This window comes from Streptomyces sp. PL-29 (assembly GCF_058344425.1).
This window is the reverse complement of sequence record NZ_CP136996.1, coordinates 6,902,270-6,959,013: the sequence shown is the minus strand read 5'-3', so window position 1 is coordinate 6,959,013 and position 56,744 is coordinate 6,902,270. Positions and strand designations below refer to the sequence as shown.

At 72.8% G+C, this 56,744-nt stretch carries 49 protein-coding genes, 1 tRNA gene and 1 pseudogene (1 of these 51 cut by a window edge); 26 read left to right on the top strand and 25 right to left on the bottom strand.

All coding sequences use genetic code 11. From position 1 onward, the window contains the following. Nucleotides 1-360: 360 nt before the first annotated feature. Nucleotides 361-888, top strand: a complete 528-nt coding sequence (locus R4Z63_RS31630) for a flavoprotein (protein WP_384446557.1) — start codon at nt 361-363, stop codon at nt 886-888. An 81-nt stretch (nt 889-969) separates the two neighbouring features. Then, nucleotides 970-2,337: a pyridoxal phosphate-dependent decarboxylase family protein gene (locus R4Z63_RS31625; protein WP_384446558.1), complete on the top strand. Its 1,368-nt coding sequence runs from the start codon at nt 970-972 to the stop codon at nt 2,335-2,337. A 76-nt stretch (nt 2,338-2,413) separates the two neighbouring features. On the opposite strand, the gene R4Z63_RS31620 is transcribed toward R4Z63_RS31625, so the two are convergent. Beyond that, nucleotides 2,414-2,767: a hypothetical protein gene (locus R4Z63_RS31620; RefSeq protein WP_037917427.1), complete on the bottom strand. Its 354-nt coding sequence runs from the start codon at nt 2,765-2,767 to the stop codon at nt 2,414-2,416. A 218-nt stretch (nt 2,768-2,985) separates the two neighbouring features. Between R4Z63_RS31620 and R4Z63_RS31615 the strand changes: the two genes are divergently transcribed. Next, nucleotides 2,986-3,111: a hypothetical protein gene (locus R4Z63_RS31615; protein ID WP_384446561.1), complete on the top strand. Its 126-nt coding sequence runs from the start codon at nt 2,986-2,988 to the stop codon at nt 3,109-3,111. Further along, nucleotides 3,104-5,188 carry a SpoIIE family protein phosphatase gene (locus R4Z63_RS31610; protein WP_384446563.1) on the top strand — a complete coding sequence of 695 codons (2,085 nt, stop codon included), beginning with the start codon at nt 3,104-3,106 and terminating at the stop codon, nt 5,186-5,188. The genes R4Z63_RS31615 and R4Z63_RS31610 overlap by 8 nt, the downstream gene beginning before the upstream one ends. Nucleotides 5,189-5,206: 18 nt before the next feature. Here the strand turns inward: R4Z63_RS31610 and R4Z63_RS31605 are convergent, their stop codons facing one another. Together R4Z63_RS31605 and R4Z63_RS31600 are read right to left on the bottom strand one after the other, a co-directional pair. Then, nucleotides 5,207-7,840, bottom strand: coding sequence for a SpoIIE family protein phosphatase (locus R4Z63_RS31605; protein ID WP_384446565.1), 2,634 nt, complete (start codon nt 7,838-7,840; stop codon nt 5,207-5,209). A 186-nt stretch (nt 7,841-8,026) separates the two neighbouring features. Beyond that, on the bottom strand, nt 8,027-9,883 hold the full coding sequence (locus R4Z63_RS31600; protein ID WP_384446567.1) for a VanW family protein: 1,857 nt from the start codon (nt 9,881-9,883) through the stop codon (nt 8,027-8,029). 361 nt (nt 9,884-10,244) lie between these two features. On the opposite strand from R4Z63_RS31600, the gene R4Z63_RS31595 reads away from it, so the two are divergent. Further along, nucleotides 10,245-12,125: a serine/threonine-protein kinase gene (locus R4Z63_RS31595; protein ID WP_491522617.1), complete on the top strand. Its 1,881-nt coding sequence runs from the start codon at nt 10,245-10,247 to the stop codon at nt 12,123-12,125. A 67-nt stretch (nt 12,126-12,192) separates the two neighbouring features. Continuing rightward, nucleotides 12,193-12,729 carry a hypothetical protein gene (locus R4Z63_RS31590; RefSeq protein WP_384446571.1) on the top strand — a complete coding sequence of 179 codons (537 nt, stop codon included), beginning with the start codon at nt 12,193-12,195 and terminating at the stop codon, nt 12,727-12,729. A gap of 132 nt (nt 12,730-12,861) precedes the next feature. Here the strand turns inward: R4Z63_RS31590 and R4Z63_RS31585 are convergent, their stop codons facing one another. From R4Z63_RS31585 to R4Z63_RS31575, 3 genes are all read right to left on the bottom strand, one after another. Beyond that, entirely contained in the window at nt 12,862-13,341 is a 480-nt protein-coding gene (locus R4Z63_RS31585; protein WP_384446573.1) for a hypothetical protein, read from the bottom strand. Nucleotides 13,342-13,575: 234 nt separating this feature from the next. Next, nucleotides 13,576-15,006 carry a M1 family metallopeptidase gene (locus R4Z63_RS31580; protein ID WP_384446575.1) on the bottom strand — a complete coding sequence of 477 codons (1,431 nt, stop codon included), beginning with the start codon at nt 15,004-15,006 and terminating at the stop codon, nt 13,576-13,578. Beyond that, nucleotides 14,994-18,935, bottom strand: coding sequence for a Pls/PosA family non-ribosomal peptide synthetase (locus R4Z63_RS31575; protein WP_384446577.1), 3,942 nt, complete (start codon nt 18,933-18,935; stop codon nt 14,994-14,996). Before R4Z63_RS31575 ends, R4Z63_RS31580 begins: the two co-directional genes overlap by 13 nt. 308 nt (nt 18,936-19,243) lie before the next feature. Between R4Z63_RS31575 and R4Z63_RS31570 the strand changes: the two genes are divergently transcribed. Beyond that, a complete protein-coding gene (locus R4Z63_RS31570) occupies nt 19,244-20,140 on the top strand; it encodes a SigB/SigF/SigG family RNA polymerase sigma factor (RefSeq protein ID WP_384446579.1) in 897 nt (298 codons plus the stop codon). 43 nt (nt 20,141-20,183) lie between these two features. Here the strand turns inward: R4Z63_RS31570 and R4Z63_RS31565 are convergent, their stop codons facing one another. From R4Z63_RS31565 to R4Z63_RS31555, 3 genes are all read right to left on the bottom strand, one after another. Continuing rightward, nucleotides 20,184-20,633 carry an ATP-binding protein gene (locus R4Z63_RS31565; protein ID WP_384446581.1) on the bottom strand — a complete coding sequence of 150 codons (450 nt, stop codon included), beginning with the start codon at nt 20,631-20,633 and terminating at the stop codon, nt 20,184-20,186. Nucleotides 20,634-20,647: 14 nt separating this feature from the next. Further along, nucleotides 20,648-21,016, bottom strand: a complete 369-nt coding sequence (locus tag R4Z63_RS31560) for an STAS domain-containing protein (protein ID WP_384446583.1) — start codon at nt 21,014-21,016, stop codon at nt 20,648-20,650. A 133-nt stretch (nt 21,017-21,149) separates the two neighbouring features. Continuing rightward, nucleotides 21,150-21,566 carry a Fur family transcriptional regulator gene (locus tag R4Z63_RS31555; RefSeq protein ID WP_384446585.1) on the bottom strand — a complete coding sequence of 139 codons (417 nt, stop codon included), beginning with the start codon at nt 21,564-21,566 and terminating at the stop codon, nt 21,150-21,152. 294 nt (nt 21,567-21,860) lie between these two features. Here R4Z63_RS31555 and katG point away from each other — a divergent pair, with 294 nt between their 5' ends. Beyond that, nucleotides 21,861-24,092 (top strand): catalase/peroxidase HPI, encoded by a 2,232-nt coding sequence (gene katG, locus R4Z63_RS31550; protein WP_384446587.1) that lies wholly within the window; start codon nt 21,861-21,863, stop codon nt 24,090-24,092. Nucleotides 24,093-24,167: 75 nt separating this feature from the next. On the opposite strand, the gene R4Z63_RS31545 is transcribed toward katG, so the two are convergent. After that, on the bottom strand, nt 24,168-25,007 hold the full coding sequence (locus R4Z63_RS31545) for a PaaX family transcriptional regulator (RefSeq protein WP_384453828.1): 840 nt from the start codon (nt 25,005-25,007) through the stop codon (nt 24,168-24,170). Between the two features lie 272 nt (nt 25,008-25,279). Between R4Z63_RS31545 and R4Z63_RS31540 the strand changes: the two genes are divergently transcribed. The 3 genes from R4Z63_RS31540 to R4Z63_RS31530 all read left to right on the top strand — a co-directional run bounded on the left by R4Z63_RS31540 (nt 25,280) and on the right by R4Z63_RS31530 (nt 28,873). Further along, complete coding sequence (locus R4Z63_RS31540) at nt 25,280-26,716, top strand: MFS transporter (protein WP_384453825.1); 1,437 nt, start codon at nt 25,280-25,282, stop codon at nt 26,714-26,716. Nucleotides 26,717-26,781: 65 nt separating this feature from the next. Further along, the gene (locus R4Z63_RS31535) at nt 26,782-27,462 is read left to right on the top strand and encodes a response regulator transcription factor (protein WP_384453822.1); all 681 of its coding nucleotides are present in this window, start codon (nt 26,782-26,784) and stop codon (nt 27,460-27,462) included. 1 nt (nt 27,463) lies between these two features. Next, entirely contained in the window at nt 27,464-28,873 is a 1,410-nt protein-coding gene (locus R4Z63_RS31530; protein ID WP_384453819.1) for a sensor histidine kinase, read from the top strand. A 114-nt stretch (nt 28,874-28,987) separates the two neighbouring features. Here the strand turns inward: R4Z63_RS31530 and R4Z63_RS31525 are convergent, their stop codons facing one another. Beyond that, the gene (locus R4Z63_RS31525) at nt 28,988-29,953 is read right to left on the bottom strand and encodes a TAXI family TRAP transporter solute-binding subunit (RefSeq protein WP_384453817.1); all 966 of its coding nucleotides are present in this window, start codon (nt 29,951-29,953) and stop codon (nt 28,988-28,990) included. A gap of 236 nt (nt 29,954-30,189) precedes the next feature. Here R4Z63_RS31525 and R4Z63_RS31520 point away from each other — a divergent pair, with 236 nt between their 5' ends. After that, nucleotides 30,190-30,897 (top strand): cyclodityrosine synthase, encoded by a 708-nt coding sequence (locus R4Z63_RS31520; RefSeq protein ID WP_384453814.1) that lies wholly within the window; start codon nt 30,190-30,192, stop codon nt 30,895-30,897. Then, complete coding sequence (locus tag R4Z63_RS31515) at nt 30,887-32,071, top strand: cytochrome P450 (protein ID WP_384453811.1); 1,185 nt, start codon at nt 30,887-30,889, stop codon at nt 32,069-32,071. The genes R4Z63_RS31520 and R4Z63_RS31515 overlap by 11 nt, the downstream gene beginning before the upstream one ends. An 84-nt stretch (nt 32,072-32,155) precedes the next feature. Here R4Z63_RS31515 and R4Z63_RS31510 read toward each other — a convergent pair. The 4 genes and pseudogenes from R4Z63_RS31510 to R4Z63_RS31495 form a co-directional block, all read right to left on the bottom strand. Continuing rightward, nucleotides 32,156-32,928 (bottom strand): annotated as a pseudogene (locus R4Z63_RS31510) (alpha/beta fold hydrolase). Between the two features lie 305 nt (nt 32,929-33,233). Beyond that, entirely contained in the window at nt 33,234-33,758 is a 525-nt protein-coding gene (locus tag R4Z63_RS31505; protein WP_384453809.1) for a GNAT family N-acetyltransferase, read from the bottom strand. 88 nt (nt 33,759-33,846) lie between these two features. Next, the gene (locus tag R4Z63_RS31500) at nt 33,847-35,112 is read right to left on the bottom strand and encodes a serine hydrolase domain-containing protein (protein ID WP_052030165.1); all 1,266 of its coding nucleotides are present in this window, start codon (nt 35,110-35,112) and stop codon (nt 33,847-33,849) included. Between the two features lie 11 nt (nt 35,113-35,123). Continuing rightward, the gene (locus tag R4Z63_RS31495; RefSeq protein WP_037917385.1) at nt 35,124-37,247 is read right to left on the bottom strand and encodes a SpoIIE family protein phosphatase; all 2,124 of its coding nucleotides are present in this window, start codon (nt 37,245-37,247) and stop codon (nt 35,124-35,126) included. A gap of 223 nt (nt 37,248-37,470) precedes the next feature. Here R4Z63_RS31495 and R4Z63_RS31490 point away from each other — a divergent pair, with 223 nt between their 5' ends. Beyond that, on the top strand, nt 37,471-38,091 hold the full coding sequence (locus tag R4Z63_RS31490; RefSeq protein ID WP_037917382.1) for an L-threonylcarbamoyladenylate synthase: 621 nt from the start codon (nt 37,471-37,473) through the stop codon (nt 38,089-38,091). Between the two features lie 114 nt (nt 38,092-38,205). Continuing rightward, nucleotides 38,206-38,946, top strand: coding sequence for a LamG domain-containing protein (locus R4Z63_RS31485; protein ID WP_384453804.1), 741 nt, complete (start codon nt 38,206-38,208; stop codon nt 38,944-38,946). A gap of 35 nt (nt 38,947-38,981) precedes the next feature. Here the strand turns inward: R4Z63_RS31485 and R4Z63_RS31480 are convergent, their stop codons facing one another. The 3 genes from R4Z63_RS31480 to R4Z63_RS31470 form a co-directional block, all read right to left on the bottom strand. After that, complete coding sequence (locus tag R4Z63_RS31480; protein WP_384453833.1) at nt 38,982-39,695, bottom strand: alpha/beta fold hydrolase; 714 nt, start codon at nt 39,693-39,695, stop codon at nt 38,982-38,984. Between the two features lie 78 nt (nt 39,696-39,773). Next, entirely contained in the window at nt 39,774-40,487 is a 714-nt protein-coding gene (locus tag R4Z63_RS31475) for a ribonuclease H family protein (RefSeq protein WP_384453801.1), read from the bottom strand. Between the two features lie 233 nt (nt 40,488-40,720). Further along, nucleotides 40,721-40,924 carry a cold-shock protein gene (locus R4Z63_RS31470; RefSeq protein WP_030036890.1) on the bottom strand — a complete coding sequence of 68 codons (204 nt, stop codon included), beginning with the start codon at nt 40,922-40,924 and terminating at the stop codon, nt 40,721-40,723. Between the two features lie 289 nt (nt 40,925-41,213). Between R4Z63_RS31470 and R4Z63_RS31465 the strand changes: the two genes are divergently transcribed. The 6 genes from R4Z63_RS31465 to R4Z63_RS31440 all read left to right on the top strand — a co-directional run bounded on the left by R4Z63_RS31465 (nt 41,214) and on the right by R4Z63_RS31440 (nt 45,050). Continuing rightward, nucleotides 41,214-41,287: transfer RNA gene (locus tag R4Z63_RS31465), tRNA-Met, on the top strand. Between the two features lie 183 nt (nt 41,288-41,470). Then, entirely contained in the window at nt 41,471-41,968 is a 498-nt protein-coding gene (locus R4Z63_RS31460; protein WP_037917377.1) for a SigE family RNA polymerase sigma factor, read from the top strand. After that, entirely contained in the window at nt 41,961-42,401 is a 441-nt protein-coding gene (locus R4Z63_RS31455; RefSeq protein WP_384453796.1) for a hypothetical protein, read from the top strand. The genes R4Z63_RS31460 and R4Z63_RS31455 overlap by 8 nt, the downstream gene beginning before the upstream one ends. Before the next feature lie 182 nt (nt 42,402-42,583). Next, nucleotides 42,584-43,819, top strand: a complete 1,236-nt coding sequence (locus R4Z63_RS31450; protein WP_384453793.1) for a mannosyltransferase family protein — start codon at nt 42,584-42,586, stop codon at nt 43,817-43,819. Nucleotides 43,820-43,879: 60 nt separating this feature from the next. Beyond that, complete coding sequence (locus tag R4Z63_RS31445; RefSeq protein ID WP_037917373.1) at nt 43,880-44,110, top strand: hypothetical protein; 231 nt, start codon at nt 43,880-43,882, stop codon at nt 44,108-44,110. 109 nt (nt 44,111-44,219) lie between these two features. Next, a complete protein-coding gene (locus R4Z63_RS31440) occupies nt 44,220-45,050 on the top strand; it encodes a class I SAM-dependent methyltransferase (protein WP_384453789.1) in 831 nt (276 codons plus the stop codon). A 37-nt stretch (nt 45,051-45,087) separates the two neighbouring features. On the opposite strand, the gene R4Z63_RS31435 is transcribed toward R4Z63_RS31440, so the two are convergent. After that, nucleotides 45,088-46,047, bottom strand: a complete 960-nt coding sequence (locus tag R4Z63_RS31435) for a LysR family transcriptional regulator (RefSeq protein ID WP_384453786.1) — start codon at nt 46,045-46,047, stop codon at nt 45,088-45,090. A gap of 183 nt (nt 46,048-46,230) precedes the next feature. Between R4Z63_RS31435 and R4Z63_RS31430 the strand changes: the two genes are divergently transcribed. Next, entirely contained in the window at nt 46,231-49,704 is a 3,474-nt protein-coding gene (locus tag R4Z63_RS31430; protein ID WP_384453830.1) for a M28 family peptidase, read from the top strand. A gap of 69 nt (nt 49,705-49,773) precedes the next feature. Here the strand turns inward: R4Z63_RS31430 and R4Z63_RS31425 are convergent, their stop codons facing one another. From R4Z63_RS31425 to R4Z63_RS31410, 4 genes are all read right to left on the bottom strand, one after another. Beyond that, the gene (locus R4Z63_RS31425; RefSeq protein WP_384453783.1) at nt 49,774-50,160 is read right to left on the bottom strand and encodes a serine hydrolase; all 387 of its coding nucleotides are present in this window, start codon (nt 50,158-50,160) and stop codon (nt 49,774-49,776) included. 159 nt (nt 50,161-50,319) lie between these two features. Further along, nucleotides 50,320-50,607 carry a hypothetical protein gene (locus tag R4Z63_RS31420; RefSeq protein ID WP_037917367.1) on the bottom strand — a complete coding sequence of 96 codons (288 nt, stop codon included), beginning with the start codon at nt 50,605-50,607 and terminating at the stop codon, nt 50,320-50,322. Between the two features lie 306 nt (nt 50,608-50,913). Continuing rightward, the gene (locus R4Z63_RS31415; protein ID WP_037917365.1) at nt 50,914-51,324 is read right to left on the bottom strand and encodes a rodlin; all 411 of its coding nucleotides are present in this window, start codon (nt 51,322-51,324) and stop codon (nt 50,914-50,916) included. A gap of 104 nt (nt 51,325-51,428) precedes the next feature. After that, nucleotides 51,429-52,166, bottom strand: coding sequence for a class I SAM-dependent methyltransferase (locus tag R4Z63_RS31410; RefSeq protein ID WP_384453779.1), 738 nt, complete (start codon nt 52,164-52,166; stop codon nt 51,429-51,431). 117 nt (nt 52,167-52,283) lie between these two features. Between R4Z63_RS31410 and R4Z63_RS31405 the strand changes: the two genes are divergently transcribed. Both R4Z63_RS31405 and R4Z63_RS31400 read left to right on the top strand, forming a co-directional pair. Beyond that, on the top strand, nt 52,284-53,795 hold the full coding sequence (locus tag R4Z63_RS31405; RefSeq protein ID WP_384453776.1) for an AMP-binding protein: 1,512 nt from the start codon (nt 52,284-52,286) through the stop codon (nt 53,793-53,795). Between the two features lie 31 nt (nt 53,796-53,826). Beyond that, nucleotides 53,827-54,864, top strand: coding sequence for an alpha/beta hydrolase (locus R4Z63_RS31400; RefSeq protein WP_384453774.1), 1,038 nt, complete (start codon nt 53,827-53,829; stop codon nt 54,862-54,864). A gap of 84 nt (nt 54,865-54,948) precedes the next feature. Here R4Z63_RS31400 and R4Z63_RS31395 read toward each other — a convergent pair whose 3' ends face one another. Next, entirely contained in the window at nt 54,949-55,131 is a 183-nt protein-coding gene (locus R4Z63_RS31395; RefSeq protein WP_037917361.1) for a hypothetical protein, read from the bottom strand. A gap of 120 nt (nt 55,132-55,251) precedes the next feature. Between R4Z63_RS31395 and R4Z63_RS31390 the strand changes: the two genes are divergently transcribed. Together R4Z63_RS31390 and R4Z63_RS31385 are read left to right on the top strand one after the other, a co-directional pair. After that, nucleotides 55,252-55,683 carry a GNAT family N-acetyltransferase gene (locus R4Z63_RS31390; protein ID WP_384453770.1) on the top strand — a complete coding sequence of 144 codons (432 nt, stop codon included), beginning with the start codon at nt 55,252-55,254 and terminating at the stop codon, nt 55,681-55,683. 303 nt (nt 55,684-55,986) lie between these two features. Next, on the top strand, nt 55,987-56,517 hold the full coding sequence (locus R4Z63_RS31385; protein ID WP_384682573.1) for a hypothetical protein: 531 nt from the start codon (nt 55,987-55,989) through the stop codon (nt 56,515-56,517). Nucleotides 56,518-56,521: 4 nt separating this feature from the next. Here R4Z63_RS31385 and R4Z63_RS31380 read toward each other — a convergent pair whose 3' ends face one another. Beyond that, nucleotides 56,522-56,744, bottom strand: partial view of a lysophospholipid acyltransferase family protein gene (locus R4Z63_RS31380; protein ID WP_384453765.1) — the 3' end only. The gene runs 437 nt beyond the window's last position; 223 of the gene's 660 nt are visible here — the last part of the coding sequence; its start codon lies off the right edge, out of view; it ends in the stop codon at nt 56,522-56,524.

Below are 56,744 nucleotides of genomic sequence, written 5' to 3'. Positions count from 1 at the left end.
CGCCGCGACGCAGGTGGGGCGGTGGGGCGCGACGCGGTCCCGGACAGGCCCACCACCGTGCGCCGGGTGCACAACTTGGCCGGACCGGACGTGATGGCGGGCCCGGAACCGGCCCGGCACCGCGCCCGCTCCGGTCGGCGCGGTCCGGAAAACGGGTGCGGATGCCTGGGGCGGCCGCCGGACCGGGTCCGGTCCCCGCGCCGAACGCGCCCGAACCGGTGAGGGACCGCTCCCGCTCCGCCTCCGCGCGGGTGAGCGCCGTCTCGGCGGACGCAGCCGCGGCCACACGTTCGGCGAGCGCGGGCTCGATCCCGCTCCCTCAACCATACTTGAGGTTAAGCGATATGATCATATTGCCGCATGACCATGAAGACCCTCTACCTGCTCTGCTCCGCCGCCCCACCCGTGTTCGACGTCGCCCATGTCATCGAAGACGCCCAGGCCCGCGGCTGGAACGTCTGCCTCGGGCTGAGCCCCACCGCCGCGCACTGGCTCGCGGAGAGCCTCGACGGGCTCGCCGCCCTCACCGGCCACCCCGTCCTGTGGCAGTACCCGCTTCCCGGCGAACCGGAGCAGTGGCCGGCGGCCGACGCACTGCTCTACGCCCCCGCCACCTTCAACACCGTCAACGCCTGGGCGCTCGGCCTCACCGACACACTCACCGTCGGCCTCGCCACCGAGGCCCTCGGCAACGGCACCCCCGTAACCGCCGTCTCCTGCACCAACAGCGCCCTCGCCGCGCACCCCCGGTACGAGACGTCCCTCGCCACCCTGCGCGGCGCCGGGGTCCAGCTCCTTCTTCACGACAACACCCCCATGCAGGCTCCGTCCCATTTCCCCTGGGCCACGGCCCTGAACGGCCTTGGCCACACCGCTCCCCAGCACTGACGGCGCACACCACCACCCGGGGGGAAGAAACGTTCGATCCGCCGCTTGCGGGGCGTCGGCTCCTGCCCCATAGTCCGAGGTATGGACGCGCGCGAGGCCGCGCTCCGGCGGGCGCACGAGCATGCCGTGCGATGGCTCGCGAGCCTGTCCGAACGCCGGGTTCCCGCACGCGCCTCGGTCGAGGAGATCGTGCGCGCGCTCGGTACCGAACTGCCCGACGCCCCCGGCACTCCGGCGGACGTCGTCGACCTGATGGCCGCGGCCTGCGAGCCGGGACTGACGGCGTTCCCCAGCGGCCGCTTCTTCGGTTTCGTGGTCGGTGGCGCGGAACCTGCCGCGCTGGCCGCGGACTGGCTGGTCAGCGCCTGGGACCAGAACTCCGTGATGCGGGCCGCCTCGCCCGCGTACGCGGCGGTGGAAGAGGTAGCCGGCGCATGGCTGCTCGATCTGCTCGGTCTGCCCGACGAGAGCGCCGTCGGATTCACCACCGGTGCCACCATGGCGAACTTCACCTGCCTCGCCGCCGCGCGCGACGAACTGCTGCGCCGCACCGGCTGGAACGTCGCCCGTGACGGACTGCCAGGCGCTCCGCCCGTACGCGCCGTCGCCGGCCAGGACCGCCACATGGCCGTCGACCTGGCACTGCGCTATCTGGGTCTCGGCGCTCCCGTCCTGGTGAAGGCGGACGCCCAGGGGCGCATGGAGGCGGATGCCTTGCGGGACGCCCTGGCGGACGGCTCCGAGGGCCCGACCATCGTGGTCCTGCAGGCCGGAGACATCCACTCCGGTGCTTTCGACCCGTTCACCGAGGCCGTCCGCGCCGCTCGCGCAGCGGACGCGTGGGTACACGTCGACGGCGCCTTCGGCCTGTGGGCGGCCGCGTCCCCCCGCCACGCACATCTGACCGCGGGCTGCGCACGCGCCGACTCCTGGGCGACCGACGCGCACAAGACCCTGAACGTCCCCTACGACTGCGGCCTCGCCGTCGTACGTGACGCCTCCGCGCTCCGGGCCGCGATGGGACAGCGCGGCGACTACCTCATCCAGCACGAACACGGCGACCCCGTCGACACGGTGCCCGAGCTGTCCAGACGAGGGCGGGCCTTCACCGTGTGGGCGGTCCTCAGGTCCCTCGGCCGCTCGGGCGTGACCGACCTGGTCGACCGGCTGTGCCGGCACGCCGCCGCGTTCGCCGACGGCATCGCCGCGATCGACGGCGCCCGGGTGCTCAACGAGGTGGTGTTCACCCAGGTGTGCGCCGCGTTCGGCGACGACGAACGCACCGAGCGGGTGCTCGCCCGGCTGCTCGACGACGGTACGACGTGGATCAGCGGCTCCACCTGGCACGGCCGGCGCGTGATGCGCATCTCGGTGAGCAACTGGTCGACGACCGACGTCGACGTACGGCGCGCACTGGACTCGATCCGGCGCGCCGCGGCCGGAACCTGACCGGAGCCCGTGCCCGGGAACGTGACCGGGAACCCGCACCGGACGGCGTCGCCGCCGCCGCGGCCGGGTGTACGCGTCAGTGGACCACGCTGAAGCTCCGCCAGGGACGGGTCCGGGGGGCCGTGACGTTCGAGAGCGTCGTCGCCACGTAGATCTCGTTGTTCGGCTCGTCGGACTGCTTGCAGTCGAAGTTCTGGTAGAGGATGACGTCGACGAGGGTGTTGTTCTCGACGTGGGTGGCCCCGTCGGGGATGGCGATCCGGTGGCAGCCCGTGACGAGGGTGTTGGAGTAGCTGATCTCGACCGGCGAGTCGTGGCCGCGGAAGCTGAGCTGGCCGACGGTGCTCCGCCCCAGACCCGAGCAAGCGGTGCCGCCGAGCAGCAGCGCTGCGGCCCCCGCGATGATGCCGATACGTCGCCTGTGGGACATGGTGCGGTCCTCGTCTGTGCGGTGGTGTCGGTCGGTCCTTGTCCACAGCGTGGCCCGGCGTGGCGCGGGTGGCCCGCTGTGCTCGGCCGACCGGATGAACGCGGGTGCGGGAGGGCCACCGGCGGCCGGCGCACGCCCCGGAAACCGCAGCGTGGAGAGCGCACCCGAGTGCGGCGGCCGGGGAGCGCCTGCGCCCGCCCGGGGCGAGGATGAAGGTGATGAACGGGATCGAGCGCGGCCGCGGCGCGCACCGGGCGAGCGGCCGGCGCGGGCTGCGCCTCGCCCCGGAGCCGCCGCGCGGCGAAGCCGGGTCCGCCCGGAAGGAGCGGGTGCGGGATGCATGAGGAGATGCCGCTGCAGGACCTGGTCAGCAGCGCCGCCCAGGACGCCGGCGGGTGGCTGGGCACCCTCCCGGTGGCGCTCATGGCCACCAGCGGCGACGGAACGATCGTGCGCTGGAACCACGGCGCGCAGGAGCTGCTGGGCTACGACCCGCCCCAGGTGCTCGGACGGCACATCGCGGACCTCCTCCACCCCGGCGCCGACCGCAGCCTGGGCCGTTCGCTCTGGGAGACGGCCGCCACCGGTCACGGGGTGATGGGGACGGTCACCGCCTGGCACCGGGACGGTCACCCGCTGGAACTGGAGATCTGGGCCTGCCCCGTTCCCGACCGCCGCCACGGTGCCTCGGCCGTGCTGGTGTTCGCCGCGGACGCGCATGCGGCGCGCCGGATCCGGGGGGCCTCCGCGGTGTGGGACGGTCTGTTCGCCCGCTCGCCCGTCGGGATCGCCGTCCTCGACACCCAGTTGCGCTTCCTCCAGGTCAATGCGGCGCTGGAGGCGATGAACGGCCTGCCGGAGTCCGCCCACGTGGGCCGGCGGCTCGCCGAGCTGCTGCCGGAGGTGAACGGGGGCGAGATGGAAACGGCCATGCGCCAGGTACTGGAGACCGGCGAACCGGTCCTCAACCGCCGGCGCAGCGGCCGCACCCCCGCCGACCCGGACCACGACCACGTGTGGGCCTGCTCGTACGTGCGGGTGGAGGACCCCGGCGGCCGGCCGATCGGCGTGATCGCCTCCCTGCTCGACATCACCACGCAGCAGCGCGACCACACCGAGGCCGAGGCCGGGCGGCGCCGACTCGCCCTGCTCACCGAGGCCAGTTCCCGGATCGGCGCCAGCCTCGACCTCGAACGCACCGCGCAGGAGCTGGCCGACCTCGCCGTCCCGCACCTCGCCAGCGCCGTCACGGTGGACGTGCTGGACTCGCTCGCTCAGGGCAACGAACCGGGCATGGGGCTGACCGGGGGCGTCGCGCTGCGACGGCTCGGCAAGGCCCCGCTGGCCGGGACCGCGGTCACCCGGATCCTCGCTCCGCTGGGCCGGACACTCACCTTCCCGGCGACCGCGCCGTACACCCAGGCACTCGCGGCCCGCCAGCCCTTCCTGGTAGCCCACCTCGACGCGATGGCCGTCGCGACCGCCGGCCGGCACAGCCCCAAGCCCGCGCAGCTGGTCGAGACGGGCGTGCACTCGTTCCTGAAGGTTCCGCTCATCGCGCGCGGTCTCGTGCTCGGTGTGGCCTCCTTCTACCGCACCCGGCCCTTCGAGTCCTTCGGATCCGACGACGTCGCGCTCGCCGGCGAACTCGCCGCGCGGGCCGCCATCAGCATCGACAACGCCCGCCTCTACCACCACGAGCACGAAACGGCGGTCGTCCTGCAGCGCAGCATGCTGCCCCAGCACGTGACGCCGCCCCCGGGCATCGAGATCGCCCACCGATACCTGCCGGCCAGTGACGTCAACGAGGTCGGCGGGGACTGGTACGACGTCGTCCCCCTGGCCGGGGGCAGGGCCGGCCTGCTCATGGGCGACGTGATGGGGCACGGCATCGCGGCCGCGGCGGTGATGGGGCGCCTGTCCGCGACCGTCCGCGCCCTCGCCCGCCTCGACATGCCGCCGACGGCGCTGCTCCACCAGCTGGAGGCGACCCTCGCCGATCTGGCGGAGCCGATGCTCGCGACCTTTCTGTACGTGGTCTGCGACCCGGCCACCGGGCACTGCACGATTACCCGGGCCGGTCACCCGCCGCCCGCCGTGGCCGAGCCCGACGGCACCGTCTACCTGGTCAGGTCCCCGCCCGGGGCCCCGCTGGGCGTCGGCGGGGTCACCTTCACCACGACCGAGGTCACGCTCCCGCCGGGGAGCCTCCTCGTCCTGTACACGGACGGGCTGATCGAAGCCCGCAACCGTGACATCGACGAGCGCCTCGGCGAGCTCACCGGTCTCCTCACCGAGCCCCTGCAACCGCTCGACCACCTCTGCGACTCGCTGATCGCGCACCTCGTCCCGGCGTCCGCCGACGACGACATCGCCCTGCTCACGGCCCGTATCGGCACGAACCAGGGGGGCGCCCGGTGAGCCCCGGCCGCGGCACGGTCAGAGGGGGTCCACGTCCAGGAAGGCCGTCAGGACGGCCTCGCCGCCGCCCGCGGTGCCCGGCAGGGCCAGTTCCGCCCAGATGACCTTCCCCTCGGGGGTGTAGCGGGTGCCCCAGTGCTCGCTGAGCTGGGCGACCAGGAACAGTCCGCGGCCTCCCTCGTCCGTGGTGGCGGCGTACCGCAGGTGGGGCGCGGTGCTGCTGCCGTCCCACACCTCACAGGTCAGGTTGTGGTCGCGCAGGAGCCGCACCCGCACGGGCCCGCTCCCGTGCCGCAGGGCGTTCGTGATGAGCTCGCTGAGGATCAGTTCCGCCGCGAAGCCGAGTTCCGTCAGGTCCCATTCCTCCAGCTTCTTGGCGGCGACGCTGCGCATCGCTCCGACGGCGCTCGGTTCGAAGGCCACGTCCCATTGGGCGACCCGGTCGGGCCCGAGGGTCCGGGTCCGGGCGATGAGCAACGCCACGTCGTCGGTCGGCCGGGCGGGGAGCATCATGTCGAGCACGGCCCGGCAGCTGTCATGGGGATCCCGGTCGGGATGGCTGAGCGCCGCCCGGAGCAGTTCGAGGCCCTCGCCGATGTCCCGGGTCCGCTCCTCCACCAGGCCGTCGGTGTAGAGGACCAGCTGGCTGCCTTCGGTCAGCTCCAGCTCCGCGGTCTCGAACGGCATGCCGCCCAGGCCCAGCGGGGGGCCCGCGGGCAGCTCGACGATCTGCGTCCTGCCGTCGGGGGCCACCACGAGCGGCGGCAGGTGCCCCGCACGGGCCATCGTGCAGCGCTGCGACACCGGGTCGTAGACGGCGTACAGGCAGGTGGCCCCGAGCACGCCGCCGTCGCTGTCGTCGGCGTCCCCGTTGTGGTCGTGGTCGATGCGCTGTACGAGGTCGTCCAGGCGGGCGAGGATCTCGTCGGGCGGTAGATCGAGGGAGGAGAAGTTGTGCACGGCGGTGCGCAACCGGCCCATGGTGGCCGCGGCGTGCAGGCCGTGGCCGACGACGTCTCCGACGACCAGGGCGACGCGGCTGCCGGGCAGCGGGATGACGTCGAACCAGTCACCGCCCACCCCGGACTGGGCGGGCAGATAGAAGTGCGCGACGTCCATGGCGCTCTGCTCGGGCAGGGCGCGCGGCAGCAGGCTGCGCTGGAGCGTCACGGCGAGGGCGTGTTCGCGGGTGTAGCGGCGGGCGTTGTCCATGCTGACCGCCGCGCGGGCGACGAGTTCCTCGGCGAGGGACAGTTCGTCCTCGTCGAAGGGCTCCTGCTTCTGCGACCGCCAGAAGTTGACCACACCGAGGACGACGCCCCGGGCCATGAGGGGGGCCGCGATGAGCGAGTGGATGCCGTAGTCGACGATGGCGCGGGCCCGCGGCGGGTCCTGGGCCTGCCAGCCGGGCGCCTGCGACAGGTCCGGGACGAGTTCCGCCCGGCCGGTGCCGTAGCCGCGGGCCTGCGGGGTGGACGGCAGGAAGTCGATCAGCCGGCCGACGGGGTAGAGGGGGTGGTCGGAGCGGATGCCGCTGATCGCCGTGCGGCGCATGTCGGCGCCCGGGGCGGGCTCGTCGCCGTCGATGACCTGGTCGGCGAGGTCGACGGTGACGAAGTCCGCGAAGCGGGGCACGGCGACGGCGGCGAGCTCCTCGGCCGTGCGGACCACGTCGAGGGAGGTGCCGACGTCGCCGCCCGCGTCGTACAGCAGTTTGAGGCGCCTGCGGGCCGTCTCGGCCCGGGTGGTCAGGATCTGCATCTCGGTCGAGTCGCGGATGGTGGCCGCCGCGCCCTCGGGCCGGCCGCGGGGGTGGGTGGGCCGCTGGTTCACGACGAGCAGGCGGTCGCCGGAGCCGATCACCTCGTCGGTGGCCTCGCGGCCGGAAAGCAGCAGGTCCGCCATCCGGCGCTCCAGGCCGGGCACGTCACCGATGTGCCTGCCTTCGGCGTCCTCGGGCAGGCCCAGGAGGCGTTTGGCCTCGTCGTTGGCCAGCAGTAGCTGCCCGTCGCCGTCGGTGATCAGGACCCCTTCGCGGACGGCGTGGAGCACGGCATCGTGGTGCTCGTACATGCGGGTCATCTCCTGCGTGCCGAGCCCGTGGGTCTGGCGGCGCAGGCGTCTGCTGATCAGCCAGGTGCCGACGGTCGCCAGGGCCAGGCCGGTGGCGATGGCCAGGAGGATGACGGGGAGCTGGCGGTCGAGGGCGCCGGTGACGTTCTCGACGGTCAGGCCGGCGGACACCAGGGCGACGACCTCGCCGTCGGGTCCCTTGACGGGGACCACCGCCTGGATCTCCTTGCCGAGGGGGCCGTCCACGCTCTCGGTGTGGACCTTGCCCTGCAGCGAGGGCTCGATGGTCCCGACGAATCGTTTCCCGATGCGGTCCGGCTGCGGGTGGCTGTAGCGGATGCCGTTGGTGTCCATCACCACGATGAAGTCGACCCCGGCGGCCTTGCGCGTCTGTTCGGCGAGGGGCTGCAGGACCGCGGAGGGGTCGGACGTCTTCAGCGCGGGCTGGAGGCCCAGCTGGTGCGCGAAGGTCTCGGCGACGGACACCGAGCGGTTGCGCGCCTCGCGGTCGATGTCGTGGCGCGACTGCAGCACCAGGGCCAGCAGGGACCCGGCTGCGAGCAGGACCACGATCGCCACCTGGAGGACGAATACCTGGCCGGCGACGCTTCTGAATCGGTTGCCTAGAGGTGACCGCACCGACGTGCCCGGCACGGGTGGCGGCGAGGAATGGTCACGAACCCAGTTGTAGCACTTCCGGGCCGCCATGGCTCCCGGCGTGCACAATGCGCGCCGGGAGTGTCACCCCTCGTCCCGGGTCGCCGCTCAGGACGCGCGGGGGGCGCCGGCGGCGCCGGAGGTCCCGGCGGGGGCGGAGTCGGCCTGCGCCGTGCGCGCGGATCCGGGAGCGGTGGGGGCCGTCGGAGCGGCGGGGGCGGTCGGGACCAGGGCTCCCTCCGGCGCCTCCGGGGCGCAGACGACCTCGTCGCGCGGAGTGTAGTGGGTCCTGAACTCCTCGCTGCGGACTTCCCTGCCGCCCTGGACGAAGACCCGGCCGACGGTCACGTCGAAGCCCTCCAGCGGGGTCTGGACCTCGCAGGCCGGGCCGTTCCCGGTGCGCTTCGCGGGCTGCGTGACGTTGGTGCGGGGCCCCTTGGTGGCCCGTATCTCGTCGTACTTCTTGGTCCCGAGGAGCGTGATGGTCAGCGAGGTGTCGGTGGACTCGGCCTGTATGTAGACGGCGTGCCCGGAGTCGTTGATCCAGCGCAGGTCGAGGGTGCCCCACGCGACGGTGGCCTCGCGGCCCTCGGGATAACGCTCGATGTAGAAGGAGTGCGCACCGTGCTCGACGGGCTTGAGGCCCGCGAAGAAGACGGCGTTGTACATGGTCGTGGCGACCGCGGACACGCCCCCGCCCGGCGACTTCACGTACTGGCCGTCGTTGATCATGATGCCGTCGACGAAGCCGTTCTCCTTGGTGCGCTCACCGACCGTGCGGTTGAAGCTCCACTCCTTGCCGGGCTGGACCACGGAGCCGTTGATGAGCTCCACCGCGCGCCCGATGTTGGTGCTGCGGTACGGGGCGGCCGGGAACTCGACCGTGAAGGAGGAGATCTTCTCCTTGATCCCGATCCGGCGCGCCTCCTCGCCGGTCAGCTCGGGCTGCACGGCGACCGTGGCGATCTCACCGCTGCGGGCGGCGCCCGTGCGGGTCAGGAGCGGCAGCACGGCCTTGCCGAGCGCCTCCTCGGTGACCTTCCGGCCGGCACGGCTCTGCTGGGCCATGACCACGGTGCCATCGGGGTTGACGTGGGGCGTCGCGTCGAGCGGCGGCCGGCTGGCCTCCGCGATCGGGCGGGCCACGGCGGGTTCGGCCAGCAGCCCCTTGGAGTCGAGCGCGGGCACGAGGCGGCCCTGGGCGTCGGGCCGCATCTTCAGGTGCTCGCCGAGCACGGCGGGGGTGATGGACACGCGCTCGCCGGCGACGGTGAGCGCGACGGGACCCGACATGGCGGGCTGGGCGAACTGCCTCAGGGCCCGACCGGTCTCCTCGGCGCCGACGGCCGGCTCGGTGGTCTCGACCGGCAGCACGACCGGGGCCTGGTCCTTCCGCAGGTAGGCGTCGCGAAGGGTGTCGAGAGCCCGGTCCGCCACGAGGGCGGTGCCGGGGAGCGGGGTGACGGCCTTCGCCGTGCCCTTCTCGAAGGCGATGGCGCCGTCGCGGGGGGTGCGGGCGGTGTCCTCGGCGATCCGGTCGACCGCGGCGCGGCCCTTCTGCTCGTCCGCGCGGACCACCGGTTCGACGTCGCGCCGGCCGGAGGCGAAGAGGGAGCCGATGACGGTGACGGGGTCGTAGCCCTTGCGCACGGCGCGGTCGACGGTCGCGGTCGTGTCGAGCGACAGTCCGAGCGCGGCCGGATCCGCCTTCTCGACGCGGTCGCCGATCTTCATCGCGACGGGCGCGGCGGCGATGGGGCCGAGCTCCCGGTCCAGTGCCCGGCGGGCCTGCGCGGCGGTCATCCCGCCGATGTCGACGCCGCGCACGCTCGTGCCCGGGGCGATGTCACCGCCGGCCACGAGGCCCGTGACGTAGAGGCCGCCCAGCCCGAGGACGACGGCTCCACCCGCCATCATCGGCAGGGCCGTCCGCCGGTTGCCCGTCCAGCCGCGCACGCGTCCCATGTCACTCCCAGTGGCGCCGACCGTTCCCGGGCGACGCGGGCCGCTCAGCGCGGCACATAGACGACAGATAACGCGAACCATGATTGCCGCAAAAGGGGCAATTGAGGGATGAATGTAACGGTTCTCACGATCTCGCCGCGCCGCCCCGCCCCGATGATTCGGGGTGCGGCCGAACCCGGTCGCGGACCCCTCCCCCGACGGCGCCCGAACGTCCTCCCGCGACCGTCCGCCGGATCCGCGACCCCCTGTGCGGCAGCCGACTGAGAACCTCAACTCCACTACCCAACAGGCTCGTTGCTCTTGCCGGATGATCGGGATAGATTCCTCGGGACCCGTATTCGATCCAAGCAGGGCAGGCGACGTGTGGGACCTGGCGGGGAGCGGAGCCGAGCCGCTGGCGGCGGAGGATCCCCGGCGGATCGGACCGATCCCGCTCGCGGGCCGACTCGGGACCGGCGGCATGGGACGGGTATACCTCGGCGTGCACGAGGGCCGGTACGTCGCGGTCAAACAGCTGCTGGCCTCCGTCGTCGGGGAGGACGAGGACTTCCTGCGCCGGTTCGGGCACGAGCTGGACAACCTCGCCCGGCTGCCGGCCGACGCCACCGCACCGCTGCTCGCCGGCGACCGCACGGCGCGGCCGCCGTGGTTCGCCACCGCGTACCTTCCCGGGATCACCCTGCGGGAGGCCATCACGCTGCACGGTAGACCGCTGCCCGCGGACGCGTTGTGGCTGCTGCTGCGGGAAGCGGCGGCGAGCCTGGCAGCGGTGCACGCGCTGGACATGGTGCACCGCGACCTCAAGCCCTCGAACATCATGCTGACCCTGGACGGGCTGACCCTCATCGACTTCGGTGTCGCCCGGGCCGCCGACCAGAGCCAGCTGACCAGGACCGGCATGGTCGTGGGCACTCCCGCCTACATGTCACCCGAGCAGGCCTCGGGGAAACGGCAGCCGGGCGGCGCCGCCGACGTGTTCGCACTGGGTTCGGTGCTCGCGTACGCGGCGTGCGGCCGTCCGCCCTTCGGGGACGAGTCGGGGCACGGTGTGCTGTACCGGATCGTCCACGAGGAGCCCGACCTGGAGCCGCTGCGGGACCGTGAGCCAGAGCTCGCCGCACTCGTCGCGGCCTGTCTCGCCAAGGATCCGGGCGACCGCCCCGCGGCGGCGGAGCTCCTGGAGCACGCGAGTCGGAAGGGCCCGTTCACACAGCCGCTGTGGCCGGTGGCCGTCGACGAGCGGCTCACCGAGCGGGCCGCCTTCGCCGCGAAGGTGCAGGACGGAGACGTGGCGACGCTCCCGCTCAGCGGCGGGAAGCCGGGCCCGCAGGAGGAGCCGAAGGCGGAAGGGGGAACGGAGCCCGAGGTCTCAGGGCCCAAGGTCGCACCCGCCGCCGGGTCCGGCCCCGACGCCCCCGAGCGGCCCGGGCGGCGCCGCCGCACGCGCGTCCTGCTCGCCCTCGTTCCCGTGGTCGTGGTCTCCGGCGGTACGACGCTCGCCGTCCAGTACCTGCCGCACCTCTCCGCGCCGCAGACCGAGGCCCGCAACGGCCCGACGGCTCCGGTGACGGCCCCGGCCGATCCCGCGACGGTGGCCGGCGGCACCCCGTCCGGTGTGGCCCCGCCCACGCAGCCTCCTGCCCAGGATCCCGGTCGGGCTGCCGGGCAGGCACAGGAGGGCACCGGCGCAGCCCCGGTGCCGGCGGCCGGCGGCACCGGTGACGGTCCGGGCACGGTTCCCGCCGGCGGCGCCCAGCCCGGATCGGGCGGCTCCGGAGGCCTGGCGAACGCGGGGGGCAGCGGCGGCGGATCCCGCCCGTCCGCCGGAAACACCCCGACAGCGGCCGCCACGGCCCCCGCCCAGCCGCCCTCCGTGCCCGACACCGGGACCTACCGCTACCGCAACGGCAACAACAGCACGTGCATCACCCAGGTCTTCGGAGCCTCGGACTTCGGCGACTGCGCGAACGGGTCAGCCCGCTGGACCGTGCGGAGCCGATCGGACGGAAGTTTCACACTGGTCAACCAGCAGAGCGGGGGCTGCCTCTACTCCAACGGGCTCGGCCAGGCAGTCTTCGTCGGCGACTGCGCCCAGGACATCGGCCGGGTGTGGCGTACCGGTGCGAACGGCAGCCTCCGCAGCGACCTCGGCGGCGGCTGCCTCGACCTCGGCATGAGCAGCGGCCTCGTGACCAGGACCTGCGGCGGCGAGGCGTCCCAGCGCTGGACGAGACAAAGCTGAAGCCGGTGACCGGTACGCCCGCGGCCGGTGCCGCCTCAAGATCGACGGGGTGGCAGACTGGCCGGCCGTGCAACGAACCGAGAGGACGGACACCATCATGCGACGGCAGCGCAGGCGCGCAGCTCTGGCGGCCCTGGCCATGGCGGTTTCGGTCACGGCGTCGGCCGCGGCGTGCGGGGCGCCGCTGCGGGACCTCGGTCCGCTGCCCCCGCGCTTCTCGGGCCCCCCGCTGACTGCGGACGCCGCAGTGTCGGAGATGATGTCGGCGCTGGCGGCGGAGGGCATCACGGTGGACAGGGAGCCCTCGGGCTCCACGGGCCGGTGCGCCGAACGGCTGACGGGCCTGCACGCCCCCGAGACGGTGGACGCCGCTCTCCAGGCCGCCTTCGCGCGGGCCCGTTCCGAGCACGGCTGGCAGGCCGGCCCCGACGTGGGCGACGGAACGCTGACCCTCACGAAGGGGAACTGGACGGCCCTGTCGGTGCTCCCGTCCCCGGAGCCGGGCCGCGGCGCCGATTCCCTGGTGATCATGTCTCTGAGCTGCGTGGACCCAGGCACCCCCGCCGCGTCCCCGACGCTCACCCCGGCGCCGGGATCCTCCTGAACCCGAGCCGGTGGGGTCCGGGGCAGGGCGCCGAAGCCGTGCGGAACGGCCGGGCAGCGGGACGGGCCGTTGGGCAGCGCCTGCCGGAGCGGGGGTTCCGCTCCGGCAGGCGTCCGGGAACCGGGGCCCGGGTCAGAAGGCCCGCAGCAGGTACTTGGTACGGAAGCCGCCGCTCGTCGAGCAGTCGAGCGTGTTCTGCGTGCTCGTGTAGGTGAAACCGGACGGGACGGTGCACGCCCACAGACCGGTCTTCGGAGTGCGCAGCAGGTACTTGGTGCGGAAGCCGCCGCTCGTCGAGCAGTCGAGGGTGTTCTGGGTGGCGGAGTAGGTGAAGCCGGTGCCCACGGTGCAGGCCCACAGGCCGTCGGAGGGCGGCTGGACCAGGTAGTAGGTGCGGAAGCCGGTGCCCCCGCAGCTCAGGGTGTTCGTCGTCGCCGTGTAGGTGTAGCCGGGCGGGACGGTACAGGACCAGAAGCCGGCGGCCGCGCCGGTAGCCTGGCGGGCCTCGGGGGCGGGTGAGGCGGACGCGGTGGCGGGGGCGAGGGCGGCGGCCAGCATGACGGCCGCACTGCCGCCACTGAGCAGCAGCGTACGCAGTTTCGATCGGATCACGGAATGCACTCCTGGCTCGTTGTTCACCGGACGGAACCGTGCAAAGGGAGGCTGCGGGATCTGCTCCGTCCCCGGGCCTCCGCGGGGCGCGCGCTGGAATGCTGACAGCCGCATAGTCCCCGGGCAAGGGCCGCCCGGCCGCTCCCCGTCCACTTCCGGCCGCCTGGGACAGGGCCCTGACCAGCGTGATCATCAAGAACGGGTGGACCGGGACCGCTGCAAACCGTCCGGAAACTACCCGGGCAGGGGCGGCAGCGGCGCCTCGTAGAGCCAGGCCGAGTACAGGTCGTCCAGCGGATCGGACGCGTAGCGGGCGGCGTGGGCGGTGAAGGCGGCGGTACTGACGACGCCGTGGCGGTGCACGGCGGCCCAGTCCCGCAGCATGCGGAAGAAGGCCTCCTCCCCCAGGGCGCGCCGGACGGCGTGGACCGCGAGGCCCCCGCGCTGGTACAGACGGTCGTCGAACATCAGTTTCCGCCCGGGGTCCACCAGCCGGAGGTCCTGGGGCCGTGAGGTCAGCGACCGGTGCGCGGCGGCCGCCTGCTCGTGGGCGGTCCGGCCGCCGGAGCGCTCTGACCAGAGCCATTCTGCATACTTCGCGAAGCCCTCGTTGAGCCAGATGTGGCGCCAGTCGGCGATGGTCACGCTGTTGCCGAACCACTGGTGGGCGAGCTCGTGGGCGATGAGGCGCTCCGAACCGCGTACGCCGTCCAGGTGGTTGGCCCCGAAGAGGGAGAGCCCCTGGGCTTCCACCGGAACGTCCAGTTCCTCGTCGGCGACCACCACCGCGTACTCGCCGAAGGGGTAGGCGCCGAAGAGCTCCTCGAACAGCTGCATCATGGCCGGCTGCCGGGCGAAGTCGCGGGCGAACCGAGGCAGCAGGTGGGCGGGCACATGGGCGCTCTGCGTCACGCCTCCGGGTCCGGGGGTGCCCAGGAGCACCGTCTGGTACATGCCGATGGACAGGCCGACCAGGTAGCTGGAGGTCGGCGCGGGCTGCTCGTAGACCCAAGTGGTGGTGCTGGCCCTGGTGGTACGGGTGAGCAGGCGGCCGCCGGCCACGACGGTGTAGGCGGACGGTGTGTTGACGGAGATCTGGTAGGAGGCCTTGTCGGCCGGGCGATCATTGCACGGGTACCAGGAGGGGGCACCCACGGGCTGGCTGGCCACGAGCGCGCCGTCGGTCAGCTCCTCCCAGCCGAGACCGCCCCACGGGCTGCGCACCGGCTTGGGGTTACCCGACCAGTGCACGTCGACGGTGAAGGCGGCACCGGCGGGCAGCGGCTTGGCCGGCCGGATGCGCAGCCTGCCGCCCCGATGGGTGTACTGCGGTGCCCGCCCGTTGACCAGGACACGGCCCAGCTTGAAATCGGCCAGGTTCAGGTGGAACTCGGTGAGCGGCGCACGCCCGGCGATCGCGCTGAGGCGGCCGGTGCCGGCCAGCCGATTGGGGCCGGGACGGTAGTCCAGGGCGAGCTCGTACCGGTGCACACGGTAACGGGAGTCGCCGTTGGCCGGAAAGTACGGATCCGATACCGCTGTGGTCTGGCCGCTCACTGCCGCATCCGCTCCCTGCGCCGTGCTCGTACGCCGTGCTGGTGTGCCCCTGCCGATCCTGCTGCCGCTCCCGGCCCGGCCGGCGCCACCGCCCCTCAGGGCCGCCATGCCTCGATCGGGTTGCCCAGCCAGCGGGTGTCGGCGGGGACGGACTCCCCGGCCATCACCAGGGAGGCGGGACCCAGGGTGCTGCGTGCCCCGACCGTACTGCCGGGCAGGACGATTCCGCCCGGGCCCAGAGTGGCGCCCTCGCGGAGGACCACAGTATCCGTCCTCAAGATCCGGTCGTGGAAGAGGTGTGTCTGCAGCACGCAGCCCCGGTTCACGCTCACCCCGTCGCCCAGTGTGACCAGGTCGCTCTCGGGCAGCCAGTAGCTCTCGCACCACACGCCGCGGCCGATCCGGGCACCGAGCCCCCGCAGCCACAGGGTCATCAGCGCAGTGCCCGGCACGGATCCGGCCAACCAGGGGACGGCCAGGACCTCGACGAAGGTGTCGGCGAGCTCGTTGCGCCACACGAAGCCGCTCCACAGCGGGTGCTCTCCCGGCCGGTGCCGGCCCACCAGGAGCCACTTCGCGCCGACCGCAACGCAGCAGGCGGCCGTTCCGGCGGCCAGCAAAACGGCGCCCGAGAGCAGTACGGCGCCCCAAACACCCAGGCCGCTCCACGCGGTCAGCGCGCTCAGCGCCGCCACGGCCAGTACGGCCAGGGCGGCCGAACAGAACACGGGGACGAGACGGCACAGCTCCACCAGGCCGCGCGCCCACAGCAGGCGCGCCGGCGGGTCGTAGGTCCGGCTGCGGTCGGTGTCGGCGCTGGAACGGGGCAGCCTGACCGGCGGCAGGCCCAGGTACGAGCTGCCCTTCTTGGCCTTCTTCGGTGCCGCGGAGAGCACGCCGACCAGGCCGTCGTCCGGCACCGCGCGGCCGGGCGCGGCCATGCCGGAATTGCCCAGGAAGGCTCGGCGGCCGATCGCGGAGTGTCCGATCCGCACCCAGCCGCCGCCCAGCTCGAAGGGGGCGGTGAGGGTGTCGTCGGCCAGGAAGGCGCCTTCGCCCACCGTGGTGAGGCTCGGCAGCGCCAGTACGGTGGAGACCTCGGCGCCGCGGCCGATCTTCATGCCGAGCAGGCGCAGCCAGACCGGTGTGATCAGCCCGGCGTAGAGCGGGAAGAGGGTCTCCCTGGCCAGGTCCATCAGTTGGGTGACCGTCCAGGCCTGCCAGCCGATCCGGCTGTGCGTCGGATGGTTCCCGGCGCGCAGGCCGAGGCTGAGCAGGCGTACGGCGGCCAGTAGGAGCAGTGCGTAGGCGAGGCCGAAGGCGAGGGCCGCGGGCACCACGGCGCACAGCGCTCCGCGCAGGGCCGCGGCGAGTCCGGCGTCCGCGGGCACGAAGCTGCTCAGCACCAGCAGGGCGGGCACCGTGGCGAGGACCGGCAGCGCCGTGAGGCCGAAGCCGGTGATCCCGTACATGGCCCGCCAGTGGACGGCCCGCGGCGGGCGCCCGTCAGGCCAGTTCCGCTTGGCCCTGCCGAGTTTGGCGGCGGGCGCTCCGGCCCAGCGCTGGCCGGTCGGAACGGTCCCGGCGACGGCGGAGCCCGGGGCCACCTCGGCCCGCTTGCCGATGCGCGCCCCGGGGAAGAGCACACTGCGGGTGCCGACCACCGCTCCGGCACCGACCTTGACGGGCCCGATCTCCAGCTGGTCCCCGTCCAGCCAGTGTCCGCGGAGGTCGACCTCGGACTCGACGGCGCAGCCGCGGCCGAGCTTGAGCATGCCGGTGACGGGGGGCAGGGCGTGCAGGTCGACCTCGGGACCGACCTTGGCACCGAGGGCCCGCGCGTAGCGTTCGAGCCAGGAGCCGGTCAGGGCGGTCGCGCCCGCGTACTCGGCCAGGCGCTCGGCGGTCCAGAGCCTGAGGTGCACGCTGCCGCCGCGCGGGTACCGTCCGGGCCGTACCCTGCGCAGGAGCAGGCGTGCGCCGCCGGCGGCGACGGCCAGCCGGCCCGGAGGGCTGAAGAGCAGGACGGCGCCGACGGCGACGAGCCACCAGGAGGCGGTCGGCGCCCACGGGTAGGGCCCGAACCGGTGCAGCACGTTGCCCAGCGCCAGCAGCGCGACCGTCCAGCGCAGGCCGAGGACGGTGAGCAGCGGGAGCAGCAGGAGCGACTGGAGGGCCTGGGAGTGGAGGGGGACCGGTGCGACGGGGCGGATCGCGCCCTCGTGGGTCACCGACTTCTCCAAGCGGCGGGCCAGCCTGCGCAGGGTGGGCTGCTGGTAGATGTCGAGCACGGCCGCGTTCGGATAGCGGGTCCGCAGCCGGGTGGTGAGGCGGGCGGCGGCGAGGCTGTTCCCGCCGATCGCGAAGAAGTCGTCGCCGGCGCCGGTGACGGGCGCGCCGAGGGTTTCGCGCCACTGCTCCGCGAGCCAGGCCTCGGTGCCGTGGAGCTCTTCGGCCGGGCCGGCGGTCTCTAGGTCGGGCAGCGGCCAGGGCAGCGCGTCGCGGTCCACCTTGCCGGAGGTGCGGGTGGGCAGTTCGGTGACGGGCGCGAGGAGGGGTACCAGGGCGGCGGGGAGTTCTGCGCGCAGCCGTTCGACGGCTGCGGCGCGGTCCCAGCCGTCCTGGGTGACCAGGTAGCCGACCAGCAGCTGGTTTCCGCTGCGCGCGGTGCGGACGGCGGCCGCGGCGCCGGCCACGTGCGGCAGGGCCTGGAGGGCGGCGTCGACCTCGCCGAGTTCGATGCGGCGACCGCCGAGTTTGATCTGCTCATCCGCGCGGCCGAGGAAGACGAGCCCTTCGGGTTCCGCGCGGACGAGATCGCCGCTGCGGTAGGCGCGCTGCCAGCCCAGGGACGGGAGGGGGGCGTACTTCTCGGCGTCCTTGTCGGGGTCGAGGTAGCGGGCCAGGCCAACGCCGCCGATGACGAGCTCACCGCTGCCGCCCATGGGCACCGGTTCCCCGCAGCCGTCGACGACGGCGAGTTCCCAGCCGTCGAGCGGGAGGCCGATGCGGACGGGTTCGCCGCCGGTCAGGAGGGCGGCGCAGGCGACGACGGTCGCTTCGGTGGGACCGTAGGTGTTCCACACCTCGCGGCCCTCGGTGACCAGGCGCTGGGTCAGTTCGGGCGGACAGGCCTCGCCGCCGAAGACGAGCAGCCGGACCTCGGCGAGGGCCTCGGGCTCCCACAGGGAGGCCAGGGTCGGCACGGTGGAGACCACGGTGATCTCCTGCTCGACCAGCCAGGGGCCGAGGTCGGCGCCGCTGCGGACCTGGCTGCGCGGGACGGGTACGAGGCAGGCACCGTGGCGCCAGGCCAGCCACATCTCCTCACAGGAGGCGTCGAAGGCGACGGACAGGCCGGCCATGACCCGGTCGCCGGGGCCGAGTGGTTCCTCGGTGAGGAACAGTGCGGCTTCGGCGTCGACGAAGGCGGCGGCGCTGCGGTGGGTGACGGCGACGCCCTTGGGCCTTCCGGTGGAGCCCGAGGTGAAGATGATCCACGCGTCGTGCCCGGGGCCGGGGCGCGCGGAGCGGTCACCGGCGCCGGGGCGGGGCGCACGGAGGGTGTCGATGCGCCGTCCGGCACCCACGACCGCCCGCACTCCGGCTTCGCCGAAGACCAGGTCGGCCCTTTCGTCCGGGTCCTCCGCATCGACGGGCACGTAGGCGGCGCCCGCGGCGAGGACGGCCAGGATCGCCACGTACAGCTCGTTGGTACCGGACGGGACGCGTACGCCCACCCGGTCCCCGCCGCCGACCCCGGCGTCGGCGAGGGCGCGGCGGCCGCGGTCGACCTCGGCGGCCAGGGCCCGGTAGCTGAGGCGGGTGACGCCGTCGTCCAGGGCCGGTTCGTCGGGGTACGCCCGTACGGAGGCTTCGAAGACGTCGATGAGGGTACGGGGCGGGGCGGCGGGCCCGGCGCGGAACCGTGCGGACTTGCCGGGCTCCTCGTGCGGTCCCGTGCCCGTGGCCGGGGTGCCGTACGGGCCGCCGTCGTCGAGGAGAGCGAGTTCAGAGCGTTCGGGTGTGGCTGGCATCGGCCCTCGCGTGTCGTTCCGGCAGGTGGTCCGGTTCATCGGCGGAGACGCTTTTCACCCTTTTTGTTCCGGTCTGTCGCCGAACAACCCACCAGCGTAGTACGCGGTCGAGGATTTTCTCGTTGAAGCGTCGGGTGTGGCCGGTTGGCGACGGTCGGCGGGCCGGCGCACCCGATCGAGCCGGGCAGGGGCTGCGGGCAGGCCGCCGGAAGGGTCAGGTCGCCGCGATCGGGTATATAACCCGACGGGAAACCCACGACGGCCCCGCTGCGCTCCGGCGCAGCCCCCCGACCCGTCGGAGGACGCTCATGACCCCTCTGTCCCGCAACACCCTGGACCCTGTCCATACCGGGACCCCGGTGGAGGGCATCGACATCCCGGATAACCCCCTCGCCGTCAGCACCGACGACGCGAGGAGCCTGTCCGTGGCGCTCTTCCACCGTCTGCGCTCCCTGGACGAGGGCACGCCGGAGTACTCCTACGTCCGCAACACCCTGGTGGAGCTGAACCTCAGCCTGGTGAGGTACGCGGCCCGGCGCTTCCGCAACCGCAGCGAACCCTTCGAAGACATCGTGCAGGTCGGCACCATCGGCCTGATCAAGGCCATCAACCGGTACGACGTCGAGCGCGGGGTCGAGTTCGCCACCTTCGCCGTGCCGACGGTCACGGGCGAGATGAAGCGCTTCTTCCGGGACACCAGCTGGTCCGTGAAGGTGCCGCGGCGCCTGCAGGAGCTGCGCCTGGACATGGCCAAATGCTGCGACGCGATGGAGCAGGACCTGGGCCGCCGGCCGACCGACCACGAACTCGCGGAACAGCTCGGCGTCAGCGACGACGCGCTGGCCGAGGGCCGGCAGGCCGCCAACTGCTACGTCGCCGAATCCCTCAGCACCTCCGTCGGCCAGGACGCGGACGGCGGCGCGCTGCCACGTTCCCTGGGCAGTGAGGAGGAGGCGTACGAGCGCATCGAGGACCTGGAGACGCTGAAGCCGCTGCTGACCGCGCTGGGTGAGCGCGACCGGCTGGTGCTGCGCCTGCGCTTCGGCGAGGAACTCACCCAGTCGCAGATCGGCGAGCGCCTCGGCATCTCGCAGATGCACGTGTCGAGGCTGCTGAGCCGGATCATGGACCGGCTGCGGGCCGGGATGCTGGAAGACCCCGACGACACCGGGGCGCCCGAGGACGGCGACGACGGCGCACCCTGAGACCACGGCACGGCCCGGGCGGCGCCGGCCACCGGGCCGCCGGTCACCACAACACGGTCTGCGGTCCCCGAGCACCGTCCGGGGACCGCAGCGGCGAGTCGATCTCGGCCCACACGCACTTGCCGTCCGCGAGGGGCAGCGTGCCCCAGCGGCGGGCGATCCGCTCCACGATGAGCAGCCCGTACCCGCCCGGCCGGGCCGGATCCGGTCGTGAGCGCGCCGCGGGGGCGGCGGGGTCGCTGTCGGTGACCTCGACGCGCAGCAGGTCGTCCGTGCACACCAGCAGGAGTGTGCGGGGTCCGCCCGCGTGCAGGCAGGCGTTGGCGACGACCTCGGACACCAACAGCAGGACGTCCTCCGCGTCGTCGCGGGCGTCCGGCATCCACTTCCAGTCGACGAGGGCGTCACGGGTGAAGTCACGGCAACGGGTGACGACGTCCGTCATGCCCGTCAGCAGGATGCCCCGCCTCCGGTCGGGGGACCGCGGCTCCATGACGCGCTCCTCCCTCACGCGTGCCGCGGCTCGGCCAACGCGTGCGCCACGTCGGGGTGTACGGGGAAGATCCCGTCCGCACCGGTGATGCGGAACATGCGAGCCACGGGTGGGCGCAGCCCGGACAGGGCGATGCTGCCGCCGTCCTCCTGAAGCGCGAGCCGACTGTGCAGGAGCACGTTCAGGCCGGTGGAGTCGCAGAACCGGACCCCCGAGAAGTCCACGAGCAGCCTGCGTGCGCCGCCGTCGACGGCGGCGGTGAGCGCGGCCCGCAGGGGTTCCGCAGTGTCGTGGTCGAGCTCTCCGGTGAGCGTGAAGACCAGAACGTCGCCCTCGGGCCGCACGTCCACGGCGAATCGGTCACCGTGCGCCGGCGGGGCCATAGGGGACCACCTCTTCCCACGTCCGCAGGTTCGTGCAGTGCCATCGTCCTGCCGGCCTCCGCCCTCTGCGACCGGCCGGTTCTGCACGGCACCTACCCGGGCGGGCGTGGGTCAATCGGGAACGCGGGGGCGCTCAGGTCCGGGCACAGGCCGGGCACAGACCTCGGTAGGTGATCTCGGCCTCGGAGACGGCGAACCCGAAGCGTTCTGCCGCGGGCAGCGCGGCCAGCGGATCGCCGTCCGGGTGGACGTCGCGGATGAGCCCGCAGCCGGAGCACACCAGGTGCTGGTGCGGCCGGTGCGCATTGGGGTCGTAGCGCTTCGCGCGGCCGTCGGTGGTGACCTCGACGACCTCTCCGAGCGCCACCAGCTCGCCCAGGGCGTTGTAGACGGTGGCCCGGGAGATCTCCGGCAGCCGCCGGGCCGCGCGGGCATGCACCTCGTCGGCCGTCAGGTGCACGTGCTCGCCGTCGAGGACCTCGGCAACGACCCGCCGCTGGGACGTGAGCCGCCAGCCGCGCCCCCGCAGCCGCTCCAGCAGGTCACTCATCTCGACTCCCCCCCCCTCAGGTCCGGCGCGCCCGCGGCCCGCCGGCCGGCTTCCGGGATCCGATCGGATAGCGGTTTGGTGTTCATCTTGACTTGGACTGCGTCCATCGTAGGATCGGTTCCGTTGATAGCCAAGAGGCAGGAAGACTCCCGAGCGGCGGGAGTACGGGACGGTGACCACTCGGCGTCGAGTCGACCGGCGAGGCCGAGCCCCGTGCACAGGGACCCCGTGTCCCGCCTGTTCGACCGCATTCGGTCCGGAGCACCGCGATCCCCCTGGTACGGAAGGATTCCCATGTCCGAGAACCACGATGCAATCGTCACGGACGAGAAGGCGCAGGGCGGGGGCGGCTGTCCCGTCGCGCACGAGCGCGCCGCGCACCCCACCCAGGGCGGCGGAAACCGCCAGTGGTGGCCCGAACGCCTGAACCTGAAGATCCTGGCCAAGAATCCGGCGGTGGCCAACCCGCTGGGCGAAGAGTTCGACTACGCCGCGGCCTTCCGGACCCTGGACCTGGCGGCGGTGAAGCAGGACATCGCGCAGGTCCTGACGACCTCCCAGGACTGGTGGCCGGCCGACTTCGGCCATTACGGCCCGTTCATGGTCCGGATGGCGTGGCACAGCGCCGGCACCTACCGGATCAGTGACGGCCGCGGCGGCGCCGGCGCCGGCCAGCAGCGTTTCGCGCCCCTCAACAGCTGGCCGGACAACGGCAACCTCGACAAGGCCCGCCGTCTGCTGTGGCCGGTCAAGAAGAAGTACGGCCAGAGCCTGTCGTGGGCCGACCTCATGATCCTCACCGGCAATGTCGCACTGGAGCAGATGGGCTTCGAGACCTTCGGCTTCGGCGGCGGCCGCGCCGACGTCTGGGAGCCGGACGAGGACGTGTACTGGGGTCCCGAGACCACCTGGCTCGATGACCAGCGCTACACCGGTGACCGCGAGCTGGAGAGCCCGCTCGGCGCCGTCCAGATGGGTCTGATCTACGTCAACCCGGAAGGCCCGAACGGCAACCCGGACCCGGTCGCCGCGGCCCGTGACATCCGTGAGACGTTCCGCCGGATGGCGATGAACGACGAGGAGACGGTGGCCCTGATCGCGGGTGGCCACACCTTCGGCAAGACCCACGGCGCCGGCCCGGCCGAGAGCGTCGGCGCCGACCCCGAGGCCGCCCCGATCGAGGCGCAGGGCCTGGGCTGGGCCAGCACCTACGGCACCGGCAAGGGCGGGGACGCGATCACCAGCGGTCTGGAGGGCATCTGGACCAACACCCCGATCACGTGGGACAACAGCTTCTTCGAGATCCTCTTCGGCTACGAGTGGGAGCAGTTCAAGAGCCCCGCCGGCGCCCACCAGTGGCGGCCCAAGGACGGCGCCGGCGCGGGCACCGTGCCCGACGCCCACGACCCGTCGAAGACGCACGCCCCGACGATGCTGACGACCGACCTGTCGCTGCGCTTCGACCCGGCCTACGAGCAGATCTCGCGCCGCTTCCTGCAGGACCCGGCCGCGTTCGCGGACGCCTTCGCCCGCGCTTGGTTCAAGCTGACCCACCGCGACATGGGCCCCCTCGTGCGCTACCTCGGCCCCGAGGTGCCCACCGAGGAGCTGCTCTGGCAGGACCCGCTGCCCGCTGTGGACCACGAGCTCGTCGACGCGGCGGACGTCGCTTCCCTCAAGGCGCAGGTACTCGCCTCGGACCTGTCGGTGTCCCAGCTGGTGTCCGCCGCGTGGGCGTCGGCCTCGTCCTTCCGCGGCAGCGACAAGCGCGGCGGTGCCAACGGCGCCCGCGTCCGCCTGCAGCCGCAGAGCGGCTGGGAGGTCAACGAGCCGGACCGGCTGGCGGGCGTGCTGCGCGTGCTGACCGGCATCCAGGAGGCGTTCAACGCCGCCCAGGACGGCGGCAAGCGGATCTCGCTCGCCGACCTGATCGTGCTGGCGGGCGCCGCAGCGGTGGAACAGGGCGCCAAGGACGCCGGATTCGACCTGCAGGTGCCCTTCACGCCGGGCCGCGTGGACGCCTCGCAGGAGCAGACGGACGTGGAGTCCTTCGCCGCCCTGGAGCCGGCCGCCGACGGTTTCCGCAACTACCTCGGCAAGGGCAACCGGCTCCCGGCCGAGTACCTGCTGCTGGACCGGGCGAACCTGCTGAACCTGAGCGCGCCCGAGCTGACGGTCCTCGTCGGCGGCCTGCGCGTGCTGGGTGCCAACCACCAGCAGTCGCGGCACGGCGTGTTCACCACGACGCCCGGTTCGCTGACCAACGACTTCTTCGTCAACCTCCTCGACCTGGGGACGACGTGGAAGGCGACGTCGCAGGACGCGAACACCTTCGAGGGCCGTGACACCACGACCGGCGAGGTCAAGTGGACCGGCACCCGCGCCGACCTGGTCTTCGGCTCCAACTCGGAGCTGCGGGCGCTGGCGGAGGTCTACGCGAGCGACGACGCGAAGGAGAAGTTCGCCCGGGACTTCGTCGCCGCGTGGGACAAGGTGATGAACCTCGACCGGTTCGACCTCTCCTGATCACTGATCAGTGATCACCGGGTCCGGGCCCGGGTCGGCACCGTGCGGTGCCCGCCCGGGCCCGGACCGCTGTGCTCAGTCCTGCGTCGTAGCCTCCGGCAGACCGGTGACCTCCCGGACGTGCCGCAGGGCGGGGGCGGCCAGCACGTCGTTCAGCCGCTGGAAGACCTGGCGGGCGGCCACCGCGTTCCAGTCGGCAGGGAGCAGTTCGGCGGGCAGACCGGGATCGAGGTAGGGCAGCCGCCGCCACCGCGTGAGCATCGGCACGTAGTGGCGGAACGCCTCGGCGCCCCCGATGTCGCACCGGTGCGACAGGTCCGCGACGACAGGTGCGTAGGCGTCGGTGAAACCGGCGTACTGCTCCTCGATCGCGGGGAAGTCCCACCACGAACTGACCGTCCCGGGCAGGTCGCTGAAAGCGGCGTAGTCGGCGGCGAACAAGTGTACGTACGCACTGAGTCCGCGCCGCACGAGCATGTCGCGGGCGTCACCGAGGAGGCGGGCCGGCGCCAGCCACACGCCGGGGGCGATGTTCCCGAAGCCCAGCCACATCAGGCGGGTGCGCAGCTGGTAGCGGTACGCGCGCTCGGATTCCGGCACGGAGAAGACGGCCATCGCCCAGCCGTCGCTGAGCTTCGCCGGCTCCAGGCTGCCGAAGATGCGGCGGTCGCCCTCGTCGAAGACGGGGTGCGCGGCGGCGCTGAGCCGGTAGCCGGGGGCACCGCGGCGCTCCGGTTCCAAGACGCCCTTCTTCTTGAGCCGGGAGATCGCCGAGCGGGCGGCCGGGCCCTCGACGTCCAGTTCCGCCATCAGGGTCAGCAGGTCGGCGACGGAGATCCAGCCGCCCAGACGTCGCAGGAACGCCCCGTAGACCGTGTTGATCAACGAGCTGGGCCTGAGGGGACTGTCCGTCATGATCGCCTTCCGTCGGGTGCGGTGGCGATCCTACCGAGCGGGCGGCCGCGGATCCCCGGGAGCGTGCGGCGGCGCGACGATCACGCCCGGGGGCCGAGGGAGCGGCCGCGGGTGACCGCCGAGGAGCGGGCACGACGGGCTGCTTCCTTAGCGGAACGTTAGATCTGCGCGACGGAGCTTGTCCGGGTATCACGGCGGCCACATGCTCTGGATCGTTCCCCCGACCGCGGGGCCGCCCCCTCTCCCGTCAGGGATTTCCCTCTGGAGCCGCCATGTCCCCGTCCGCCGTCGCACCCGGCCCCCAGCCCGGAGACACCCCCGGCCCGACCGCCGCCGCGCCGCCCGGCGAGGAGCGCCGCACGCGCCGCCTCGCGCTGATCGGCGGCTCACTCGGCAACCTCGTCGAGTGGTACGACTGGTTCGTCTACGCCAGCTTCGCGATCTACTTCGCCGACTCCTTCTTCCCCGGCGACAACCCGACCACGCAGTTGATGAACACCGCGGGCATCTTCGCGGTCGGCTTCCTGATGCGCCCCGTCGGCGGCTGGATCCTGGGCCGCGCCGCCGACCGTCACGGACGCAAGAGCGCGCTCACGCTCACCGTCACCATGATGTCGGTCGCCGCGCTGCTCATCGCCGTCGCACCGACCTACGGTCAGGCCGGCTCCTTCGGCGCGCTGGTGCTGCTTCTCGCACGCCTGCTCCAGGGGATGAGCATCGGCGGCGAGTACGCCGCCAGCGCCACCTACCTGACCGAGGCCTCCGCCCGCAACCGGCGCGGCCTCGGCTCGTCCTTCCAGTACGTGTCGATGACCTGCGGGCAGCTGCTGGGCCTGGGCATCCTGATCACCCTGCAGCACACGCTCACCACGGACGAGTTGGAGACCTGGGGCTGGCGGATCCCCTTCGTCCTCGGGGCGCTCTTCGCGGTGGTCGTCTTCTGGCTGCGGCGCCGACTCCAGGAGACCGACGCCTTCCGGGAGGAGGCGGGTGCCGGCGGGGCGGCGCACGACGAGAGTGCGCGCGGCACGCTGAGGGCCCTGTGGCAGTACCGGCGGCAGGCCGGCCTGGTCATGGCCCTGACCCTCGGCGGCACCGTGGCCTACTACACCTACACCACCTACCTGACCAAGTACCTGGTCGGCAGCGCGGGCATGGAGAAGACGACCGCCACCCTGGTCAGTTTCACCGCGTTGACCCTCTTCGCCGTACTCCAGCCCTTCGCCGGGATGCTGTCCGACCGGATCGGCCGCCGCCCCCTGCTGATCACCTTCGCGGTGGGCTGCACGGTCGGCACGTACCCGATCATGACGGCGCTCGGGTCGGCGTCCTCGTACTGGTCCGCGCTCGGCCTGTCCCTGCTGGCCCTTGTCGTCATCACCGGCTACACGTCCATCAACGCGGCGGTCAAGGCGGAACTGTTCCCCACCCGGGTGCGCGCCCTGGGGGTGGCCCTGCCGTACGCCATCGCCAACGCGCTCTTCGGCGGGACCGCGGAGTACGTGGCGCTCTGGTTCAAAGACAGCGGCCACGAGACCATGTTCTTCTGGTACGTCTCCGGGTGCGCGCTGGTCTCCCTCGTGGCCTACGTCTTCATGCCGGACACCCGCGACGCGGCCCTCAGCCGGGCCGAGGCCGAGGCGGACGGCGCGGACCGGGCGGGCGACCGGGAAGACCCGGCCGCTGCTCCCGCCCAAGCCGTGCGCTGAACGGCGGCGGTAGCCTGGGGCCGCGGTCGCGCGCGCCGCACCGCCCGTCCGGAGGGGGCTTTCCCATGCACGCTCTCCTCGTCGAGGACGACGACAGGATGGCCCGGGCGCTGGGCACCGCGCTCGTCCGGCGCGGGCACACCGTCCGCCGGGTCGCGCGGGCCCAGGACGCACTGCGCCACGCCCGCGAGGCCGAGTTCGTCCTGCTCGACCTCGGGCTGCCCGACCTGGACGGGATAGAGCTGCTCCGGCGGCTGCGGACCGTGTGCGGCGTGCCGCTGATCGTGGTGACCGCGCGCTGCGAGGAGCGGGACGTCGTGCAGGGGCTGCGGGCGGGCGCCGACGACTACGTCGTCAAGCCCTTCCGGATGGCGGAGCTGATGGCTCGGATCGACAGCGTCCGGCGCCGCACCGATGCACACGTCGACCGCGTCGCCCCGGACACGGGAACGGGCACGGTGCGCCGCGGCGATGTGGAGGTGGATCCGGCGAGCCGCACGGTCACCGTTGCGGGTACCGAAGTACGACTGACCCGGCGGGAGTTCGACGTCCTGGCCCTCCTGGCCGCCCGACCGGACGAGGTGCGTTCCCGCGAGGAGATCCTGGACCGCATCTGGGGCGACGTCTTCCTCGCCGCCTCGCGCTCGCTGGACGTCCACGTGGCCGGGATCCGCGCCAAGACCGGCCGATCCGGACTCGTGCGTACCGTCCGCGGGTACGGCTACCAGCTCGGCGGGGAGCGGTGAGGTGAGGCGCAGGCTCCTCGCCGTTCTGACGATGCTCATGGGGGTCGCGGCGCTGCTCCTGTGCCTCCCGTTCGCCGAGGGGTACGCCCGCGGTCGGACCGAGCATCTGCTGCTCCAGCGGCGCTCCGAGGCCGTGCGCTTCGCCGGCCTCGCGGAGCGGATGCGTACCGAGGCCGACCGGGCGGAGCTGGCGGCCGAGATCGGCCGGTACGCCGAGCTGTACGGCGCGGGCGTGGTGGTGGTCGACTCGGCCGGCGCGACGTCGGCGCGGGCCGGGGCGGCGCCGGGCGCCGGGGTGGCGGAGGCGCTCGGGCGGGCACTGACCGGCCGTTCCACCGACCGGCTCCCGACCCTGCGCCCGTGGGGGCCGGGGACCGTCGTGCTCGCCGAGCCGGTGGGCCGCGACGAGCGCGTCAGCGGCGCGGTCCTGCTGGCGGTCCCCACCGATACCGCCCGCCGGGACGTCACGGTCCGCTGGACGCTCATCGCCGCCGGGGCGCTCGCCGCGTTCGCGACGGCCGCCCTGGTCGCCGCGGGAATCGCCCGCTGGCTGGTGCGGCCGCTCCTGGACCTGGACCGGGCGGTGGAACGGCTGGCGGCCGGCAGCCTGCGGGCCCGGGCCGGATCGGACACCGGCCCTCCCGAACTGCGGCGCCTGCGGCAGCACTTCAACGCCATGGCCGAGGCCGTGGCCGACTCCATCGGCCGGCAGCGCGACTTCGTCGCCGACGCCTCCCACCAGCTGCGCAATCCGCTCGCGACGCTGGTGCTACAGCTGGAGAACGTCGAACCGCACATCGCCCCCGGACCGGGCCTCGCCGAGCACGCCCGCGCCCTGGACGAGGCGGAGCGCCTGGAGGAACTGCTCGACGGTCTGCTGGCGCTGGCGCGCGTCGAGTCCGGCACGGCCGAGCCGACGGACCAGGACGTGTCGCACGCGGTACGGCACCGGGTGGTGGCCTGGGACCCGGTCTTCCGCGCGGCGGGGCTGGAACTGTCGGCCGCCGGTGTACCGGACGGCCTGTGGGCGCACGCCCTGCCCGACGCAGCCGGCCGGATCCTGGACGCGCTCCTGGACAACGCGGTCAAGTTCGTGCCGTCCGGCGGACACGTCACGGTGGAGGCCTCCCGGCAGGCGGACGGAAGCGCGCTGGTCCGGGTCGCGGACGACGGTCCGGGCGTGCCCGAGGAGCAACTGGATCTGCTGCTGCGGCGGTTCGCACGCTCCCCCGCGCACCAGAACGTCCCCGGCAGCGGGCTGGGCCTGGCCATCGCCGACGAGATCGCCCGGGTCAGCGCCGGCCGCCTCGAACTCGCCGCGAACGCCCCACGCGGCCTGGTCGCGCGTCTGTGCCTGCCGCCGGCCCAGGACTCCCGGCCGGTGCGCGGGCCGGAGGTGCGGCAGCCCTGATGCCCGGCCCGACGCAGACCCTGGAGCCGGGCACCCTGCTGAGGCATCGCCGCCTCCGCCGGTCCCCGGAACGGAGCGGCCCGGGGAGGTGACGGCCTGGACCGGCCGGGCGCCTCAGCCGTAGACCGCTCGGTAGTACGCAGCCGCGCCCGGGTGGAGGGGGACGCGTCCGGTCGAGATGGCGAAGCGCGGCTCCAGGCGGGCACCGGCGGTCACCTCCCGCAGGAGGTCGCGCCAGCGGTCGAAGACCACCCGCAAGAGGTCCCGCACGACGCCCTCGGCCACGTCGGCACGGGCCAGGAGGTAGTTGCCGACACCGATGGTGCCGACCGGTTCGGTCAGCCCGTAGACCCCGGCCGGCAGCGTGACCGCCGTGTAGACCGGTGCGTGGCGGGCCCGCAGCGGCCCCACGTAGGCGTCCAGCGGCAGGAAGCGCAGGGGCAGTTCGCGTGCCAGTGCGGACAGGGACGGTGTGGGCACGCCCCCGGACCAGAACAGCGCATCGACCGCGCCGTCGCGCAGCGCGACGACCGACGGGGCGAGGCCCAGGGGGCGTTCGTCGGCCGGTGCGGCTCCGCCGGCCGGTGCGGCCGCCCGCAGGACCCGCTGGGCGACCACCCGTACCCCCGAGCCCGGTGCCCCGGCCGCGACCGGGCGCCCGGCGAGGTCCGCCACCGCATGGACCGGGCCGCCGGCCGGGACGGCGAGGTGGGTGTAGTTGACGTAGACGCGGGCCAGCGCCGTCACCCCCGCCGCGGGCGTGGGGAAGGAGTCCCGCCCGAGGACGGCGTCCTCGGCGGCGTCCGCCATGGCCAGGGCCAGCTCCGCGGATCCCTCGTCGAGGCCGCGCAGGTTGTCCACACTCGCCGCCGTACTGACGGGGACGATCTCCAGCGGCAGGCCGCTCGCCCCGACAGCGAGCGCGAGTGCCTTGCCGAAGGCGTTGTACGGTCCGCCCTCCGGACCCGTCGCGAGCCGCAGCCGCCGGACGGGGCGGGGGTGCCGCGAGCACCCGGCGAGCGCCGTCGCGGTGGCGCCGAGCCCGGCGGCCAGCACGGCGCGGCGAGACGGTCGGTTCATCGGCCGGCCTCCGGTGTGTCGTCGGGCGAACGGGGTGGCCCCCATCATGCGCCACACGGCCGGGCGGCCGTTCGGACCGGCGAAGGATGCCCAGGTCAACTGGTCTGTCCGCCAGATGAGTTACTACCCAGAAGACATGGAACGTCGCTCAGAGTTCGGGTACCTTCCATCACGTCGCCGCCACACCCGGGGCACAGGGCCCCACGGGACTTGCGGCGCAAAGGACCCGACCCCTGTTGACGACAGCGACCGAAGTCTTCACAGTCCGGCCATACACCCCGCACTGCCAGGTGATCAACGACGAGGGCGAACACGCCGTCATCGGCATCTCGCCCGGCAACAGCTATTTCTCAGCACAGCGTGTCCTCGATCTCGCCCAGTGGGGCATGCGCAACTTCGCGCAGGTCGACCTCATCTACACCGACATGCACGTCGCGGAGATGTACGAGGCCCTCGGATACGGCGAGGACGAAGCACGCCGCAAGGCGGTGAAGAACCTGCGCGGAGTCCGCGCCAAGGTCAACAACGCCGCCGCCGAGGCCGATCCCACCGGTGTCCGCCTCCGGGCGCGCCCGATGTCCTCCCTCACCGACATCCCGGCGTACCGCACACTCCACAGCCACCTGATCAACCTGCTCGACATCGATGCGGAGTTCCGCGAGACCTGCAACTCCCTTGTCGATGCGTTCCTTTCCTCGAAGGTGCTGAACGGGAAGGCCGCCACCGCCCGTCAGCGCGAGGTCTGCCTGGAATACGTCTGCGCGGAGGCGCCGCTGTTCCTGGACACGCCCGCCATCCTGGGCGTGCCCTCCTCCCTCAACTGCTACCACCAGCTCCTGCCCATGGCGGAACTGCTCTACTCGCGCGGCTCGGGGCTTCGCGCCTCACGCAACCAGGGCCACGCCGTCATCACCCCCGCCGAAGGAGATTCCGATGCCCGCTGACACCCTCCTCGACTTCCCGTTCTCCGCGCGCGGCGACCAGCTCCCGGCCGAGGTCGAGCAGCTGCGGAGTGAGCCGGTCAAGCGCGTCCGCACCATTGCGGGCGACGAGGCCTGGCTGGTCTCGTCCCATGCGCTCTGCAAGCAGGTCCTCGAGGATCCGCGTTTCAGCCTGAAGGACACCTCGGCCCCCGGCGTGCCCCGGCAGTACGCGCTGACGATCCCACCCGAGGTCGTCAACAACATGGGCAACATCACCGGCGCCGGCCTGCGCAAGGCCGTGCTCAAGGCGATCAACCCGAAGACCGGCAACCTCACCGGCTGGATGCGCGAGCAGGCGAACGGCCTCGTCGACGACCTCCTGCGCAGCGGTGCACCCGTCGACCTGCGCGGCCGGTTCACCAATCCGTACGCGGAGAACCTCCACTGCCGCATCCTCGGCATTCCGGAGGCCGACGCCCCGCGCCTGGCCGCAAGCCTCGACATCGCGTTCATGAACTCGGCCTGCCCCGTCACGGGCGCCAAGCTCAACTGGGACCGCGACATGGCCTACATGGTGGAGCGGCTCGACGACCCGGCCACCACCGGCCTGATGGCCGAGCTCGCCGCACTGCGCGAGGATCCCGACTACGCGCACCTGACGGACGAGATGCTGGCGGTCGTCGGCGTCACGCTGTTCGGCGCCGGTGTCATCTCGACCATGGGCTTCCTGACCATGGCGATCGTCTCGCTCCTGCAGAACCCCGACGTGTGGGAGCAGCTGCGCAAGGCCCCGGAGAAGATCCCGGCCGCGGTGGACGAGCTCCTGCGCGTCAATCTGTCGATCGCGGACGGGCTGCCGCGCCTCGCGCTGGAGGACGTCACCCTCGGCGACGTCGAGGTGAAGAAGGGCGAACTGCTGCTCGTCCTGGTAGAGGCCGCCAACACCGACCCGGCCGTGTACTCCGACCCGCACGTCTTCGACATCGACCGCGCGAATGCCGGTACCCACCTGTCGTTCGGCGGCGGACCGCACTACTGCCCGGCCACCGCGCTCGGAAAGCGGCACACGGAGATCGCCATCGAGGTGCTGCTGGAGAAGATGCCCCGCCTGCAGCTGGCCGTGCCCTTCGACCAGCTCGTCTGGCGCACCCGGTTCATGAAGCGCCTGCCGGAGCGGCTCCCCGTCCTCTGGTAGCGGAATCGGCACGCGGCGGCTGCTTCGGAGAGGGGGCGGGCGGCGGCACCGGCCGGGGGGAATCCGGCCGGCCGCCGCCCGCGGTCATCCCAGGAACGCCGCGACGGCCGCGGTGAACCGGGCTGCGTCGTCCAGCCAGGGGTAGTGGCCCGCTCCCGGCTGCACGACGAGCGTGGCGTCGGGGAACAGCTGCGCGCATGCCTCGACCGACCCGGGCGGGCTGTTCAGGTCGAACTCTCCGGCGAGCAGGAGCACCGGGGCGCGGAGGGCGGCGAGGCCCGCACGGGTGGCCTCCGGGTCGAAGGCGCCGTCGGCCCCGAACAGGGCGACCGCCTCCGGGTTGTCGGGGCTGCCCGCCGCATGGTGGCGCCGGGCTTCGTCGTCCCAGCGGCCGTAGAGGAACGGCCCGACGGCCTCGCGGTCGCCGCCGGTGCCCGCGATGAGCGCCTCCAGCGCGGCGAAGGCCGCGGGGAACCACGGCTCGCCCGACCGCAGCAGGGCGAGTTCGCGCCGGGCCTCCCCGTGATCACCGTTCCGACGGCACGGGTGCCGGGGGTGATCAGGGCGAGCCGGCCGACGCGGTCCGGGTGCCGGGCCGCGTACTGCATCGCGGTGTTGGCCCCGGCGGAATGGGCGAGCAGGTCGATCCGGCCGAGCCCGAGGTGCGCACGCCGGAGAGCACCGACGAGCTGCGGCGCCTGCTCGAAGCAGACCTGAGAACGGGCGCCGGCGAACTGCCCGCCGCTTTCAGGGCCGCGTACGACGAGATCGGCCGCGGCCTCGACACCGACCCGGAGCCGGCCGCCGCCGCGTCGGGCCCGGCGTCGGTACGCCGGACCGTCGCCCGCCAGCTCCAGCGCGACCGCCTCAGGGGCGGCGCCTGATCGCGGGCGGACACGCCCCCGCCGTCCCGGCCGGCGGGGGCTCCTGCGGCGCCGCTCCGCCACTGCCCGGCCAGTTCCCGCAGGACGAACGGATAGCCGAGGAGCCAGTCCGTGGCCCCCTCGACCGCCGCGAAGGCCCGCGCACCCGCGTGTCCGGACCATGCGGTCCCCTCCGGGGGGCCACCGCCGGGACCAGATCCCTGCGACCAGTCGCTCACGGCCGCACTATCGACCCACCACGGCCGTGCGGCACGCCGGCGGCACGGGCACGGCAGGATTCAGAGGGTGATCCAGTAGCGGCGCTTGGGGCCGATCAGGGTCTCGCGCACGTCCTCCAGCACGCCACCGCCGCGCTCGATGGTGCGGACGGACCCCGTGTTGCCGGGGTCGCAGGTGAGCAGGACCCGGTCCATGCCGAGGACCCGCGCCTCGTGGAGCACGGCGGACAGGGCCCAGGTGGCCAGGCCGCGCCTGCGGGCCGAGGGCCTTATGCCGTAGCCGATGTGGCCGCCGGCGTCGAGGAGGAAGCCGTTGAGGTAGTGGCGCAGGTCGATGGCGCCGAGGTACGTGTCGTCCTCGGTGATCCACCAGTACGTCGCGTGGACGCGGCCGTGGTCGACCGGCACCGAGCGGTCCGCGTACCGGCGGAGCTTTCGTGTCCAGGCCGCGAAGCCCTCCGGGGTGTCGACGTCGTCGCCGGAGCCGAGCCCCGCACCGTCCATGTGGGCATCGGGTCCCCATTCCTCCCGTGCGGCGATCCAGGTTCCGTGCAGGTGGGGGCTGGGGGCGATGAGCTGGGGCATGGCACGGACCCTAACAGTCCGATGATCCGACCCAGCCTGCCCGGGCGGGCCGGGCAGGCGTGCGGGGCCGGGCGGGCCGGGCAGGCCCTCAGCCGGACCTCGGCTCCGACGGCTTGCGGCCGGGGTAGACGTTGTCCGGGGTGACGATGGAGGTGATCGCCTCACCGAAGAGCGTGCTGGGCTCCTGGCCGTCGTGGAGGATGTCGGTGTTGAGGATGACGACCAGGGTCGCCTGGGCCTGCGGGAGGTACACCGCGAGGCTCTGGTAGCCGGGGAGCGAACCGTTGTGCCCGATCCAGCCCTGGACGTCGAAGAGGCCCAGCCCGTAGCCGGCGCCCGGGATGCCGACCGACTGGGTCTTCAGGCGCTGGGCCTGGGTCGCGGGCGTCAGGAGCGTGCCGGTGGCGAGCGTACGGGCCCAGCTGCGCAGGTTCTGGAGGTCGGAGATCATCGCTCCGGCCGCCCAGGCCCAGGACGGGTTCCAGTCCGTCGACACCTCGACCTTCCCCGACGCGGTCTGGTCGGTGTAGCCCTGGGCGTGCGGAGCGGGGAACTCCGCGCCGGTCGGGAAGAAGGTCCGGCGCAGTCCGGCCGGGTCCACGACGTCCTCGTCGACCACCTCGGCGAGCGGTCGGCCGGTGATCTTCTCGATCACCAGGCCGAGCAGGATCAGGTTGGTGTTGGAGTACTGGAACTTCGCGTCCGGAGCGAACTGCACCGGGTGCCTGAAGGAGTAGTCGAGCAACTCCTGCGGGGTGAAGGGGCGGTCGGGGTCGGCGGTGAACGCCTTGTCGAAGTCAGGATCCTCGCTGTAGTTGAACAACCCGCTGCGCATGCCGGCCAGTTCGCGCAGGGTGATGGCGCCGCCGTTCGGCACGCCGGAGATGTAGTCGCCGATCGGGTCGTCGAGGCCGACCTTGCCCTGGTCGACCAGCTGGAGGAGGGCGGTGACCGTGAACGTCTTGGTCAGGCTGCCGATGCGCGTGTTGAAGTCCGTCCGCATGGGCTCGCCCGTCGCCTTGTCGGCCACGCCGAAGGCCTTCACGTAGCTGCCCTTGCCGGGTGCCCACAGGCCCACGACCACACCGGGCACCTGTGCCTCGCGCATGACCTGGCGCACGGCGGCGTCGAGCTGGCCCGCGACAGCCGGGGTGATCTGCTTGAACTCCCCGTCCGCGTCCGGCGAGGGCGTGGCCGAGGCGGACGGTCCGGGGGTGGGCGCCCCGTAGGCGGGGGCCGTGACGGCCCCGGTGAGGAGCAGCCCTGCCGCGGCGGTGGCCGCGCAGGTCCGGCGAAGCCGTAGTTGCGTCGTTTTCACCAATGCCTCCTGCGGTACGGGGACCAGGGTCGGCATACACGGTCAGGCTAGGCCCGTACCGGCGCGGCCGCGAGACGGGAGTCCTGGGTCAGGGACCGTGCGCGGGCGATGACGAGGGCCACGTCGTCGTGGTCGTCGGGGCGGCGCAGGGAGTCCAGGAGCCGGTCGCAGGTCTCCTCCAGCGGGCGCCCGGTGTCGGCCAGCAGGTCCAGCAGGAGACCGAGGCGCTCGTCGATGGGCTGGTCACGGGTCTCCACCAGGCCGTCCGTATAGAGCACCAGTTGGTCGCCGGGGGCCATGGCCACGGTGGTCGCCTCGAAGGGGATGCCGCCCACGCCGAGCGGCGCTCCGGTGGGCAGGTCGAGCAGCCGGGGTGCGTGGCCCGCCCGGATGAGCACGGGAGGCAGGTGTCCCGCGACGGCGATGCGGCATTGCGCGCGGTGCGGGTCGTGGACGACGTAGACGCAGGTGGCGATGGTCTCCTCCAGGGCGGCCGTGGTGCGGTCCAGCTGCTGGAGCACCTGGGGCGGGTCGAGGGCGAGTTCGGCGAGGGTGCGGGTCGCGGTGCGCAACTGCCCCATACTGGCTGCCGCGTTGATCCCACTGCCCATGACGTCGCCGATGACGAGGACGGTGGTGTCGTCCGGTCCCGCAATGGCGTCGAACCAGTCGCCGCCGATCTCGCTGCTGGCCGCGGCAGGCCGGTAGCGGGAGGCCACCTCCAGACCGGGTGTGGGCGGCGGGTGGTGGGGCAGCAGGTGGTGCTGGAGGGCGAGTGCGGTGTGGTGGGCGTTGCGGTACCAGCGGGCGTTGTCGATGCACACGGCTGCGCGCGCGGCCAGTTCGCCGGCCAGCACGATGTCGTCGTCGTTGAACGGGAGCGGATTGCGGGTGCGTTTGAGGTCCAGGGCGCCCAGGACCTCGCCGCGCGCGATGAGCGGGACGGCCAGGTAGGAGCGCAGTCCGGCGCGGGTCAGGAGGGAGGCGGCGTTGCTGTCGCGAGCGATCCGGGAGATGTCCCTGGCCTGCACGTGGGCGACGAGGACCGGGTGGCCGGTGGTCACGGACCGGGTGACCAGCCGGTCGGCGGCGTAGCGGGCGATGTCTCCCGGCGGGTCCGCGGCGCGGACGGCCTCGCTCGGATAGGCGGCGGCGACGGCGAGGGCGCGGAACACGGCCGGCTCGTGGGCCGACGACCTGAGCGTGGGCCGCCCTTCGAGGACCGAGTCGAGGATGTCGACGGCGGCGATGTCGGCGAGCTCGGGCACGACGACGTCCGCGAGCTCGCGGGCGGTCTGGTCGAGGTCGAGGGTGGTGCCGATGCGGACGGTGGCGTCCGCGATCAGCGCGAGGCGGCGGCGGCTGCGGGCGATCTCGAGGGCCGCCTGGTGGCTCTGGGTGACGTCGACCACCGAGGTGGCCAGGCCCAGGACCCGTCCGGTGGCGTCCTCGAGCCGGTAGTAGGACACCGACCAGGCGTGTTCGGTGCGGTGCCCGCCGTGGGTGCGTCCGGCCGTGAACTGCTCCAGCAGCGGAGTCCCGGTGGCCAGGACCTGGCGCATCGCCGACTCGGCGGCCTCCGTGTCGTCGAGGAAGGACAGGGCCTCCCGGACGCCCCGGCCGATGTGCTCGGAGGCGGGCAGCCCGTTGATCCGCTCCAGCGTGGGGTTGACCAGGACGTAGCGCAGCTCGGTGTCCAGGACGGCGAGCCCGATCGGGGACTGGGCCACGAGGCGGGCGGAGAGGGCGAGGTCCCGCTCCAGCTGCCGCAGTGTGGTGCGATCGGTCGCGATGCCCAGGGCGTACAGGTCGCCGCGATCGTCGAGCAGCCGCATGTTGCGGAACTCCACGAGGCGTGTGCTGCCGTCCTTGTGCCGTACCGGGAAGGCGCCCGCCCAGTCTCCGGCGCCGCCCATGACCCGGGCGAACAGCTCCGTCACCAGTCCGACGTGCTGCGTGTCGGCCAACAGCCGGGCCGCGGGCTGGCCGAGCGCCTCGTCCGCCGCCCAGCCGAACAATTGTTCTGCTTGTGGGCTCCACAGGGCGACCCGGCCGTCGGAGTCGAGCACAACGGCGGCCACGTTCAGGACGTCGAGGAGGCCGCTCGGCGGGGCGATCCCGGCTGCGCCGGGCTGGCTCTCGCTGGTCCCCGACCCGTCGATCGCACCCATCGGCGATGCTCCCTTCCGGCACCATCGGCCCGGCGGCCACCCGCCCCGGCCCGGCCCCGTCCGGGCGGTCCGGGGCGCACGGTCACCTCTCATCGTCCCCCGGAAACCGCCGGGAAGCGTCCGGAGCGGCCGGGCCCGGGCCCCGGCGGCGCCGGAGCGGCCGGGGCTCGGAGGCGGTCGGACGTGGTCGAAGGCGGTACCGGCGACCGCGTAGGCTCGGCGGATGGCGAAATACTTCGACGTGCACCCCGAGAACCCGCAGCGGCGCACCATCGACAATGTGGTCGGCATGATCCGCTCGGGCGGGCTCGTCGCCTACCCCACGGACTCCTGCTTCGCGCTGGGATGCCAGCTGGGCAACCGGGACGGCATCGGACGGATCCGCTCGATCCGCGATCTGGACGACCGCCACCACTTCACCCTGGTGTGCCAGAACTTCGCCCAGCTGGGGCAGTTCGTACGGATCGACAACAACGTGTTCCGCGCCATCAAGGCGGCCACTCCCGGCAGTTACACCTTCATCCTCCCGGCGACCTCGGAGGTGCCGCGCCAGCTGCTGCATCCGAAGAAGAAGACGGTCGGCGTCCGGATCCCCGACCACGTGGTGACCCAGGCCCTGCTCGCGGAGCTCGGCGAACCGCTGCTGTCAAGCACACTGCTGCTGCCGGACGAGGCGGAGCCGATGACCCAGGGCTGGGAGATCAAGGAGCGTCTCGACCACGAGGTGGACGCCGTACTGGACTCGGGTGACTGCGGCACCGAGCCGACCACGGTCATCGACTTCTCCTCCGGCGACGCCGAGATCGTCCGTCGCGGGGCCGGCGACACCTCGCGGTTCGAGTAGCCGGCGCTCGGATCGTCGCACGGCGGGGCGGGCTGCACACAAACCGGTGGACCGGTATGTATTCACCGGCAGGCGGGCATGCTGCAAGGGCTCGCGTTCTCGGGAAGGAGCGATGTGCTCACTCAGGTTCTCGACCGGATCCGACGGCTCCTCGGACGTTCCACCTCCACCACCCCCGACGGTGATGCCGTCAGCCCGGCGAGCGCCCGGGCCCCGGTCTTCACGGCGGACTTCGGCTCGACCCGCCAGTGGGTCGCCGGCCGTTCCTGGGCCTATCCGAACGGCGGCCCCACCAACCCCGGCGACAACAAGCTGGACCACCTGGTACCGGACCCCTTCTACAGCCGCACCGGCACCTTCCGTGCCGTCCGCCGCCCGGACGGCAAGTGGAACGCCGGGCTGCTGACCACCGAGGGCAGCGAGGAGGGCTTCATGGTGCGGACCGGCGACGTACTGGAGTCCCGCGTACGGCTGCCGGCCGAACTCGGGGCCTGGCCCGCGATCTGGACCTGGCTGGACGGCGGCAACGAGATCGACGTCTTCGAGTACCACCCGGACAACCCCGACCTCCTCGAACTGTCCAACCACGTCAGGGGCGGCTCCCGTTACCACCGGGACCCGACCGTCGGCCACGGCCGCTGGGTCGACCTCACGGTGGAATTCGGGTCCCGCTCGGTGGTGTGGTGGGTCAACGGCAAGCAGGTCTTCGCCGACCGGCGCGGTGTGGGACGGCGCTGGCGGGCCTATCTCATCGTCAACCTCTCGGTCTGCGCAGGCCGCTACCACCCGGCACCCGAGGCGGGAGTGTCCGAGATGGCCTTCGAGGTCGCCCACCTCCGCGTGTTCCGACCGTAGACACCGTAGAAGAACGAGTCCACATGGAGGTGCCCTCACTCCACGGCAGCATCCAGGAGAATCTGCGCCAGCTCGCGCGGCTGGGAGAACATCGGCCAATGGCCGGTGTCCATCGTGACCAGCCGCCAGAGCTCGCTGTTCAGCAGCTCAGCCACATCCTCGTCGGGCTCGGCGTCGTCAGGCTCGGCCCCCGGCATCACGCATAGGACGTAGGTCGCCGGAAGTTCACCGAGCGGCCCCGACAGCACAGCGGGCTCGGTCAGCGTGGCACCTGGGTGGGGCGTCGAGCCACGCACGAGGCGTGCGATCTGCTCTTCGGTGAGACCCTCGCCGTCGTAATGAGTAGCCGGCGCGAGCGGCCAGAACCCCCCGTTCTCGGCGATCGCCGCCTCCACCGCCGGCCCGCCGTCCGGCCAGGCGGAGACAAACGACTCGCCGTCAACCGGAACGCTTGAGTCGACGAATACCACGCGGGCCAGTCGGTCACCGATCCGCTCAGCGGCCTGACCTACCGGGATGCCCGAGTAACTGTGACCCACCAGGACCACGTCACGCAGACCCTGGCGTTCCACCTCGGCAACGATGTCCTGGACGTGAGTCGCCTGCCCCGCCGGTACACCCCGCTTGTCAGCAAGACCGGACAGCGTCAACGGATGGACGCCGTGGCCGGCCGCGCGCAGATACGGCACCACGTCGCCCCACGCCCACGCCCCGAGCCGTGCACCGGCAACCAGCACGAAATTCACCATGCCCGCACGGTAGCCGGGCAGCCTGACGATCATCTAGGAAATATTCTCGATATGCGCCCTGGTCCGCGGCCGGCCTGCTCAGCCCTCGGCCCCGATGGCGGCGGCCGCGCAGCTCTCGTGGCCCCAGCGGCTGCCGTTCTTGGCGATCATGTCGCCGACGGCGTACGGCGCACCGCAGGGGCAGCTGCCCGGGAACTTCGCCTTGATGGCCCGGCTCCCCCGGCTCGCCCGGCCCGCAGCCGATCCCGCACTCGATCGCTTCTTCGCCGTGGCGGCTCCCCGCCGTGCGGGCGCCGCGGGGGCCGGTACCGGCAGGTCCGTGTTCCCCAGGGCCGTGCCCGCCGCCTCCTGCCTGAGCGCCGCGTCACTGGCGGCCTGGTCGGCGATCGCGTTGAGGTGGTCGCCGTCCTCGCGGTGCGCGGGAACGTACCGGAAGGTCACGTCGCGCTCGGCGAGCAGGCCGTCGATCTCCTCGACGAGTTCGCGGTTCGCCACGGGCCCGCCGGAGGCGGTCTTCCAGCCGTTGCGCTTCCAGCCGGGCAGCCACTGGGTGACCGCCTTCATCGCGTACTGCGAGTCCATCCTCACCTCGACGGACGTCCCGGGCTCCAGCGCCTCCAACAGCCGCTGGAGCGCGGTCAGCTCCCCGATGTTGTTGGTGGAGCGCCCCAGCGGACCGGCCTCCCAGCGTTTCGGGTGTCCCTCGGCGTCGGCGATGACCCATCCCCAGCCGGCGGGTCCGGGGTTCCCCTTCGCCGCTCCGTCACAGGCGGCAATGATGCGATCAGACATCCTCCGATCATGCCTCATCCGCGGAGCGGTACGGCCCCGGCCGGCCAGGCTCACGGCCCGTCCCCCGGCGCGCGGCCCGCGCGTGCCGGAGGGGCCCGCGGACTCGGAGGCGGAGGAGACGAAACAGGGCCGTGCGGCGATGCCGCACGGCCCTGATCGTCCCTCCACCGGTTGGCCCCGAGAGGAGGAAACGGTTCTCCGGTACCCGGACCACGGCCCGGGTCGACCGGGGATCAGGCGGGGGTGATGTTCTCCGCCTGCGGGCCCTTCTGGCCCTGCGTGATGTCGAAGGTCACGGCCTGACCCTCCTGGAGCTCACGGTAGCCCGTGGCGTTGATCGCCGAGTAGTGGGCGAAGACGTCCGGGCCGCCGCCGTCCTGCGCGATGAAGCCGAAGCCCTTCTCGGAGTTGAACCACTTCACGGTTCCCGTAGCCATGTTCATGCCTTCCCGTTGACGTACGCCCTCCACACGGCGTGGAGGACGGAGGTGATCGCCCTGGTCCTACGGCACAACACAGCAAAACTGCCCACACCTGAAGGCGCGGGCAAGGCACTTGGAACCACGACAGCTACCGGAGAAGGTACACGCCTGCACGCACTGTCACCAGGGGGAATGATCACGCCTGCGCGGCGGGAATTCGCCCTTGTACGGACTTGCCGGGCGCCGCCGCCCGAAAAACCCGCCGCGGACCGTCCCCCGGATGCCGTAGGGTGAGGTCCACCGACGCGGGGTGGAGCAGCTCGGTAGCTCGCTGGGCTCATAACCCAGAGGTCGCAGGTTCGAATCCTGTCCCCGCTACTGCTCCCAAGGGCCCGGATCCACGAGGATCCGGGCCCTTGCGCCGTTCCGGACGGTCGCCGCGGCCCGTCCCCGCGCACGGCGTGACCGGCGTCACAGGATTTCCCGTCATCGGGTGTCGACCGGATCCGGTGCGCCGAGCGTATGCCGGGTGAGAGCGATATACGGATTCGGGAGCGATTTTTGACCGTCGAGGAGTTCGAGGCGTTCTACGCACAAGCGGCGGGGAGGCTCACGGGACAGCTGTACGTGATGCTCGGCGACCACCACGAGGCACAGGACGTGGTGCAGGAGGCCTTCGTCCGGGGGTGGGGGCGCCGTCGTCAGCTGGACCGCGAGGGCCGCCCGGAGGCATGGATCCGCACCGTGGCGTGGCGGCTCGCGGTCAGCCGCTGGCGGGTGCGCCGGCGTTCGGCCGAAGCCTGGCGGCGCAGTGCTCCGGCGGCGCACGTCGAGGGACCCGGTCCCGAGGCGGTGGCCTTGGTCGAGGCGCTGCGACAGCTGCCACTGAAGCAGCGCCGCACGATGGCGCTGCACTACCTGTGCGACCTGACGGTCGAGCAGATCGCCGCCGAGACCGCGCTGTCCGCGAGCACGGTCAAGACGCACCTGTCCCGCGGCCGGGCCGCGCTCTCCCACCATCTGCAGGATCCGCGCACCGAGGAGGCTCCCGATGCCTGAGTCCCACGACCCGCTGCGGTCCGCCTTCCGCGCCGCCGCCTCGGCCGGGCAGGCCGCGGCGGCACTCCCGCCCGTCACCGTCATCGCACACCGGGGCGAACGGGTCCGGCGGCGCCGGATCGTCGGCATCGCCGCCGCCTGCTGTCTGCTGTTCGGCGGATCCGGCGCGGCGCTGGCCGCGTTCCTGCCGCAGGACTCCGGCCGCCCGACCCTTCCGGCGACCACCCCGTCTCCCCCACCGGCGTCCGATCTGCCGACCACCGCGCCGACCACCGCGCCTCCCTCCGCGCAGGGCACCGCGTCCTCGCGGACCCCGCCCACCGCGACCGCCGGAGTGGGCGATCCCGACGCCACCCGGACGATGAGCGCCCGTCCGCCGCACAACCCGACCAACCCCGGCGCGCCCAGCGCCACCACCGCGCCACCCCGCTAGCGGGGTGTCCCGCGGATCGGGCCTGATCCGCGGGACACCTCCCGGCGGGCGCCCGGCCCCCACGCCGCGCCCGCCGCGCGCCCGCCCCGGGTGCGCCACCGCCCACACCGCCGCCTGCGGACAGCGGCCCGGAAAACCGGGCCGGTGGTTCCGCACGCCCTCAGACGGCCAGGAGATCCCCCGTGCCCGTTTCCGCACCGCACCGGCCGGCCGCAGCCGGCCGCTCGCGGCCCGCCCCGCCGGGTCGGCCGGCGCTCCCCCGTTCCCGCCGCGCGCTCCGGGCCCCACGGTGGCTCGGGCCGGCCGACCGCGAGGTGCTGTGGCTCTACCTGCTGACCCGCGTCGGCCTGTGGACCACCGCGGGGGCCGTCGGCTGGCTGTTCCCCTCCGACGGCGAGAGCCGCCGCCCTCCGTCGCTGCTCGGGCCCTGGGAGCGCTGGGACTGGGCGTTCTACCTCCGCATAGCCCGGGACGGGTACTTCCCCGATGCGACGGGTCCCTGGACGGTCGGCTGGGACAACAGGGAGGCCTTCCTGCCCGGTTTCCCTCTCGTCCTGCGCGCCGTGCACACGGTGGTCCCCTCCTGGGCCGCGTCCGGAGCGCTGATCTCCTTCGTCGCGGGTGGCGTCGCCGTCCTGGCCCTGGCCCGCCTCGCCCGAGACCGGCTGGGCCACGACGACGCGGGCCGGCGTGCAGCGGCCTTCCTGCTGGTCTCGCCCTGCGCGGTGTTCCTCGCGGCGGGCTACACCGAGTCGCTCTTCCTCGCGCTGGCCCTGCCCGCCTGGCTGGCGGCGCAGCGCCGGAGCTGGGCCGCCGCCTCGGTCCTGACCTGCCTGGCCTGCTCGGTGCGGGTGACCGGGTTGTTCCTCGCGGCGGCGCTGACCCTCCACTTCCTGATGACCGTACGGATCCGCACCGCCTGGCGGGCGGCCCCGTGGCTGCTCCTGCCGGCCCTCCCCCCGCTGCTCCACACCTGGTACCTGCATGCGGGGACGGGCGACTGGCAGGCCTGGAAGCACTCCCAGGAGCGTGGCTGGTACCGGGAGTTCCACCTGCCGTGGGAGGCCTGGTCCCACACCTGGACGGCCGCCTTCGGCCACACCCGGCCCACCGGCTACGCGATCATGTGGCAGGCGGAGCTGCTGGCCATGGTGACCGGGCTCGTCCTGCTCGCCGTACTGGTGCGGGGCCGCCACTGGCCGGAGGCCCTGTACATCGCCCTCACCCTGTGGGCCCTGGGCACGTCCTACTGGTACACCTCCGTGCCCCGCTCCACGCTGCTGTGGTGGCCGCTGTGGATCTCCCTGGCCGGCTGGAGCCTGCACCGCCGGTGGGTACGCGGTGCCTACCTGTACGTCGCGAGCCCGCTGTGCACCACGGTGGCCATCACCTTCCTCTCCGGACGCTGGGCCGGATAGCGCGTGCCCCGGCGCGGCGAACAGTCCCCCGGCCGGCCACCGGGCGCGCATACTCGGAGGATGGCCGACACCACCACCGTCGAGGTCGACACCGACGTGCGCGACCGGCTCGCCGCACTCGCCGCCGACCGCGGACTGAGCCTGCGCGCGTACCTTGCCGAACTCACCGCCGCCCAGGAGCACGCGACCGCGCTCGCGCTCGCCGCCCGGGCCTTCGAGGAGGCACTGGAGCGGCCCGGCTTCCGCGAGGGCTTCGCCCGCGACTTCGGAGGCCTCACGGCTCACGACTGACCCTCCGGCGCGCTCCGCCGACACCCGGGTGGCTCCACCGGCGGGCCGGTCCGCCGGACGGTCCCTAGGCTCAGGGTGGAAACGCTTCGAGCGCTGGAGGACGGCTGTCATGACCGATGCGGGCGAGGCGCGGCAAGCCGACCGCACCCTGAAGGCAGGGCACCGGGCGATGTGGGCGCTGGGTGACTATCCGTCCGTGGCCTCCCACGTCATCCCCCGGCTGGGACCGCTGCTGGTGAAGGAGTGCGGGGTCCGGACCGGTGACCGGGTCCTCGACATCGCCGCGGGGTCCGGCAACGCCGCCATTCCGGCGGCGCTGGCCGGCGCGGACGTCGTGGCGTCCGATCTGACCCCCGAGCTGCTGGAGACCGGGCGGCACCTGGCCGCCGTGCAGGGCGCGAAGCTGGAGTGGCGGGAGGCTGACGCCGAGGACTTGCCCTTCGCGGACGGCGAGTTCGACGTCGTGATGTCCTGCGTCGGCGTCATGTTCGCCCCGCACCACCGCACCGCCGCCGAGGAGATGCTCCGCGTGTGCCGGGCCGGCGGGACGGTCGGGCTGATCAACTGGACCCCGGAGGGCTTCGTCGGGCGGCTGTTCGCCGCGATGAAGCCGTATGCTCCGTCGGCCCCGCCGGGTGCGCAGCCACCACCTCTGTGGGGGGACGAGGAGTACGTCCACGAGCTGCTCGGCGACGCGGTCACCGATGTCGTCGCCCGCCGCAGGACGGTCCGCGTGTCCCTCTTCAAGAACCCTTGGGACTTCAGGGAGTTCTTCAAGGCCTGCTACGGGCCGACGATCGCCGTGTACCGCGCGGCGGGCGGCGATCCCGACAAGGTCGCGGCCCTGGACGAGGTGCTCGACGCCCTCGCCGCCGAACACACCACGGACGGCGTGATGGAGTGGGAGTACCTGCTGCTGACCGCCCACCACCGCGGCTGACCACGCCCGCGCCCGGGTCGGCCGGCCGGCCGGTGCGTCAGTCGACGACCGGGTGGACCTCGGGGTGCGCGTCCCACCACTCCCGGTGGAAGCGGTTGTTGTCGATGTTGGCCAGGTACGCGCGGGCCGCCGCCCGGTAGAGCTGCTGGGCCTGGTCGGCCGAGAGCGCCGAGCGGTTCCAGGCCAGGCGGATGCGTCCGGTGACGGGGCTGCCGACGAGGGGGCGCAGCACCGTGCCCGCGGCCGTCGGCGCCGTCGGCTGGCTGAGCGAGACCGCGCGGCCCGCCGCGATCAGGTCGTAGTGCATCTTGCGGTCGGTGATCCGGTAGCGCAGTGACGGGCTGAACCCGGCCTCGGCGCAGGCCGCGACGAGTGCCTCGGGGCCGCCGTCGTCGTCCTCCACCGGAGTCATCCACGCCTCCCCCGCGAGGTCGGCGAGGTCGATGCGGTCCGCACCGGCCAGCCCGTGGCTCGCGGACAGTCTGATCCCGAAGGGCTCCTTCGCGATCAGCGTCCTGGACAAGGTCCCTTCCGGCAGCGGCACTTCGTGGCCGTTGACCTCGCCGTAGACGATGGCGTCGTAGCGTCCGGCGCCGAGCATCCGGGCGAGCGCGGTCACCGAGTCCTCCAGATCGACAGCGATCTCCCGCCCGGACATCGACAGGTCGGTCTGAGCCAGCAGGCCGTCGAGCAGCACGAGCAGGATGCAGCCGAGGCGCAGCGGGCCGGCGGCCGAGAGGGCGCGCGCCTCGGCCCCCAGGGCGTCCATCTCGCTCAGCACCCGACGTGCTTTGGCCAGGACGAACTGTCCCAGCGCCGTGGGCTCCACGCCGCCCCTGCCCCGCACGAACAGGTCGCCACCGGTGACCCGTTCGATGCGCCTCAGCTGGGCGGACAGTGCGGGCTGCGAGACTCCCAGCCGCCGCGCCGCGCCCCCCAGGCTGCCCGCCTCCGCTATCCGGAGGACAGCTTGCAGATGCCTCAACTCCAGCTGCATCCGGGCAGCGTACGCAGGGCGCCCGCGACCGCACCATAACGCGGACCTTATGCCTGCCGGGATGTCCCATTCTCGTCATGCACACACTCATACTCGGCCGCGAACGACCACCACTCATCCCCGAACCCCCCACGATCGGAGTGGACGTTGCAACCCACCAGATGGACGGCGGCCGTGGCAGCGATGGCGCTGACCGCGAGCCTCGCCGGCGCCCTGGCCGGGACGGCATCGGCAGCGCCGCAGGCGCAGCCCGCACCGTCCCAGAAGGACACCCCCGCCGCACGCGCGGTCGCAGCCGCCGACCAGGCCGTCGACAGCGGTCTCGACTCCCTGGTCAACTCCGCGCAGGAGCAGTACGAGCGCAGGCTCGTCACCCCCTGGGTGAAGGACCTCTATTCGGTGTCGTACGAGCGCAGCTACCGCGGCCTGCCGGTCGTCGGCGGCGACGCGGTCGTCCTCGCGGACGGCGCCGGGAAGGTTCGAGCCCTCCAGTCCGCCTCTTCCGTACGCATCGACATCGCTACCCGGGCCACGGTGTCCGCGAAGGACGCCGAGGCCACCTCGCGGGCGAAGCTCGCCGCGGTCGACAAGGTCGAGAGCAGTCGGCTCGTCGTCCGGCTCAAGGGCGACAAGCCGGTGCTGGCGTGGGAGACCGTGCTGCGCGGCCGTACCAAGACCGCCCCCAGCAGGCTCCACGTCTTCGTCGACGCCCGCACGGGCGCGCTCGTCGACACCTACGACGACGTCGTCGCGGGCACCGGCAACAGCAAGTGGAACGGGCCCGGCCCGATCACCATCGACACCACCAACTCCGGTTCGACGTACACGCTGCGCGACCCCAACCGCACCGGCCTGAGCTGCGCGGACTACAGCACCGGTACGGTCTTCACGAAGTCCTCCGACTCCTGGGGCACCGGCAACCCCACGAGCAAGGAGACCGGCTGCGTCGACCTGATGTTCGCAGCTCAGAAACAGTGGGACATGCTCTCCCAGTGGCTGGGCCGCAACGGCGTCAGCGGAAACGGCCGCTCCTTCCCCGCCAAGGTCGGGCTGAACGACCTGAACGCCTACTGGGACGGCAGCTCGGTCACCATCGGACGCAACACCGCGAACGAGTGGATCGCCGGCGTCGACGTGGTGGCCCACGAGTACGGGCACGCCATCGACTCCAACACCCCCGGCGGTACCAGCGGCCAGGAGGCCGGTCTCGGCGAGGCCACCGGTGACATCTTCGGCGCGCTGACCGAGGCCTACATCAACCAGCCCGCCCCGTACGACACGCCGGACTACACCGTGGGCGAGGTGATCAACCTCCAGGGCCGGGGCCCGATCCGCAACATGTACAACCCGCCGGCCGTCAACAATGACCCGGCCTGCTACAGCTCCGCGATACCCGGTACGGAGGTGCACGCGGCCGCCGGTCCCCTGAACCACTGGTTCTACCTGCTGGCCGAGGGCACCAGTCCGGGCGGTGGCAAGCCCAACAGCAGCACCTGCAACGGAACCACGCTGACCGGTGTGGGCGTGCAGAACGCCGGCAAGATCTTCTACGGCGGCATGCTGCTCAAGACCAGCAGCATGTCGTACCGGAAGTACCGCACGGCGACGCTGAACTCGGCAAAGTCGCTGGACGCCACCTGCGGCCTCTTCAACACGACGAAGGCGGCCTGGGACGCCATCAGCGTGCCGGCCCAGTCCGCCGACCCGACCTGCACCCCGAGCGGCCAGAACAACGACTTCTCGATGGCGCTGACCCCCTCGTCGGGCACCGTCCAGCAGGGCGGCACGGTCACCACCACAGTCGGTACCACCGTCACCACCGGCACCGCCCAGTCGGTGACGCTGACCGCGTCCGGCCTGCCGGCCGGAGTGAGCGCCTCCTTCAACCCCGCCACCGTGCAGTCCGGACAGTCCTCGGTGCTGACGCTGACCGCCGGCTCCAACGCCGCGCCGGGCACGTCCACGGTCGTCGTCAAGGGCCAGGGCACGGCGCTGTCCCACACGGTCGACTTCACGCTGAACGTCGGCGGGACACAGCCCGGCAACGACCCGCCGGACATCGACGTCGCCAACGTGCGAGCGCACCTGTCACAGTTCAACACCATCGCCTCGCAGAACGGCGGTCACCGCCGTGCGGGCAGCGCCGGCTACAACCAGTCGCTGGCCTACGTCAAGGGCAAGCTCCAGGCGGCCGGCTACACGGTCACGGAGCAGTACTGCTCCTCGTGCGCCTACCCCTCCAACAACCTGATCGCCGACTGGCCCGGCGGTCCCACCGACCAGACCGTCATGTTCGGCGCCCACCTGGACGGCGTCTCGGCCGGCCCCGGCATCAACGACAACGGCTCGGGCTCCGCGACCCTACTGGAGAACGCGCTCGTCCTCGCCCAGAAGAACCCGACGATGACCAAGCACGTGCGCTTCGCCTGGTGGACCGACGAGGAGCAGGGCCTCAACGGCTCGAAGTTCTACGTCAACCAGCTCAGCAGCAGCCAGCGCGCGGCCATCAAGGGCTACTACAACTTCGACATGGTCGGCTCGACCAACGGCGGCTACTTCATCAACAACCTGAACTCCGCCACCGCCGCGCCGCTCAAGGCGTACTGGACCTCACTGAACCTGGCGCCCGAGGAGAACACCGAGGGGCAGGGCCGCAGCGACGACTACTCCTTCCAGCAGGGCGGCATCCCCACCTCCGGCTACGCGGCCGGAGCCAGCGCCCGCAAGACCTCGGCACAGGCCTCGAAGTGGGGCGGCACCGCGAACGCCGCCTACGACTCCTGCTACCACAGCTCCTGTGACACCGCGAACAACATCAACGCCACGGTGCTCGACCGCAGCGCGGACGGCGTCGCCTACGCACTGTGGAAGCAGGCCGTCGGCGGCGAGACCCCGGCGCAGGACTTCTCCATCGGGGTCAGCCCGGCCGCGGGCAGTGCGGCTCCGGGCGGTTCGGTCTCGGCGACGGTGAACACCGCCACCGTGAGCGGCACCGCGCAGACGGTCGCGCTCTCCGTCTCCGGCGCACCGGCCGGCGTGACCGCCTCGCTCAGCCCGTCGTCGGTGGTGTCCGGCACCTCCTCGACGCTGTCCGTCCAGGTCGGCGCGGGCACGGTGCCCGGCACGTACACCCTGACCGTCACCGGCTCGGGCACCGTCGCCCACACCACCACCTACACGCTGACCGTCACGGGCGGGGGCAGCTGCACCCCGCGCCAGCTGGTGGTCAACGGCGGCTTCGAGAACGGCTCCAGTCCGTGGAGCGCGACCGCCGGCGTGATCACCAGCCAGTCCGGCCAGGCCCCGCACAGCGGCAGCTACAAGGCCTGGCTCAACGGGTACGGCTCACCCCACACGGACAGCGCCTCGCAGTCGCTGGCCATCCCCTCGGGCTGTGCCTCGTACCGGCTCTCGTTCTTCCTCCACATCGACACGGACGAATACGCGAGCGTCGTCTACGACCGGTTCACGGTCTCCGTGGCCGGCCAGACGCTGGCGTCCTTCTCCAACCTGGACGCGAAGCCCGGATACGCCGAGAAGACCTACGACCTGTCGGCGTACGCGGGCCGGACCGTCACCCTGAAGTTCAACGGCGTGGAGGACCAGTCCCTCCAGACCTCCTTCGTCGTGGACGACGTCGCCCTCCAGGTGAGCTGAGCCCCGGGCTGAGCCCTCCCGACCCGACGCAGCCCGGCCCGGCCCCGCACGCGGGGGCCGGGCCGGGCCTCACGCCGTACGGTCGCCGGCGAACTCGGCCTCGAGGACCTGCGTGAACAGGCCGATCGGGTCGTTCCAGTCGCCGTTGACGCTCTGGGCGAGGAGGTGCCCGCCGTCGCGGGTGCCGTAGGTGTAGCAGTACGAGCCGTTGATGGCACCGCCCATGCCCCAGACCGTGGCACCGGAGGACAGCGCCATCGACGACATGCCCAGGCCGTAGGAGGCGCCGGGGATCCACTGGCCCGCGGGAGCCGGTCGGACCGCGAACATCTCCGCCTGCTGGGCGGGCGGCAGCAGCCGGCCGCCCAGCAGTGCGGCGAAGAAGCGGTTCAGGTCCCCGGCGGTGGAGACCATGCCGCCGGCCGACCAGGCGAAGCTGGTGTTCAGCTCGGTCACGTCGTGGATCTCGGCGTCGGGGGCGGTGAGGAAGTTCTTGCTGTAAAAGCGGGCGTGCGGGCCGCGCAGTTCGTGCTCGTCGGCACCCCGGGCGCGCTGGCCCGCTCCCGGCCACCATCCGTACGACCCAAACGCCCCGGTTGACCCGTCCGCCCGCCGCTACGTGCGGCGGGATCCGCGGCCCCCGCCCTCGGGGGCGATCATGGCGATCAGCCCGTAGTCCAACTCCGCGCCGTCGACGAGCAGGGCCTCGATGGTGCGCGTGGTGGGGTCGATGTCGGCCTCCACGCCCTGCCCCCGGTAGCGGGGGTATCCCGAGGCCCCTCGCTCTCCGGTCGCCTCGACCACGGCCGACCTCAGGGCGCGGTCCGCCGGCGAGGCGCCGCGGAGGTTCTCGATGTGCTCGGGCACCACCAGGATCTCGAAGCTCTGCGGCTCAGTGGTCATGGAACCGAAGCTACCGGATGGGGCGCCGCACATCCGGTTTCACACGTCGCGGCGCCGCACCGCGATCACCGCGAGAGCCGCGGAACGCAGCACGCAGCACGCAGCACGCAGCAGAGCCTCCGGCCCGGTCGGGCGGGAGGCTCTGCGGTGCGGGGTTCGGTGCCCACGTCGACGGCCGTCCGGCCGGCGCGCGCCGTTCTGTGCGTCGGATCGGTGGATCCGGGTGGAGCAAGCCGGGGCCTCGTGGGCACTCGCGCAGGCGTCGGAGGCCCCGGCTCGTACAACTCTTGCAAGAAGGGGACTGCGTCAGCTGCCGGCCGAGACGTTGCCCGAAAGGACCGGGATGTTGTCCAGGATGTGGGAGAGTGGCTCGTCGCCCTTGGCCTGGGTGGAGTTCTCGGTGCACTGCTGGTTCTGCGGGTTGGACAGGACGTTGATGTCCTGGACGCCGACGTTGACCAGGGCCAGGATCGACTGGGCGTTGACCTTCGCCGGCAGACCGATGCAGGGCTTGTTCAGCGTGCCCTGGACCAGGCCGAGCTGCGGGCTCTGGTCGCCCGTGGTCTTCTGGTTACCGTAGATCTGCTGGGCACCGTTTCCGTTGACGGTGTTGACCCCGTTGTCGTTGCCGACGGCCATGGCCGGGGCGGCGACTGCGGCGCCCGCGCCGACGATGGATGCGGTGGCGGCGGCGGTGGCCATAATCTTCTTGAGCATCAGGTGTCCTTGTGTCACACGGGTGCATGAGGGTGAGCGCCTTGATCAACGGCCGGAGGGACGCCGGGTTCCGGGGCTTCACCCGATTGGCGGCACGCCCTGTCTCAGCGGGCCCGGACGGCCACGTTCAGCTCGACCACGTAGCGCTCCTCGACCCACCCGTCGGGGAAGCGGAGCATGAGCAGGGCGCGTTCCTCGGCCAAGAACGCCTCCGTCCCGGGCTCGCCGACGAGGAAGAGGGAGTGCGTGGACAGTTTGGCCAGGTGCGTGTCGACCGGGACCCGGCGCGACCAGGACAGGTGACGGCCCGTGAAGCGCAGCCCGTCCTGGGGGCGGGCCCGTTCGTTGATGTACCAGCCCGGCCCGAACCGGGCCTCGATGCGGGCCTGCTGCTCCGCGATCCATCCGATCGTCACGTCCGGGTCGTTGTGCCAGATGGCCAGTGCCCCGCCGGGCCGCAGTACCCGCAGCGCCTCGGGGACGGCCCGGTCCGGATCGGTCCAGTGCCAGGACTGCGCGTAGGTCAGCAGGTCCAGACATCCAGACGACAGCGGCAGCCTGTTGCCGTCGGCCCGCACCAGCGGGGTGCCGGGATTACGCCGCCGGAACTCGGCGGCCATGCCCTCGCCCGGCTCCACCCCGACCACGCGGGCGCCGCGCGCCTCCAGTAGCGACGTGGCGATTCCCGTACCCGCGCCCACGTCGGCGACGCGGGCGCCGTCCAGGGGGAAGCCGGCCAGTTCCGCCAGCGTGTCGAAGAGCTCGGGCGGATACGAGGGGCGGCTCGCGGCGTAGCGCGCGGCCGCGGAGCTGAATGAACGAGCACGGGATTCGGTCGTCATGACGCCCATGATGCCGCTGGGCCGGCCGTCCGTGGAGTGCGCCGCCGGTGTGGTGGGAGCCGGCTCGGCGGGAGTGACCGTACGATCGCCCTCGGTACGGCGAGAGGCGGATCGCACGTGGTGGCCGCACGGTATGTCACGGACCTGGTAGGGGCGTTCGAGCGGTATGCCGGGCGGCCTGCCCTCGGGGTCGGTCCGGTCGTGCTGCGGTTCGAGGAGGTGCTCGACGCGTCCTGGCGGCTCGCCGCGGTGCTGGCCGAGGCGGGGATCGGGCATGGCTCGGGGCTCGCCTGCGTGGCGGGCACCAACCGGACCGAGGTGCTGCTGCTGCGGATCGCCGCACACCTGCTGGGTGCGCGGCTGACCCAGGTCGTGGCCGGACCTGCCCTGTACGGGCTGGACTTCATCCTGCGGGACTGCCGGCCGGACCTGGTGGTGCACGACGTTCCGGTACCCGGCACCGGGGCGCTCCGGCTGGGCCTGGACGAGGCGATCCGACGCTCGGGGCGGCGCGCCGCCGTACCGGTGACCGTGCGGGCGCGGGACGACGACGTGGCGCGGGTGACCTACACCGGCGGGACGACGGGGCGGCCCAAGGGGGTCGCCTCGACCTTCGGCGCGATGGCGGCGCGCAACTCCGTACGGCCGGCCGGCTGGGCGAGGACCGGCTACCTGTCGGTCACCTCGCTCGCGCAGCGGTCCGGGGGGCGGTGCCTGGAGCAGTTCCGGGCCGGCGGGCGGGTGGAGATCCTCGATCCCTTCGGGACGAGGGAGTTCGCGGCGGCCTGTCAGCGTCTGGGACCCGTCTCCACGTACCTGACGACCTCGATGGTCTACCGGCTGCTGGACGATCCCGCGACCGCCCACGGAGTGCCCGGGCTGGCGATCGTCTCGTACGGGGACTCGCCGGTCCATCCGGAGCGGCTGCGGGAGGCGGTGACGCGCTGGGGCGGGCGCTGGCGGCAGGGCTACGGCACGAACGAGGCAGGGGTGATCTGCCGGCTGACGCCCGCCGACCACGACGCGGGGGTGGGCGGGCGGCCCGAGCTGCTGGCTTCGGTCGGCAGGCCCGTCGCGGGGGTGGAGGCCGAGGTGCGGGACGGACGGGGTGCGGTGGTGGCCGCCGGGCAGACGGGTGCGGTGTGGATCCGGTCGGCGGCGATGATGTCGGGCTACTGGGGCCGGTCCGGGACGACGGCTGAGGCGGTGCGCGACGGCTGGCTGCGGACGGGTGACCTCGGGCACTTCGACGGGGCCGGCTACCTGTACCTCGACGACCGGGACGCGGACGTGGTGATGGTCGACGGGGACAACGTGTACTGCGTGCCCGTGGAGGCGGCGCTCGCCCGGCATCCCGCGGTCGCGCAGGCCGTGGTGGTGGGCCGGCACAGCGAGCTTACCGGCGAGCAGGTGTGCGCCTTCCTGGTCCCGGCGGCCGGTCGCGTGCCGGGGCCGGGGTTGGCCGACGAGGCCTGCGACCTGGTGGAACGGACACTGGCGCGGGCGCACCGGCCCACCGCGGTGTTCTGGGTACGGGAGATCCCGCTCACCGCGCGGGGCAAGCCGGACAAACGGCGGCTGCGTGAGCGCGCGGCAGCGGCGGCGCGGTCGCCGGGCGGTGGGGAGTAGGCGGGCCGGGGCGGGTGGTTGACTGGGGGGCATGGATCTCGCGCGAAACGGGCCCGGACCCGACTCCGCGGTGCGGTGTGCGCCGCCGTTCGACGCCGAACTGGCCGCCGCGCTGGCGGTCTCGGCGGACGGGGCGGACGGGAAGGCCGGGGAGCCGTTCACTCCGGAGAACCTCGCCGCCCGGCAGGAGCGGGACGTCGCCGAGCGGCCGCGGCCGACCGTGCCGGAGCTTCGCGCCGGCGGGTGCTTCGAGGTCGACGAGCTGTGCGTGCCCGGGCCGCCCGGCGGCCCGGACGTGACGCTGCTGAGCGCGCGGCCCGCCGGCCTCGACGAGGCTCTTCCACTGCTCTACTACATGCACGGCGGCGGCATGATCCTGGGCAACGCATCGGTCGTGCTTCCCCAGTTGCTCCGCGAGTGGGCCCTACCTCTGGAGACGGCCGTCGTCTCCGTCGAGTACCGGCTGGCTCCCGGGGTACGCCATCCCGGACCGGTGGAGGACTGCTACGCCGGTCTGGTCTGGGCGGCCGCGCACGCCGCGGAGCTGCGTATCGACCCGGAGCGCATCGTCATCGGCGGGAAGAGCGCCGGCGGCGGCCTCGCCGCGGCGCTCGCCCTGCTCACCCGTGACCGGGGCGGGCCCCGGCCCATCGGCCAATTGCTGCTGTGCCCGATGCTCGACGACCGCGGCGACACCTTCTCCAGCCGCCAGATGACCGGCGTCGACGTCTGGGACCGGTCCTCCAACGCGACGGCGTGGCAGGCGCTGCTGGGCGACCTGTACGGCACCCCGGATGTGCCGCCGTACGCGGCTCCCGCACGTGCCGCGGACCTGTCCGGACTGCCCCCGGCCTACATCGACGTCGGGTCGGCCGAGACGTTCCGCGACGAGGACGTGGCCTACGCCAACGCGATCTGGCAGGCGGGCGGTCAGGCCGAACTGCACGTATGGCCAGGGGCCTTCCACGGGTTCGACACCGTCGCGCCGAACGCGGCCCTCAGCCGGGAGGCCCGTGCCGCCCGCACCCGCTGGCTCCGGCGCGTCCTCAGCCGGTCCGCGGGCGCCTGAACGCCTCGGCGAGCGGGGCCGGTGCGCGGCCGGGCCCAGGGCGCTTCGCGCGGCGCGGCTACGGCTACGACGGCAGCTGTTCGCTCAGGCGGCCGGGACCACCGAGGCCCGCATGACCGCGGCCCATTCCCGGAGCAGGGCGGCGTGACGGATGCGCTCCGCGTCGGAGAGGCGGCCTTCGGCGCGCGCGAACAGACAGCGGATGTCGGCGTTGATCTCGGCGAGGCTGCGGTCGGGGGCCGGGCGCTGGTCAGGAGTCGGGCTCACGTGATCAACAGTAGGGCCGGGGGCCGACAACCGTGGACCGTGTCCGGCATGCGGACGGCGGGTTCCCACTTCGGACACTCGTGCGTGCCGCCACCGCATCGGGTCCCGTACCCTGCCGCCGTGAAGATCATCGACCTGGAGCCCGGTGACGCCCGGCTCGTCTCCGACCTGCTCCCCGTGCTGCTCGAATTGCGTCCGCATCTCACCGAGGAGCTCTTCCTCTCGGTCGTCGCCGAGGGCCGGGCCCAAGGACTGCGCTTCACGGCGGCCTACGACGCGGACGGTGCGTGCGTAGGCGCGGCGGGCTGGCGGATCGTGGCCAACACGTCCATGGTCCGCAAGCTCTACGTGGACGATCTGGTCACCTCGGCCACCGCCCGTTCCGGCGGCGTGGGACACGCACTGCTCACGCACCTGGAGCAGCACGCCCGCGCCTCCCGGTGCACCGCCCTCACCCTCGACTCCGGCACCCAGCGGACCGACGCGCACCGTTTCTACTTCCGCGAGCGGATGGCCGTGACCGCCTTCAGCTTCGAGAAGCCGCTCGGCTGAGGGCGGCCGCGGGACCGGCCTGCCTCCTCCGTGACCGGATCGTCGCCGCCCCGAGGCCCGATCGGGCTCGTGGGGCCGAAGCTCGCCTGTTAGGTTCCTGACGTCGTCGACCCCGGGGGAACCGAACCCATGCCCGTAGCCAGACCTCGCCGCCGCGGCCTGCGTGCCGCGGCCGCAGCCGCCGCCCTGCTCGCCGGATGTTCCGGATGCGGGAACGGGGACGGCGGGGACACGCAGGCCACGCCGGCGTCCTCGTCATCCCCGTCGCCGTCGTCATCCCCGTCGGCATCGGCATCGCCGTCGGTGTCGGCCACGGCCGCGCCCACCGTCGCGGCCACGACCGCCGCGCCCCGTTCGGCGGCTCCGCCGGTGACGCCGCCTCCGGCTCCGACCCGCCTGACCGCTGCCGTGGCCACCCGCGGCGGCCGGCTCGGCCTCGTACGGGGCGGCGCCGCGCAGGAGTTCACCGTGACCCTGCGGAACGGGAACTCCGCCGACTACCGGCATCTGCTCGTGACCTTCCAGATGGAGATGCTCGTCGGCGAACCGGGTGACCGGCCGGACGACGGTCCGGGCTTCCTGCTGGAGCGCCTCGACCAGGCCTCCGGCACCTGGCGTCCGGCCGAACTGCGCGTGGCGAACGATGTCAAGCCCCTGTCGCTGTTCACGGGAGGCCGTCCCCTCGCCCGTGATGCCGTCCGGGTCGAGCGCTACCGGCTGCGCGCGACCGCCGGCGGCCCGACGGGCAGCACCCCGTTGGTGGTGTCCTTCGTCGACACGGATGCCGATCGCGAGGCCACGCCCCATGTCCTGCTCGGGCACAGCACCGCCTGAGCCGTCATCCTGCCGCGCGGGCCTCCCCGACGGCGGACGCGGCGGTGCGCCAGGCCTCGGTGACGGCCTCACGGACCCGGTCGGTCGCCTCGGGTACCCCGGCGGGAAGGTGCAGCGGCGCCCCGATGTGTACGTGCAGGCAGGGCCGGCGCAGCGGCGCCGTGAGGACCCCGGCGAGTTGCTTCGCGCGGCTGCCGGAGCACAGCCGGCGGGAGCCGGCCTGGCCC

Excerpts from the sequence above, each read along its gene's own strand:
- R4Z63_RS31630 (WP_384446557.1), top strand. The coding sequence starts at position 361 with ATGACCATGAAGACCCTCTACCTGCTCTGCTCCGCCGCCCCACCCGTG.
- R4Z63_RS31625 (WP_384446558.1), top strand. The coding sequence starts at position 970 with ATGGACGCGCGCGAGGCCGCGCTCCGGCGGGCGCACGAGCATGCCGTG.
- R4Z63_RS31620 (WP_037917427.1), bottom strand. The coding sequence starts at position 2,767 with ATGTCCCACAGGCGACGTATCGGCATCATCGCGGGGGCCGCAGCGCTG.
- R4Z63_RS31615 (WP_384446561.1), top strand. The coding sequence starts at position 2,986 with ATGAACGGGATCGAGCGCGGCCGCGGCGCGCACCGGGCGAGCGGCCGG.
- R4Z63_RS31610 (WP_384446563.1), top strand. The coding sequence starts at position 3,104 with ATGCATGAGGAGATGCCGCTGCAGGACCTGGTCAGCAGCGCCGCCCAG.
- R4Z63_RS31600 (WP_384446567.1), bottom strand. The coding sequence starts at position 9,883 with ATGGGACGCGTGCGCGGCTGGACGGGCAACCGGCGGACGGCCCTGCCG.
- R4Z63_RS31580 (WP_384446575.1), bottom strand. The coding sequence starts at position 15,006 with ATGGCGGCCCTGAGGGGCGGTGGCGCCGGCCGGGCCGGGAGCGGCAGC.
- R4Z63_RS31575 (WP_384446577.1), bottom strand. The coding sequence starts at position 18,935 with ATGCCAGCCACACCCGAACGCTCTGAACTCGCTCTCCTCGACGACGGC.
- R4Z63_RS31570 (WP_384446579.1), top strand. The coding sequence starts at position 19,244 with ATGACCCCTCTGTCCCGCAACACCCTGGACCCTGTCCATACCGGGACC.
- R4Z63_RS31565 (WP_384446581.1), bottom strand. The coding sequence starts at position 20,633 with ATGGAGCCGCGGTCCCCCGACCGGAGGCGGGGCATCCTGCTGACGGGC.
- R4Z63_RS31560 (WP_384446583.1), bottom strand. The coding sequence starts at position 21,016 with ATGGCCCCGCCGGCGCACGGTGACCGATTCGCCGTGGACGTGCGGCCC.
- R4Z63_RS31555 (WP_384446585.1), bottom strand. The coding sequence starts at position 21,566 with ATGAGTGACCTGCTGGAGCGGCTGCGGGGGCGCGGCTGGCGGCTCACG.
- katG (WP_384446587.1), top strand. The coding sequence starts at position 21,861 with ATGTCCGAGAACCACGATGCAATCGTCACGGACGAGAAGGCGCAGGGC.
- R4Z63_RS31545 (WP_384453828.1), bottom strand. The coding sequence starts at position 25,007 with ATGACGGACAGTCCCCTCAGGCCCAGCTCGTTGATCAACACGGTCTAC.
- R4Z63_RS31540 (WP_384453825.1), top strand. The coding sequence starts at position 25,280 with ATGTCCCCGTCCGCCGTCGCACCCGGCCCCCAGCCCGGAGACACCCCC.
- R4Z63_RS31535 (WP_384453822.1), top strand. The coding sequence starts at position 26,782 with ATGCACGCTCTCCTCGTCGAGGACGACGACAGGATGGCCCGGGCGCTG.
- R4Z63_RS31525 (WP_384453817.1), bottom strand. The coding sequence starts at position 29,953 with ATGAACCGACCGTCTCGCCGCGCCGTGCTGGCCGCCGGGCTCGGCGCC.
- R4Z63_RS31515 (WP_384453811.1), top strand. The coding sequence starts at position 30,887 with ATGCCCGCTGACACCCTCCTCGACTTCCCGTTCTCCGCGCGCGGCGAC.
- R4Z63_RS31505 (WP_384453809.1), bottom strand. The coding sequence starts at position 33,758 with ATGCCCCAGCTCATCGCCCCCAGCCCCCACCTGCACGGAACCTGGATC.
- R4Z63_RS31500 (WP_052030165.1), bottom strand. The coding sequence starts at position 35,112 with ATGCCGACCCTGGTCCCCGTACCGCAGGAGGCATTGGTGAAAACGACG.
- R4Z63_RS31495 (WP_037917385.1), bottom strand. The coding sequence starts at position 37,247 with ATGGGTGCGATCGACGGGTCGGGGACCAGCGAGAGCCAGCCCGGCGCA.
- R4Z63_RS31490 (WP_037917382.1), top strand. The coding sequence starts at position 37,471 with ATGGCGAAATACTTCGACGTGCACCCCGAGAACCCGCAGCGGCGCACC.
- R4Z63_RS31480 (WP_384453833.1), bottom strand. The coding sequence starts at position 39,695 with ATGGTGAATTTCGTGCTGGTTGCCGGTGCACGGCTCGGGGCGTGGGCG.
- R4Z63_RS31475 (WP_384453801.1), bottom strand. The coding sequence starts at position 40,487 with ATGTCTGATCGCATCATTGCCGCCTGTGACGGAGCGGCGAAGGGGAAC.
- R4Z63_RS31470 (WP_030036890.1), bottom strand. The coding sequence starts at position 40,924 with ATGGCTACGGGAACCGTGAAGTGGTTCAACTCCGAGAAGGGCTTCGGC.
- R4Z63_RS31455 (WP_384453796.1), top strand. The coding sequence starts at position 41,961 with ATGCCTGAGTCCCACGACCCGCTGCGGTCCGCCTTCCGCGCCGCCGCC.
- R4Z63_RS31445 (WP_037917373.1), top strand. The coding sequence starts at position 43,880 with ATGGCCGACACCACCACCGTCGAGGTCGACACCGACGTGCGCGACCGG.
- R4Z63_RS31440 (WP_384453789.1), top strand. The coding sequence starts at position 44,220 with ATGACCGATGCGGGCGAGGCGCGGCAAGCCGACCGCACCCTGAAGGCA.
- R4Z63_RS31435 (WP_384453786.1), bottom strand. The coding sequence starts at position 46,047 with ATGCAGCTGGAGTTGAGGCATCTGCAAGCTGTCCTCCGGATAGCGGAG.
- R4Z63_RS31430 (WP_384453830.1), top strand. The coding sequence starts at position 46,231 with ATGGCGCTGACCGCGAGCCTCGCCGGCGCCCTGGCCGGGACGGCATCG.
- R4Z63_RS31420 (WP_037917367.1), bottom strand. The coding sequence starts at position 50,607 with ATGACCACTGAGCCGCAGAGCTTCGAGATCCTGGTGGTGCCCGAGCAC.
- R4Z63_RS31415 (WP_037917365.1), bottom strand. The coding sequence starts at position 51,324 with ATGCTCAAGAAGATTATGGCCACCGCCGCCGCCACCGCATCCATCGTC.
- R4Z63_RS31410 (WP_384453779.1), bottom strand. The coding sequence starts at position 52,166 with ATGACGACCGAATCCCGTGCTCGTTCATTCAGCTCCGCGGCCGCGCGC.
- R4Z63_RS31400 (WP_384453774.1), top strand. The coding sequence starts at position 53,827 with ATGGATCTCGCGCGAAACGGGCCCGGACCCGACTCCGCGGTGCGGTGT.